This is a genomic window from Vibrio cidicii, assembly GCF_009665415.1.
Lineage (GTDB): Bacteria > Pseudomonadota > Gammaproteobacteria > Enterobacterales > Vibrionaceae > Vibrio > Vibrio cidicii.
On the sequence record NZ_CP035921.1, the window covers coordinates 227,847 to 285,517 of the forward strand.

The window sequence follows — 57,671 nt, forward strand, 5'->3', positions numbered from 1 at the left end:
GAGTCCTTTAGTTGCATTGGAAGTACCACTGTCTTTAGCTACAGATGTTGTTTTGCTTCCCTTTGACTTGGCCATGATGTTCACGCCTACAACAAGTTACGGGGAAGTGATTTCAATTGGCTGTCCTAGAGGATCTATGATTTAGAGCTGGTAGAAGTTTTTCTAGTAACCCAACACCAGTAGATACGCTGGTGTTGGAAGAACACATAACGCCCTGTTAAGTAGTGAGGCATGCACTACAAAAGCTTCCGCAACACTACGTAATCACTAAAACCAACGCAAACCAAAAATGCCACGCATGCCGAATCTGCTTGAACAGTTTGTTAGCTTAAATTTCAGCACCTTAGATTTACTAAGCCCGAGATTAACCTGATTTGGAAAGCCGGCAAACTACCTGAGTTTTAAAACCCGAATTGACTCAAACTTTGTGACCTTTCATGCGATTTTGAAACCAGTTAATTTTGACAAATCACTTTCGGAAAACTCAAAGCGAGAACAAAACTTCCAAAGCGACTTTGCACCAAATTGACTAACCTCGCGCAGTCCCAAAACTCAATTGAGGCAACTGCTCTAAACTCACGTTGACAAACAATGTGGATTTGCCGAGGAACCAGAGCGAATAGCCAAAGGAAGAAAGAAAAAACCACAAACAACTGATTTTTAATGTTTTAAGCTAACGCCCTGTTAAGTAGTGAGGCATGCACTACAAAAGCTTCTGCAACACTACGTAATCACTAAAACCGCTGTAAACCAAAAATGCCACGCATGCTGAATCTGCTTGAACAGTTTGTTAGCTTAAATTTCAGCACCTTAGATTTACCAAGCCTGAGATTACACCGATTTGGAAAACCAACAAACCACCTGAACTTTAAAACCCGAAATGAATCAAACTTTGTGACCGTTCATTTACTCTGAAAATCAGTAAATTTTGAAAGCTCGTTTTCGCAAAACTCAAAGCGAAAGAGACACTTCCAAAGCGACTTTGCGGCAAAATGGCTCACCTCGCGCAATCCCAAAACTCAATTGAGGCAACGGCTCAAAACTCGTGTTGGCAAACAATGCTGATTTGCCGAGAAACCAGAACGAATGGCCAAAGGAAGAAGGAAAAAACCACAACCAATTGATTTTACTTGTTTTAAGCTAACGCCGCGTTAAGGGGCGCAGGCACGCAATACAAAAGCTACCGCATAGTGCCGTAACCACTAAACCCAACGCAAAATGAAAATGCCACGCGTGCCAAGTCCCTCTTTAACGCTTTGTTATGTACGTGCCAACACCAAGCTAGCAATTACAACCAGGAAAACAATAGATATGGCTATGAACTTATAGTTATTTCGTTTGGGCATGTACCCATGCTTTGCATCAAACTCAGCAAGTGTTACTTCACCCAAGATAATTTGAAGAGCCTCCTGTGATGACATTGATTCTTGTTGGGAATCTAAGCATCTAATCACACCGGAATCACCATAAAAATTTAGATTCCCTTCCCCTTCGACGTCAACATTAATGCTAGGTTCACAAACATCATCACCGTCTGGCACTGATAGTCTTGATAGCTTATCTAGGATATCTCTGAGATTGCTATGCGTAACTTCTCCCCTATCTAATAGCTCGAAATCACCAGTTGCTGTTTCGTAGTCTTCAGAAACACCCTGCGTCTTAATTTTTATTGTTTCCACACTGTAACTCCATAAAGTACATAACGCCGCGTTAAGGGGCGCAGGCACGCAATACAAAAGCTACCGCATAGTGCCGTAACCACTAAACCCAACGCAAACTGAAAATGCCACGCGTGCCAAGTCCCTCTTTAACGCTTTGTTATGCTTAAGCTTCAATGGCTTACGTTTTACCCAAACCAAGATTAACTCAGCTTTGATTCACAAACAAAAACCAAAACATAGAAAACAGAAATGACTCATAATTTTGAAAATCAGACTTTGAACTTTGGCTGTCAAAACTCAAAAACCTAAGATCAAATTGCTGATTGAGCCAACCGCCCTAACCTCGCGCTTGCCCGAAAATTGACTGAGGCAATTCTCCGAGTTTCCAGCGCCAAAGAATAGGTGTCCAGAAAACAGCGCCCAATAAAGCCAACTTGCCGACAAACTCGAAACTAACCAGCCGAGGGAGCAAAGAAAAACCATAACCCACTGTTTTAAAATGATTAAGCATAACGTCCTGTTAAGTAGTGAGGCATGCACTACGAAAGCTTCCGCAACACTACGTAATCACTAAAACCAACGCAAATCAAAAATGCCACGCATGCCGAATCTACTTGAACAGTTTGTTAGCCTTATGAGGTCAAGTTTTCTGTCGATACCACAGCAATCTTTACACCAAAGCTAGATATACTAGGTAAGGTCGCATTGTGATGCGCTCGAATTTGTTCACCTGACAAATGCGATTTGTTTTGAGTTGTATGAGCATCTGATATTAGCTCCACTGAATAGCCCAATCCAGCCGCTCGACGCACGGTTGTATCGACGCAGAACTCTGTTGCGTAACCGCAAACGTAAAGATGCTCAATGCTGAGCTCTTGCAGTAGAGACTCCAAACTGGTGCGTAAAAATGAATCTGGTGTTGTTTTACGAACAAAATGGTCATCACTTTCAAAGTGTAATGATGACTGCAGTTTCCAACCTTCACTGCCATGTTCGATTGGTGTACCCGTTTGTTCATGCTGAATAAAGATGACAGGGATATCTTTTTGGCGTGCCCAATCTGTGATTGTATTGATACGAGTTAATATCTCATTTCTTTCAAAGGGTTGAGGTGCTGGGTCGAACAAAATACTTTGCACATCAATAACAAGAACTGCTGATTTCATAAAGTTTCCTTTTAATAAGGCTAACGCCCTGTTAAGGGGTGAGCAGCGCAATACCGAAGTTGCCGCATTCCACCTTAAACACTAAAACCAACGCATAGTAAAAATGCCACGCGTTGCGAATCCCTCTTGAACAGTTTGTTAGTTTACAGTTTTCCACATTGTTTTTGACTGCTCTTCAAAGCCTAGTTTCGCATAAAAGTTTTGTGCACACTTATTGAAAGCCATGACCTCTAGCCTAATTTGCTCTGCACCTTGCGATTTAGCCCAGTCATTGCATTGATCCATTAGTTGGGTTCCTATACCTGAAACTCTGACACTTTCATCAACTACAATTGTGCCAACACGACAAATTGGTGTTTTAACTAAAAACGGGATAGCTTCATTTTGAGTTACTTTCGCTGTCACAAAGCCAACAACATCACCAGTAAATTCAGCAACAAGAAAGAGCCTTGATTGATCATTTAGAGCTTGAAGAAGGAACTCTTTTTCTTCAGATGACGGTTCAACAAATGCTTCTGGTGCATTTTCAAAGTGCATGATTCCAATCTGATAATTTAGACGCAAGAGTGAGTCTAAATCTGACGCTTCAGCCGATCTAATTTTCATTTTCGTCCTCTGAATTTGATATGTAAACTAACGCCCTGCTAAGGGGTGAGCAATGCACTACAAAAGCTACCGCACACCGCTTTAATCACAAAACCCACCGCATGCTGAAAATGCCACGCATTGCGAATCCCTCTTAAGCAGTTTGTTAGCTTAAATTTCAGCACCTTAGATTTACCAAAACTGAGATCAAACCGATTTGGAAAACCAACAAACCACTTGAGTTTTGAAACCCGAGTTGGCTCAAGCTTTGTGGCCTTTCATTTGCTTTAAAAATCAACAAATTTTGATACATCACTTTCGCAAAACTCAAAGCGAAAGCAAAACTTCCAAAGCGACTTTGCACCAAACTGACCGACCTCGCGCATTCTCAAAATTCGATTGAGGCAACTGCTCAAAACTTGCGTTGTCAAACAATGCTGATTTGCCGAGAAACCTGAACGAACTGTCAAAGGAAGAAAGGAAAGATCACAACCAATTGACTCTTAATGTTTTAAGCTAACGCCGCGTTAAGGGGTGAATGCCGCATAAACCAACTTTCCGCAGACCACCTTCACCACAAAAACTCACTGCAAACCAAAAATGCCACGCGGCATGAATCCCGCTTAAACGCCTTGTTATGTTTAAGACTCAAAGGGTTAAGTTTTGCGATACCAAGAGCTTAACTCGACTTATCTTTGAAAACCAAAGTTAGAAGCTAAAAAGCTGAATTAACTCATAATTTTGATTGTACTGATATTAAAGTTTTAGCGTGAGAAACCGAAAACTGGTGCTCAAACGTTGAAACTAACATCGCTTCATTCGACTCACAAACGCACTGAACTTTAATGAGGCAACTCTCTGAATTTTTAGCGCCCACGAATTGGAGTCCAGAATACAGCGACCACTAAACGTAACTTGCCGACAAGACCAAAATTAGAAAGCTGAGAAAGCAAAGAAAAGATGCAACCAACTGATTTTACGTGACTAAACATAACGCCGCGTTAAGGGGTGAGTGCCGCCTAAACCAGCTTTACGCAGACCACTTTCACCACAAAACTCACTGCATACCAAAAATGCCACGCGGCACGAATCCCGCTTGAACGCTTTGTTATGTTTAATTTTTAACCATCAGTCTTGCTTTTATCGCTTCAATGAGCTCCTCTGGTTTTCTCATCACTTGCCTTTCCATGCCTAGGGTTTCTGACTTTGAGCAGCTTTCCATGACTCCTTTATGATAAATACGATACTTATTAGAATCCAAAATATCCTGTATATATACCGGAGGAGCCCAAGCTTCTTCAGCACTGAGAAAACTAATATGACCTACAATTTTCCATTGCTGACTTTTTATAGAGCTATCAAAGAAACCTGAAAACATAAGTATCTTATTTTTACACGCCACTTCATGTGAGTTATCTGTACTAGACAAAAAGTCATATATTGCAATCGTAGCGTCATTGTAAACGCGGCCAAATACAAATTGATGCTCTTGAATTGGAATTGCGATAATGTCGCCAACATTAACTTTCATGCATTGCCTCTTAAACATAACGCCCGGTTAAGGGGCAGCCAACGCCATTACCAAGCTTCCGCATAACACCGTAACCACAAAAACCAACGCATAATAAAAATGCCACGCGTTGACCGTCCCTCTTGAACCGTTTGTTATGCTTAAGCTTCAATGACTTACGTTTTACCAAAACCAAGATTAACTCAGCTTTGATTCACAAACAAAAGCCAAGACCTGAAAAACTGAAACGACTCATAGATTTGAAAAACAGACTTTGAATTTCGGCAATTCAAGCCCAAAAACTTGTGGTTAAAATACTGATTGAGCCAGCCGAACCAACCGCGCGCTTACCCGAAAATTGATTGAGGCAATTCTCTGAATTTCCAGCGCCAAAGAATAATTGTCCGGAAAACAACGCCCACTGAGCCAACTTGCCGAGAAACACAAAACTAACCAGCCAAGGGAACAAAGAAAGACCATAAACCACTGATTGTTGGTGATTAAGCATAACGCCCAATTAAGGTGTGAGCCACGCTACCACTACACTCAATTTGGACAGCGTAAACACTTAACTAAACCCAAACCAAAAATGCCGAGCGTGGGGAATCACTCTTAAATTGATTGTTAGCCGTGCATGCAAAGTTCTGCGATTTTCTGAGCTTTGCTTATTTCAATACCTTTCATAAAATCTTCATGTAATTCATGGTCAGTTTCATGAAGTACGATAAAGGGACGAGCACCATCTAGTCGTGGATGTACATCAGTGGCCAAAGCATACGTAGTCTCATAGTAAGGTAAATAATTGCACAACCACCCAAAGTAGGTTCGGTTGATATCTGGTTGTTCATACGTTTCTACGTAATGGTTATAGCTAGACTCACTGAGAGACACCCAAACACCCCACATAAAAGGGTCTTCTACTCCAATAATCGGTATTTCCAAGATTACTCTGATAAAGTAATGGTAACCATCTTCATCTTTGTAGTAGCACAAGTCTGAGCCTAGCTTACCTTCATTTTGTACTTCTTCTGGCTGCTCGAGGTAAGGATCAGGCGCTCTGAATCCAAAACTGGGCGAGCCCTCATGAATCTCCTCACAGGAAGAACACTTAAACGCGAATATACTACTCAATTATTACTCCTTGACGGCTAACGCTGCGTTAAGGGGTGAGTGCCGCCTAAACCAAGTTTCCGCACACCACTTTCACCACAAAAATCACCGCAAACCAAAAATGCCACGCGGCATGAATCCCGCTTAAACGCCTTGTTATGTTTAAGACTCGAACGGTTAAGTTTTACGATACCAAGAGCTTAACTCGACTTATCTTTGAAAACCAAAGTTAGAAGCTAAAAAGCTGAATTAACTCATAAATTTGATTGTACTGACATTGAGATTTTAGCGTGAGAAACCGAAAGCTGGTGCTCAAACGTTGAAACTAACATCGCTTCATTCGACTCTCAAACGCACTGAACTTTAATGAGGCAACTCTCTGAATTTTTAGCGCCCACGAATTGGAGCCCAGAAAACAGCGACCACTAAACGTAACTTGCCGAGAAGACCAAAATTAGAAAGCTGAGAAAGCAAAGAAAAGATGCAACCAACTGATTTTACGTGACTAAACATAACGCCCTGTTAAGTAGTGAGGCATGCACTACGAAAGCTTCCGCAACACTACGTAATCACTAAAACCAACGCAAACCAAAAATGCCACGCATGCCGAATCTGCTTGAACAGTTTGTTAGCTTAAATTTCAGCACCTTAGATTTACTAAGCCCGAGATTAACCTGATTTGGGAAGCCGGCAAACTGCCTAAATTTTAAAACCCGAATTGACTCAAACTTTGTGGCCATTCATTTGTTTTGAAGATCAGTAAATTTTGAAAACTCGTTTTCGCAAAACTCAAAGCGAAAACGACACTTCCAAAGCGACTTTACGGCAAAATGGCTCACCTCGCGCAATCCCACAACTCAATTGAGGCAACTCCTCAAAACTCGCGTTGGCAAACAATGCTGATTTGCCGAGAAGCCTGAACGAATGGCCAGAGGAAGAAAAAACAGGCTGCAAACAATTGATTTTCATTGTTTTAAGCTAACGCCCGCCTAAGGGGCTGACAACGCATGACCACTAAACTCAAACACCACAACCGAAACCACCGCGGCTCAATGGGACTGGAAACGCCGCGCGTTGACAGTCCCTCTTGAGGCGTTTGTTATGCTTAAGCTTCAACACTTTACATTTGAACCAAACCAAGAATAACTCATTGAAATAATTAACCAAACCTCGAATTCTCTTGAGTTAGAACTAACTAAAACTTTACCTATAAACTGACCAATACAGGGTTTCATCCTGCAAATCAGCCAAAGTGGAAACCCTCTCCGACAAACCTACTCACCACGCATGAGCACAATAACTCAATGAGGCAATCACGCTGAAACTTGAAGCGATAGACACATTGCTGTTTCATTAGGCAGCGAAAAACAATGCTCAATTGCCAACTAACTTTTAGCCTGCAAGTAAAGGCACCAAACTGCTCAAAGCAACTTGAAAGAGCAAAACTCAACTCGCGCAGACTAAAGAACCCAATGAGGCAATCACTCAGAATTTACAACGCCAGATACATTGCCGTTTCATTAGGCAGCGAAAAACAATATTGAATTGCCGACAAAACCTGAACAACATGCCAAAGGGAACGAAAACCACAAACACTTGATTTTAATGGATTAAGCATAACGCCCGCCTAAGGGGCTGGCAACGCATTACCACTAAATTCAAACACAACAACTGCAACCACCGCGGCTCAATGGGACTGGAAACGCCACGCGTTGACAGTCCCTCTTGAGGCGTTTGTTATGAGGCGGATTCACCGTCTGCTCTTGACGTAATTCCCAACTCTTTCTGTAACCTTTTACTAAGCCCGAGCACAACAAGACGGTAGGACTCAGACAAGTAATACTTCAACTCTTCGTCTAATACACCTGACGTCTCCGTTTGTTGGATCCACTTCATACCTCGGTTAGCGAAGTAAGGGGCGGGAATATAACCATCGTGCTCACTCAGATACTCAAAGTTCAAATCCGATGTTTTGAAAGTAAAAACGGGTTGCTGATCCTTGCCGATACTGCCAATAGAAAACACTTTTCCCGCCACTTTCCAAACATGGGAGCCACCCCATTGCACCACGTATGTAGTAGCAGGAAAGGAACGACAAAATTGGTTGAACTCATCGTGATTCATCTTTGTTTTTCTATAGCCTCATAACGCCCGCCTAAGGGGCTGACAACGCATAACACTAAACTCAAACACAACAACCGTAACCACCGCGGCTCATAGGGACTGGAAACGCCGCGCGTTGACAGTCCCTCTTGAGGCGTTTGTTATGTGTATGAACTCTAAGCTAAAGTTAGCCTCGTCCAAACATGCTACGCGATATTTTATGACCAACCGCAAAGCAAACAACAGCAACACCTATGAAAACTAGGATTGATAGTAAATATCCAACCGTCGCTGATACGCCAAAGCCCCAAACAAACGAAAATACTAAGCCTTGATATGCTTCATATGGCCATTGAATTACTGGAAAGTGTGAGCCGTCCATCACAGTAAAGATTAAAGCTGCCAATCCTAATAGTGATGCCATAATCCCAAACATGGTTGATCTATTCATGCTGAAAACTAAGTTGGAAACAAGTTTGCCCATTCTATGTGCTTGTTTCGATTGGGACTAGCTAAAAAACACATAACGCCCTGTTAAGGGGTGAGCAACGCAATACCGAAGCCGCCGCATACCACCTTAATAACTAAAACCAACGCATAGTAAAAATGCCACGCGTTGCGAATCCCTCTTGAACAGTTTGTTATGTGCGTGGTTGAAACCTACTCTACACTTGGCTCCGGTAAAACTGGTGGGGTACTGTCCATATAAGTTAAAAAGTTTTCCCATAACTCGTGCGTTCTTTGTTTAGTTAGCTTAGTTTTGCATGATATCGCCATAATTCCACGAATAGTTCCATCACGCCATTGCGTATAAACCGAATCACAGTGAGAGGACATATATGCTTGCCAATCCTGTTGCGCAAGCTTAATTGCCGCGATCAGTTCTGGGTCATGAGAGTTATGCTCAAAGCTAGTCCTTAGATATTTGTCTAATTTAACTTGTGCTGACTCTAGTTCAATAGCGCCACATTGGTTTATCTCGATTGTGGTCATCGCATTATTACAGTCAATGGACTCTTCTGCAGCAAGAGCACCAAACGAAAGACTAGCTAATATGATGATTAGATACTTATTCATCGTTTTCTCCGAAAGCACATAACGCCCTGTTAAGTAGTGAGGCATGCACTACAAAAGCTTCTGCAACACTACGTAATCACTAAAACCGCTGTAAACCAAAAATGCCACGCATGCTGAATCTGCTTGAACAGTTTGTTAGCTTAAATTTCAGCACCTTAGATTTACCAAGCCTGAGATTACACCGATTTGGAAAACCAACAAACCACCTGAACTTTAAAACCCGAAATGAATCAAACTTTGTGACCGTTCATTTACTCTGAAAATCAGTAAATTTTGAAAGCTCGTTTTCGCAAAACTCAAAGCGAAAGAGACACTTCCAAAGCGACTTTGCGGCAAAATGGCTCACCTCGCGCAATCCCAAAACTCAATTGAGGCAACGGCTCAAAACTCGTGTTGGCAAACAATGCTGATTTGCCGAGAAACCAGAACGAATGGCCAAAGGAAGAAGGGAAAAACCACAACCAATTGATTTTACTTGTTTTAAGCTAACGCTCGCCTAAGGGGCTGACAACGCATAACACAAAACTCAATCACGACAACCGAAACCACCGCGGCTCAATGGGACTGGAAACGCCTCGCGTTGACAGTCCCTCTTGAGGCGTTTGTTAGCTTCGTAGCCTATTGTTTCCAAATAACTTTTAAACACCTTTGCTTGAAAGTGATTTTACGCAAAAGCATCAAGCAAACACACGTCCAACACCAAAAGCTGTGAAGTTGGCTGCCAAAACTCAAAACACTCAAGGTTAAGTTGGCCACGGTTAAGAGTCCGCGACAAAGAAAGCCAGATCACAGTGATGATGCTGTATTTTGTAAAACTAAGCTGACCGCGCTGAGCGTCCAACAACACTGAAGCATCAAAGCTTGATAGGTTTCAGCGACTTGAAAACTGCTGAACATTCAACACTTTCTACCAAATCAGCATCAGGCAAAGCTAAAAAGCCAAATAGTGCGACTTGAACGCTTAAAGCTGAATTTTCACAACAAATGAGCTTAGATTTTGATGATTCTAGCCTTTAAGAAGCTAACGCCCTGCTAAGGGGTGAGCAATGCACTGCAAAAGCTACCGCACGTCAACTTAATCACAAAACTCACCACATACCCAAAATGCCACGCATTGCGAATCCCGCTTAAGCAGTTTGTTAGCTTAAATTTTAGCACCTTAGATTGACCAAACCCGAGACTAACCCAGTATAGAAAAACGACAAACCACCTGAGTTTTAAAACCCGAAATGACTCAAACTTTGTGGCCGTTCACTTGCTTTGAAACCAGTAGATTTTTGAGAATTCATCTTTGGAGAACTCAAAGCGAAAGCAAAACTTCCAAAGCGACTTTGCGCCAAACTGGCTAACCTCGCGCAAGCCCAAAACTCAATTGAGGCAACAGCTCAAAAATCGCGTTGGCAAACAATGCTGATTTGCCGATAAACCAAAACGAATGGCCAAGGGAAGAAATAAAAACCTCAACCAATTGATTTTTATTGTTTTAAGCTAACGCCCTGCTAAGGGGTGAGCAATGCACTACGAAAGCAACCGCACACCAACTTAATCACAAAACTCACCGCATGCTGAAAATGCCACGCATTGCGAATCCCTCTTAAGCAGTTTGTTAGCTTAAATTTCAGCACCATAGATTTACCAAACCCGAGACTAACCTGATTTGGAAAACTGGCAAACCACTTGAACTTTGAAACCCGAATTGGCTCAAAATTTGTGACCTTTCATGCGATTTGAAAATCCGAAAATTTTGATAAATCACTTTCGGAAAACCCAAAGCGAATGCAAAACTTCCAAAGCGACTTTGCGCCAATCTGGTTAACCTCGAGCAACCCAAAAACCCAATGGAGGCAACAACTCAAAATTCACGTTGGCAAACAATGCTGATTTGCCGAAATAACCTGAACGAACTGCCAAGGGAAGAAAAAACAGGCTGCAAACAATTGATTTTTATTGTTTTAAGCTAACGCCCTGTTAAGTAGTGAGGCATGCACTACAAAAGCTTCCGCAACACTACGTCATCACTAAAATCAACGCAAACCAAAATTGCCACGCATGCCGAATCTACTTAAACAGTTTGTTATGTTTCGTAGCCCAAGATTTCGATGCCGCTTTCAGTTCTTATTATTGGAAATTCTCCAACCTTGCAGAGTTCAATCAGAAACCTCTCTAAGTTCAGATCACGGTGAGCAGTAGGAGCATGTTCATATGGTTGATATGAATAACTTCTTGGGATGAATATACGTTCAATGTACTTGTACTCAACAGGTCCACCACAGCCTCGAGCCGGATCATCAATTGCCGAATCCCACACTTGTTTCTTACTAGGAGCGTGACCAGAGAATACTTTTTCACTATCTGTAAAGTGGTACTCGATACCAGAAAAATCTGCTCCATGCTCTGCCATTGTAAGGAAGAACTTATTCCACTTATGGTTGGACATTAAACGCACTGAGTATTTCTGTCTCAGAGCTTTATCATTGTGAGCTTTCATTTAAACCTTCTAGAAACATAACGCCCGCTTAAGGGGCAGCCAACGCTACTACTAACTTTCCGCATAACACCGTAACCACAAAAACCAACGCATAGTAAAAATGCCACGCGTTGGCTGTCCCTCTTGAAGCGTTTGTTAGGCAATGCCTGAGATTGACAATGAGACTGCAACACTCTTAATAACATCAAAAGTTAACGCTCGACCTTCTGACGTAATCTTATCAATAACTTGAGTAAACACACTTTGGGGCCTAATAGCATCCAAAAACTCATGTCCCGACAATGTCAAACTTCTTATGAGAAAGTCTGCAGCACCATTATCATCTCCTCGAGAAATGAGTACATCTAATATCCCAGCTTGTTCTAATAACTTCACATGATAAGAGACTTGATAAGCAAGTCCTTCATCGAAGTGACATAGGCAAACCTCCTCATCAGGCGTAAGCTCCTCAACTTTCAATAATATATCTCGAATCAATGCCCAATCACGTTTCATTAATTTCTCCTTATGCCTAACGCCCGCCTAAGGGGCTGGCAACGCATAACGCTAAACTCAAACACAACAACTGTAACCACCGCGGCTCAATGGGACTGGAAACGCCACGCGTTGACAGTCCCTCTTGAGGCGTTTGTTATGAGGCGGATTCACCGTTTGCTCTTGGCGTAATTCCCAACTCTTTCTGTAACCTTTTACTAAGTCCGAGCACAACAAGACGGTAGGACTCAGACAAGTAATACTTCAACTCTTCGTCTAATACACCTGACGTCTCCGTTTGTTGGATCCACTTCATACCTCGGTTGGCGAAGTAAGGGGCGGGAATATAACCATCGTGCTCACTCAGATAATCAAAGTTCAAATCCGATGTTTTGAAAGTAAAAACTGGTTGCTGATCCTTGCCGATACTGCCAATAGAAAACACTTTTCCAGCCACTTTCCAAACATGAGAGCCACCCCATTGCACTACGTATGTAGTAGCAGGAAAGGAACGACAAAATTGGTTGAACTCATCGTGATTCATCTTTGTTTTCCTATAGCCTCATAACGCCCGGTTAAGGGGCAGCCAACGCCATTACCAAGCTTCCGCATAACACCGTAACCACAAAAACCAACGCATAATAAAAATGCCACGCGTTGGCTGTCCCTCTTTAACCGTTTGTTATGTTTAAGCTTCAATGACTTACGTTTTTCCAACACCAAGATTAACTCGGCTTTGATTTACATACAAAAGCCAAAACCCAGAAAACTGAAACGACTCATAGATTTGAAAAACAGAATTAGAATTTCGGCAATTCAAGCACAAAAACCTGTAATCAAAATACTGATTGAGCCAACCGCCCTAACCTCGCGCTTGCCTGAAAATTGATTGAGGCAATTCTCTGAATTTCCAGCGCCAAAGAATAATTGTCCGGAAAACAGCGCCCGCTGAAGCCAACTTGCCGACAAGCACAAAACCAACAAGCCGAGGGAACAAAGAAAAATCATAATCCACTGATTTTTGGTGATTAAACATAACGCCCGCCTAAGGGGCTGACAACGCATTACCACTAAACTCAAACACAACAACCGTAACCACCGCGGCTCAATGGGACTGGAAACGCCGCGCGTTGACAGTCCCTCTTGAGGCGTTTGTTAGCTTCGTAGCCTATTGTTTCCCAATAACTTTTAAACACCTTTGCTTGAAAGTGATTTTACGCAAAAGCATCACACAAACACACGTCCAACACCAAAAGCTGTGAAGTTGGCTGCCAAAACTCAAAACGCTCAAGGCTAAGTTGGCCACGGTTAAGAGTCCGCGACAAAGAAAGCACACTTTCAGCGATGATGCAGCCTTTGTGAAATCAAACTTTCCGTGTGGAGCATCCAACAACATTGAAGCATCGAAGCTTGATGGTTTTCAGCGACTTTGAAACTACTGAACTTTCAACGCTTTCTACCAAGTCAGCATCCGACAAATTCGAAAGCCAAGTTGTGAAATTTGAACGCTAAAAGCTGAGTTTTCAGAACGATTGAACTTGGATTTTGATGATTTCTGTCTTTAAGAAGCTAACGCCCGCTTAAGTGGTGAGCAACTCTACCAAGACACTCATTATTGCACCGTAAACACTTAAGCCGATTCAAACTAAAACCGCCGAGCGTTGCGAATCCGTCTTAAAGCGTTTGTTATATGCATTTTTCAAAGTAATTTACTGGCATATTTTGATAGAAACCTTCACCACATGCTTCGAACCCGAGCTTTAATAGTATGTGCTGAGACAGCACATTTTCAGGTTCAGTTAAAGCGAGAACTTTCGAATAACCAACTTGACGAGCAAAAGATAAAACTGCAGAACTAGCTTCAAACGCGTACCCTTTACCTCTGGCTGAAACCTTGAGCCTGTACCCGAGTTCCACTACAGTTTCGCCGTTATAGTCATATGACTCTAGACCACAGTAACCAATTAGCTCACCAGTTGAACGCTCTATAACACAAAACTTTCCGATGCCTTTATTGTGTAGTGGTCAAGTAAAACTGGCCACGGGTTTATAGTTAAGCCAGTATCTTCGCTCTGACTCGTTTGGACTCAAGCCACCGTTGTAATGGTGTGGCCTGACGTTGCTGTAATACCCCAGGATATAGTGGGTGATTGCCAGCTTGGCCTCGGCAAAGTTCCGATAGCCTGTTTCCGGTATCCATTCCGTTTTCAAACTCCTGAAAAATCGCTCCATTGGGCTGTTGTCCCAGCAATTCCCGCGGCGACTCAGGCTTTGGGTTATCTGGTAACGCCACAGCAATTGCCGGAAGGAGCGACTGGTATAGTGACTGCCCTGGTCACTGTGGAACATCACGCCTTTAGGCCTGCCTCGTTGCTCAAATGCCATGTTCAACGCCTGCTTGGTCAACTCGCTGTCCGGTGAGTGCGACATCGCCCAGCCCACGGGTTTACGGGCAAATAAATCCATTACCACGGCCAAATAGGCCCAGCGAGTACCTGTCCAGACATAGGTCACATCGCCGCACCACACTTGGTTAGGTGCCACCACGTCAAACTGGCGGTTCAACCGATTCGGGATGTCGACATGCTCCTGATTGGCTTTCTTATAAGCATGCTTCGGCAATTGGCAACTGACCAATTCCAGCGTCTTCATTAACCGTCCTGCACGGTAGCGGCTTAATGCAAAACCCCGGGCAGTAGCGATATCGGCGATGGTTCTTGCCCCGGCGGAGCCATTGCTCTCACGGTGGATTTGCCGGATTGTGCTGTGTAAACGCACCGCCTTTGGGCATATCCGCTTATCCCGGCTTAACCAATACCTGTAGCTGCTGCGCTGGACATCAAACACCTTGCACAGCCAGACGACCGGGTACTTTTCCCGGTGGCTCTTGTTGAGTTTCTCGATTAGCGAGAAGTGTTCATTGTAGTGGTCAAGTAAAACTGGCCACGGGTTTATAGTTAAGCCAGTATCTTCGCTCTGACTCGTTTGGACTCAAGCCACCGTTGTAATGGTGTGGCCTGACGTTGCTGTAATACCCCAGGATATAGTGGGTGATTGCCAGCTTGGCCTCGGCAAAGTTCCGATAGCCTGTTTCCGGTATCCATTCCGTTTTCAAACTCCTGAAAAATCGCTCCATTGGGCTGTTGTCCCAGCAATTCCCGCGGCGACTCAGGCTTTGGGTTATCTGGTAACGCCACAGCAATTGCCGGAAGGAGCGACTGGTATAGTGACTGCCCTGGTCACTGTGGAACATCACGCCTTTAGGCCTGCCTCGTTGCTCAAATGCCATGTTCAACGCCTGCTTGGTCAACTCGCTGTCCGGTGAGTGCGACATCGCCCAGCCCACGGGTTTACGGGCAAATAAATCCATTACCACGGCCAAATAGGCCCAGCGAGTACCTGTCCAGACATAGGTCACATCGCCGCACCACACTTGGTTAGGTGCCACCACGTCAAACTGGCGGTTCAACCGATTCGGGATGTCGACATGCTCCTGATTGGCTTTCTTATAAGCATGCTTCGGCAATTGGCAACTGACCAATTCCAGCGTCTTCATTAACCGTCCTGCACGGTAGCGGCTTAATGCAAAACCCCGGGCAGTAGCGATATCGGCGATGGTTCTTGCCCCGGCGGAGCCATTGCTCTCACGGTGGATTTGCCGGATTGTGCTGTGTAAACGCACCGCCTTTGGGCATATCCGCTTATCCCGGCTTAACCAATACCTGTAGCTGCTGCGCTGGACATCAAACACCTTGCACAGCCAGACGACCGGGTACTTTTCCCGGTGGCTCTTGTTGAGTTTCTCGATTAGCGAGAAGTGTTCATGGAGTCCGACATCAACAGAGCTGTAGCCTTTTTTAGGACTTCCTTTTCCAATTCCAGCCGTTCAATGCGCTTCTTTAATTCGCGGATTTCAACCTGCTCTGGGGTCATGGGCGAGGCCTTGGGAGACTTGCCTGAACGCTCTTCTCGCAGTTGACTGACCCATTTGCCAATCGTGGAATAGCCCACCCCCATTGCCTGGGCGGCCTCCTTCTGGGAGTAGCCTTGATCAACCACCAGTTGAGCCGTTTCCAGACGGAACTCAGGGCTAAAATTCGGTCCTTTTTTCTTTGCCATTTCGTCACCTACTGCTGCTACGGGTGTAATCATAACAGCTCTAATCAGGTGGCCAAATTCACTATGCCACTACAATTGTGAAATGCATTAACTAGCGCGTCAAAACGAGTTTCAGCTTGTTCACTGCTCATACCTCCAGTAGGAGAAAATGCCATAAAGTCAGCATCTTGTAGGAGCACAACTACTTCATCGCGATCTCGCTGAGTAAATTGTCTCAACTCCAAATGTTCTGTTTTGATCACCGTCTGCCTCCATGCATATAACGCCCTGCTAAGGGGTGAGCAATGCACTACAAAAGCTACCGCACACCGCCTTAATCACAAAACCCACCGCATGCTAAAAATGCCACGCATTGCAAATCCCGCTTAAGCAGTTTGTTAGGCAAAAGCTAAGCATGCCAATAAGCAATTATAAAACGGGTTCAATAACTAACTGCTTTTCTGAATTAGAGCTTGAGAATTCGATATCCGCATTATCTCCTGCCTCGATGCTAAATTCTGCGCCAGATTTAAGATGGAAAGTAACAACCGCATGATCCACCTTAACCGTTAAATCACCGGAATTCATGCTCACATTCTTGAATTTTTTACTCATAACATTTCCTTTTTCTATCGTTATCATGTATTGCCTAACGCCCTGTTAAGTAGTGAGGCATGCACTACAAAAGCTTCCGCAACACTACGTAATCACTAAAACCGCTGCAAACCAAAAGTGCCACGCATGCCGAATCTACTTGAATAGTTTGTTATGTGTAATTTCCCGCAACATCTGATACTTCTACTGTCATTGCCAAAAAGTTGATACTAGGGTCCGATTCAAAGTTTTGAATTTCGATTTGAGCATGTGACCATTGACGACAACTTATGTCCACGATAGCTGTACCGCCTAAGTAACCTGTAAACCCTGTAGTGGCATAGTGAATTTGGCCACCTGATTAGAGCTGTTATGATTACACCCGTAGCAGCAGTAGGTGACGAAATGGCAAAGAAAAAAGGACCGAATTTTAGCCCTGAGTTCCGTCTGGAAACGGCTCAACTGGTGGTTGATCAAGGCTACTCCCAGAAGGAGGCCGCCCAGGCAATGGGGGTGGGCTATTCCACGATTGGCAAATGGGTCAGTCAACTGCGAGAAGAGCGTTCAGGCAAGTCTCCCAAGGCCTCGCCCATGACCCCAGAGCAGGTTGAAATCCGCGAATTAAAGAAGCGCATTGAACGGCTGGAATTGGAAAAGGAAGTCCTAAAAAAGGCTACAGCTCTGTTGATGTCGGACTCCATGAACACTTCTCGCTAATCGAGAAACTCAACAAGAGCCACCGGGAAAAGTACCCGGTCGTCTGGCTGTGCAAGGTGTTTGATGTCCAGCGCAGCAGCTACAGGTATTGGTTAAGCCGGGATAAGCGGATATGCCCAAAGGCGGTGCGTTTACACAGCACAATCCGGCAAATCCACCGTGAGAGCAATGGCTCCGCCGGGGCAAGAACCATCGCCGATATCGCTACTGCCCGGGGTTTTGCATTAAGCCGCTACCGTGCAGGACGGTTAATGAAGACGCTGGAATTGGTCAGTTGCCAATTGCCGAAGCATGCTTATAAGAAAGCCAATCAGGAGCATGTCGACATCCCGAATCGGTTGAACCGCCAGTTTGACGTGGTGGCACCTAACCAAGTGTGGTGCGGCGATGTGACCTATGTCTGGACAGGTACTCGCTGGGCCTATTTGGCCGTGGTAATGGATTTATTTGCCCGTAAACCCGTGGGCTGGGCGATGTCGCACTCACCGGACAGCGAGTTGACCAAGCAGGCGTTGAACATGGCATTTGAGCAACGAGGCAGGCCTAAAGGCGTGATGTTCCACAGTGACCAGGGCAGTCACTATACCAGTCGCTCCTTCCGGCAATTGCTGTGGCGTTACCAGATAACCCAAAGCCTGAGTCGCCGCGGGAATTGCTGGGACAACAGCCCAATGGAGCGATTTTTCAGGAGTTTGAAAACGGAATGGATACCGGAAACAGGCTATCGGAACTTTGCCGAGGCCAAGCTGGCAATCACCCACTATATCCTGGGGTATTACAGCAACGTCAGGCCACACCATTACAACGGTGGCTTGAGTCCAAACGAGTCAGAGCGAAGATACTGGCTTAACTATAAACCCGTGGCCAGTTTTACTTGACCACTACACCCTTCCTCTATGGTTAAATTAGACACTTTATTAAACTTAAATTTTCTAAAAGTACCAGCCCTGTCATGAACAACCATTTCAATTGAACTGGTCGAAGAATCCCAAGGGTCGATGTTGTATTTAAACTCAACCAAATCAGTATTTGCGAAATCTGCAAAAAGCACTTTTTCTGACAATTTGACCTCCTTACACATAACGCTGCGTTAAGGGGTGAGCAATGCACTGCAAAAGCTACCGCACACCGCCTTAATCACGAAACCCACCGCATGATAAAAATGCCACGCATTGCGAATCCCGCTTAAGCAGTTTGTTAGCTTAAATTTCAGCACTTTAGATTTACCAAACCTGAGATTAACTTGATTTAGAAAACTGGCAAACCACTTGAGTTTTGAAACCCGAATTGGCTCAAACTTTGTGACCTTTCATGCGATTTGAAAAACCGAAAATTTTGAGCAATCACTTTCGGAAAACTCCTCAAAGCGAAAGCAAAATTTCCAAAGCGACCTTGCACCAAACTTACCAACCTCGCGCAGCCCCAAAACTCAATTGAGGCAACAGCTCAAAACTCGCGTTGGCAAACAATGCCGATTTGCCGAAAAACCTGAACAAATTGCCAAAGGAAGAAATGAAAAACCACAACCAATTGATTTTATTTGTTTTAAGCTAACGCCCTGCTAAGGGGTGAGCAATGCACTACGAAAGCTACCGCACACCGCCTTAATCACAAAACTCACCGCAAGCTGAAAATGCCACGCATTGCGAATCCCTCTTAAGCAGTTTGTTAGCTTAAATTTCAGCACCTTAGATTTGCCAAAACTGAGATTAACCCGATTTGGAAAACCAACAAACCACCTGAGATTTAAAACCCGAATTGACTCAAAGTTTGTGGCCTTTCGTGCGATTTGAAAACCCGAAAATTTTGATAAATCATTTTCGGGAAACTCAAAGCGAACGCCAAACTTCCAAAGCGACTTTGCGCCAAGCTGGCTAACCTCGCGCAACACCAAAGCTCAATTGAGGCAAATGCTCAAAACTTGCATTGGCAAACAATGTTGATTTGCCGAGAAACCTGAAGAAACTGCCAAGGGAAGAAAGGAAAAACCACAAACAACTGATTTTTAATGTTTTAAGCTAACGCCCTGTTAAGTAGTGAGGCATGCACTACAAAAGCTTCTGCAACACTACGTAATCACTAAAACCGCTGCAAACCAAAAATGCCACGCATGCCGAATCTGCTTGAACAGTTTGTTAGCTTAAATTTCAGCACCTTAGATTTACTAAGCCCGAGATTAACCTGATTTGGAAAACCGACAAACTATCTGAGTTTTAAAATCCGAATTGACTCAAACTTTGTGAACGTTCATTTGCTTTGAAACCAGTAAATTTTGAGAATTCATTTTCGGAGAACTCGCAGCGAACACAAAACTTCCAAAGCGACGTTGCGCCAAACTTACTGACCTCGCGCATTCCCAAAAATCAATTTAGGCAACTGCTCAAAACTCGCATTGATAAACAATGCTGATTTGCCGAAAAACCTGAACGAATGGCCAAAGGAAGAAAGAAAAGACCACAACCAATTGATTTTTATTGTTTTAAGCTAACGCCCTGTTAAGTAGTGAGGCATGCACTACGAAAGCTTCCGCAACACTACGTAATCACTAAAACCAACGCAAACCAAAAATGCCACGCATGCCGAATCTGCTTGAACAGTTTGTTAGCTTAAATTTCAGCATCTTAGATTAACCAAATCCGAGATTAACCTGATTTAGGAAGCCGGCAAACTGCCTAAGTTTTAAAACCCGAATTGACTCAAACTTTGTGGCCGTTCATCTGCTTTAAAAACCAGTAAATTCTGAAAACTCGTTTTCGCAAAACTCAAAGCGAAAGCGACACTTCCAAAGCGACTTTGCACCAAACTTGCTAACCTCGGTTAAGCCCAAAAACTCAATTGAGGCAGCAACTCAAAACTCGCGTTGGCAAACAATGCTGATTTGCCGAGAAACCGAAACGAGCTGCCAAGGGAAGAAAAAACAGGCTGCAAACAATTGATTTTTATTGTTTCAAGCTAACGCCGCATTAAGGGGCAGCAACGCGCTACCACTAAACTTAAATTTGCCACCGTAAACATAGATGCCAAGATTTAAAACAAACTCGCCACGCGTTGACTGTCCCTCTTGAATGCTTTGTTAGGTATCTTGATGACAAGGACTAGTTGCTATGAATAAGGCTCAATGGCCTTCCTTTGGAGTCAGTAAAATTGTTGCAGACTCCGATCCTAATGATGTCTACAAACCACCAAATACCACAACCACCTCCGGTCAAAAACATCAATATTCCTGTACCAATTTTTCCATACACGAATCTGTGAATACCTAACCAACCAAAGAGCAAACAGACAAAGAAGGCAACCACGCCATCTGAATTTCTATGTGTAGTATCTCGGGACGATTTGAACTCTTGCTTATAATTACAAAAGCCACATACATTAGCAGCCTCTGGAATTCTCTGCCCACAATTTCGACAAAAAACATTCATGTTTTATTCACAATCCTTAAAGTATGTGTTTCCTATACCTAACGCTGCGTTAAGGGGCGCAGGCACACAATACAAAAGTGGCCGCATACCACCTTAACCACTAAACCCAACGCAAATTGAAAATGCCACGCGTGCCAAGTCCCTCTTTAACGCTTTGTTATACCGTTACTCACAGTTGACCCAATACCTAGCCAAAGGATTTGGGAAAACCTTTCCTATAACGATTTTTTCAAACTCACCGCCGTTAGCTTCAATGACACAACGCGATGCAAAGTTATCTTCATCAGCAGTCAGCAGTGCTCGTTTGATGCCAAGAGCGGCAGCTTTCGAAAGCGCCAACTTCAGCATTAACTTGCCGTTGCCCTTTCCACGAAATGAGGGTGCTATATCGTAGCCAATATGCCCAGCTTCTAAAGAAAGGAAATCATTGCTGATATTATGACGAACCCGAATAGCTCCGAGGATAGACCTTGTGCTATCTATAAGCCAAAAATGACTACATGGTACATAACCGTCACGTAAGTTTATACCCGCAGCTTCGTCACTCAAGCGCTGAACATATTTGGAAAAATCAATTTTACCTTCGAGGTAGTACTCAGCATTTTCAACATCGTTTTGAGCAAAGTCCTCATAGAAACATTCAAAAGCAGACTTAAACTCCTGCGATGGTACAACTAACTCCATGTAATTTTCTCCGATAAGGTATAACGCCCTGCTAAGGGGTGAGCAATGCACGACAAGAGCTACTGCACACCACCTTCATCACGAAACTCACCGCATACTGAAAATGCCACGCATTGCGAATCCCTCTTAAGCAGTTTGTTAGGTTTTTGGGACTCAAAGTACTTAAGCAGTTTTTCTACACTGAATTTAAGTAATAGCCGGTCTATATCAGCGAATTCCCCTTGATGTATGACCATTTCATTTAACTGATAGCCAGAATCTAACTGGACAAGGTACTTTTGGAAATCGATTTGCTTCTTGGTGTCGCTGAAAATTTTCGCTAGCTCGGGTTCATTTATAGTAATTGAGTCTATCTGCCACTTAAAACCTGTTCGTTTGACCACAAATAGATCTGTTACATAGTCGAGGTCATTTGATAACTTTAAAAAACTACTTTCCTCAGTCTGTGACAGGTTTAAGCTAACCTTTATCCCTTGATTATTGGTAAAAGGGAACCAGTAATTTTCTTTTTTAAGATTGATGGAAAAGTTACTACCGTCAAGTAAATCAAATCTTTTCAGCAAGCTGACAGTGAAAACAAACATATCTTGATCACAGTGTGAATCGAAGTTTTGGTTGCTACCAGCAACAACCTTAATGCATTCACTTGAAAAGTCTTCATTCTTAAGCTTGATCAATAATTCACCTATAATCTCATCTGCACGACTGTTTTCACCAGCAACACTTACTATAAAGAAGAATGACACCACCACTGCTAAAGAAATAACTCCAAATACCTTGCTCATTTACAATCCTTTGAACTAAACCTAACGCCCTGTTAAGTAGTGAGGCATGCACTACAAAAGCTTCTGCAACACTACGTAATCACTAAAACCGCTGCAAACCAAAAATGCCACGCATGCCGAATCTGCTTGAACAGTTTGTTAGGCTTATTATTCACCGTTTATCTGCTTCGCAAAATTAGCGTGGAACCTGATTAGCTCGACACCATCTATTGCTTTTATAGATGCATTATTTCCCTCTGTAGTGCAGAAAGGTGGATACGCGAATAATAGCTGACCAACCTTTAAATCCAAATCGTTTGGAATGCTCAACCTTTCAATTGGATCCTCGTCAACCCAAGCCAAAAACTGTTCCCAAGTACAACCAAATTCATCAATATCACCAGATTCGGCATTCAATTTAACTACCAAATTATCTCGAATAAAAAACTGGTCACCAAAGCAATCCTGAGCAATAGGAAAATCACTTGCTTTAACTTCTCGATATAAGTTGTGGAAAGCCAACTCACCATCTAAGAAAGTATTAACATTTAACAATCGCTCTTGTGCATCATTAGAGCGGATTTGTAGACCGCCTGAATATAATATTTTCATAGTTTCTCGTTCTATAAGCCTAACGCCCAGTTAAGGGGTGAAGCACGCAATACCAATGTAACCGCATGGCACGTCAACACCGAAATAATCGCATGCTAAAAATGCCACGCGTGCTGAATCCCACTTAAACTGTTTGTTATGTGAATTCAACCACTTGCCGGCTTTAAGTAAAACACCTTAACACCTTCACCTTGATTTTCAGTGGTAATTTCACACCCTTTAATTAATTCGCCTATTTCCGTACGGTTTGACATGTTTCCAAACCCATCATCGATGTATAAGTTTACATCATATGGATTGATTACTAGTTTATATGAAACACCTACCTCTGGTATAAAGGAAAAAATAGGCTGAGAATATCGTATGGTCACTCTGTTTGCATCATAGTAAGAAACATAATCTAAAGGTAATGACAAATAAACCTTCGAATCTGATTTAACTCTTGTTTTCACCACTTCATCTTTAAAATACAGCGGGCCATCTGACTTAGAAACAAACCCTATTAACTTTGCACTATCATAACTACACAACTCATCAGTATGAAAATACACGGGTTTATTAACAGCAATCTTAACTTCTGTATCAATCGTCACATCTGAATATGATTCACCATTTAGTGGCAAGTACTCAGGCTTGGGTAACTCGCATCCCACCAAGCCTATCATTGGAAGAAATAAAGCTATCTTTTTAAACATCTAATACCCTTTTTGAAAATATCACATAACGCCGCGTTAAGGGGTGCAGGCACGCACTACAAAAGCTACCGCACAGCGACTTAATCACTGAACCCAACGCAAACCGAAAATGCCACGCGTGCCAAATCCCACTTAAACGCTTTGTTATGCTTAAGCTTCAATGGGTTACGTTTTCTGGAAACAAGATTAACTCGACTTTGATTCAGAAACAAAAGCCAAAACTTAGAAAACCGAAATGAATCATAGTTTTAATAATCAGACTTCGGATTTTGGCAAAACTGGCTTGGAGTTTAAAAACGAAAAATGGATTTCTGATTGAGCTAACCGCCCTAACCTCGCGCTTGCCCGAAAATTGAATGAGGCAACTCTCTGATTTTCTAGCGCCAAAGAATAAATGTCCGAAAAACAGCGCTCAAAAAAGCCAACTTGCCGACAAACACAAAACTGAAAAGCTGAGGGAACAGAGAAAAACCATAAACCACTGATTTTACTTGATTAAGCATAACGCCCTGTTAAGTAGTGAGGCATGCACTACGAAAGCTTCCGCAACACTACGTAATCACTAAAACCAACGCAAACCAAAAATGCCACGCATGCCGAATCTGCTTGAACAGTTTGTGTAGTGGCATAGTGAATTTGGCCACCTGATTAGAGCTGTTATGATTACACCCGTAGCAGCAGTAGGTGACGAAATGGCAAAGAAAAAAGGACCGAATTTTAGCCCTGAGTTCCGTCTGGAAACGGCTCAACTGGTGGTTGATCAAGGCTACTCCCAGAAGGAGGCCGCCCAGGCAATGGGGGTGGGCTATTCCACGATTGGCAAATGGGTCAGTCAACTGCGAGAAGAGCGTTCAGGCAAGTCTCCCAAGGCCTCGCCCATGACCCCAGAGCAGGTTGAAATCCGCGAATTAAAGAAGCGCATTGAACGGCTGGAATTGGAAAAGGAAGTCCTAAAAAAGGCTACAGCTCTGTTGATGTCGGACTCCATGAACACTTCTCGCTAATCGAGAAACTCAACAAGAGCCACCGGGAAAAGTACCCGGTCGTCTGGCTGTGCAAGGTGTTTGATGTCCAGCGCAGCAGCTACAGGTATTGGTTAAGCCGGGATAAGCGGATATGCCCAAAGGCGGTGCGTTTACACAGCACAATCCGGCAAATCCACCGTGAGAGCAATGGCTCCGCCGGGGCAAGAACCATCGCCGATATCGCTACTGCCCGGGGTTTTGCATTAAGCCGCTACCGTGCAGGACGGTTAATGAAGACGCTGGAATTGGTCAGTTGCCAATTGCCGAAGCATGCTTATAAGAAAGCCAATCAGGAGCATGTCGACATCCCGAATCGGTTGAACCGCCAGTTTGACGTGGTGGCACCTAACCAAGTGTGGTGCGGCGATGTGACCTATGTCTGGACAGGTACTCGCTGGGCCTATTTGGCCGTGGTAATGGATTTATTTGCCCGTAAACCCGTGGGCTGGGCGATGTCGCACTCACCGGACAGCGAGTTGACCAAGCAGGCGTTGAACATGGCATTTGAGCAACGAGGCAGGCCTAAAGGCGTGATGTTCCACAGTGACCAGGGCAGTCACTATACCAGTCGCTCCTTCCGGCAATTGCTGTGGCGTTACCAGATAACCCAAAGCCTGAGTCGCCGCGGGAATTGCTGGGACAACAGCCCAATGGAGCGATTTTTCAGGAGTTTGAAAACGGAATGGATACCGGAAACAGGCTATCGGAACTTTGCCGAGGCCAAGCTGGCAATCACCCACTATATCCTGGGGTATTACAGCAACGTCAGGCCACACCATTACAACGGTGGCTTGAGTCCAAACGAGTCAGAGCGAAGATACTGGCTTAACTATAAACCCGTGGCCAGTTTTACTTGACCACTACATTGTTAGCTTAAATTTCAGCATCTTAGATTAACCAAATCCGAGATTAACCTGATTTGGGAAGCCGGCAAACTGCCTAAGTTTTAAAACCCGAATTGACTCAAACTTTGTGGCCGTTCATTTGCTTTAAAAACCAGTAAATTCTGAAAACTCGTTTTCGCAAAACTCAAAGCGAAAGCGACACTTCCAAAGCGACTTTGCACCAAACTTGCTAACCTCGGTTAAGCCCAAAAACTCAATTGAGGCAGCAACTCAAAACTCGCGTTGGCAAACAATGTTGATTTGCCGAGAAACCGAAACGAGCTGCCAAGGGAAGAAAAAACAGGCTGCAAACAATTGATTTTCATTGTTTTAAAGCTAACGCCCTGCTAAGGGGTGAGCAATGCACTACAAAAGCTACCGCACACCAACTTAATCACGAAACTCACCGCATGCTAAAAATGCCACGCATTGCGAATCCCGCTTAAGCAGTTTGTTAGCTTAAATTTCACCACCTGAGATTTACCAAACTTGAGATTAAACCGATTTAGAAAACCTACAAACCACTTGAGTTTTGAAACCCGAATTGGCTCAAACTTTGTGACCTTTCATGCGATTTGAAAAACCGAAAATTTTGAGAAGTCACTTTCGGAAAACTCAAAGCGAAAGCAAAACCTCCAAAGCGACTTTGCGCCAAACTTACTAACCTCGCGCAATCCCAAAATTCAATTGAGGCAACAGCTCAAAACCGCATTGGCAAACAATGCCGATTTGCCGATAAACCGAAACGAATTGCCAATGGAAGAAAGAAAAGACCACAACCAATTGATTTTAATTGTTTTAAGCTAACGCCCGCTTAAGTGGTGAGCAACGCAATACGATGTTACAGCACACCACCTAAATCACTAAGTTTACCGCAAACCACAAATGCCACGCGTTGCGAATCCGTCTTAAAGCGTTTGTTATGCTTAAGCTTCAATAACTTACGTTTTAACAGAACCAAGATTAACTCGGCTTTGATTCACAAGCAAAAGCCAAAACGTAGAAAACCGAAATGACTCATAATTTTGAAACTCTGGCTTTGAACTTTCGCAGCTAAAACACAAAAACCTGAGATCAAATCTCTGATTGAACCAACCGCCCTAACCTCGCGCTTACGAGAAAACTGATTGAGGCAATTCTCTGAATTTTCACCGCCAAAGAATGAGTGTCCGGAAAACAGCGCCTACTGAAGCCAACTTGCCGACAAACTCGAAACTAACAAGCCGAGGGAACAAAGAAAAATGATAAGCCACTGATTTTTCGTGATTAAGCATAACGCCCTGCTAAGGGGTGAGCAATGCACAACAAGAGCTACCGAACAGCGACTTAATCACAAAACCCATCGCATGCTGAAAATGCCACGCATTGCGAATCCCGCTTAAGCAGTTTGTTAGCTTAAATTTCAGCACCTTAGATTTACTAAGCCAGAGATTAACCTGATTTGGAAAACCGGCAAACTACTTGAGTTTTGAAACCCGAATTGGCTCAGACTTTGTGACCTTTCATGCGATTTGAAAAACCGAAAATTTTGAGAAATCACTTTAGGAAAACTCAAAGCGAATGCAAAACTTCCAAAGCGACTTTGCGCCAAACTGGCTAACCTCGCGCAGCCCCAAAATTCAATTGAGGCAACAACCCAAAACTCGCATTGATAACCAATGCTGATTTGCCTAAAAACCTGAACAAACTGCCGAGGGAAGAAAAAACAGGCTGCAAACAATTGATTTTTATTGTTTTAAGCTAACGCCCTGCTAAGGGGTGAGCAATGCACTACTTAAGCTACCGCATACCAACTTAATCACAAAACCCACCGCATGCTAAAAATGCCACGCATTGCGAATCCCGCTTAAGCAGTTTGTTAGCTTAAATTTCAGCATCTTAGATTTGCTAAGCCCGAGATTAACCTGATTTGGGAAGCCGGCAAACTGCCTAAGTTTTAAAACCCGAATTGACTCAAACTTTGTGACCGTTCATTTGCTTTAAAAACCAGTAAATTTTGAAAACTCGTTTTCGCAAAACTCAAAGCGACTCTTCCAAAGCAACTTTGCACCAAACTTGCTAACCTCGGTTAAGCCCAAAAACTCAATTGAGGCAGCAACTCAAAACTAGCGTTGGCAAACAATGTTGATTTGCCGAGAAACCGAAACGAGCTGCCAAGGGAAGAAAAAACAGGATGCAAACAATTGATTTTCATTGTTTTAAGCTAACGCCGCGTTAAGGGGCGCAGGCACGCAATACAAAAATGACCGCATGACAACTTAACCACTAAACCCAACGCAAACTGAAAATGCCACGCGTGCCAAGTCCCTCTTTAACGCTTTGTTATGCTTAAGCTTCAATGACTTACGTTTTACCTAAACCAAGATTAACTCGACTTTGATTCACAAACAAAAACCAAAACACAGAAAACCGAAATGACTCATAATTTTGAAAATCAGACTTTGAACTTTGGCAGTCAAAACTCAAAAACCTAAGATCAAATTTCTGATTGAGCCAACCACCCTAACCTCGCGCTTGCCCGAAAATTGACTGAGGCAACTCTCAGAATTTCCAGCGCCAAAGAATAATTGTCCGGAAAACCGCGCCCACTGAAGCCAACTTGCCGACAAACTCGAAACCAACCAGCCGAGGGAGCAAAGAAAAGCCATAAACCACTGTTTTAGAATGATTAAGCATAACGCCCTGCTAAGGGGTGAGCAATGCACTACGAAAGCTACCGCACACCGACTTAATCACAAAACCCACCGCATGCTGAAAATGCCACGCATTGCGAATCCCTCTTAAGCAGTTTGTTAGCTTAAATTTCAGCACCTTAGATTGACCAAACCTAAGATTAACCTGATTTGGAAAACTGGCAAACTGCCTGAGATTTAAAACCCGAAATGACTCAAACTTTGAAGCATTTTATGCGCTTTGAAAACCCGAAAATTTTGATAGATCACTTTCGGAAAACTCAAAGCGAATGCAAAACTACCAAAGCGACTTTGCACCAAACTTGCTGACCTCGTACAATCCCAAGATTCAATTGAGGCAACTGCTCAAAACTTGCATTGGCAAACAATGCTGATTGGCCGAGAAACCAGAACAAATGGCTAAAGGAAGAAAGAAAAGACCACAACTAATTGATTTTAATTGTTTTAAGCTAACGCCGCGTTAAGGGGCGCAGGCACGCAATACAAAAGCTACCGCACAGTGCCGTAACCACTAAACCCAACGCAAACTGAAAATGCCACGCGTGCCAAGTCCCTCTTTAACGCTTTGTTATGCTTAAGCTTCAATGGCTTACGTTTTACCCAAGCCAAGGTTAACTCGACTTTGGTTCACAAACAAAAACCAAAACGTAGAAAACAGAAATGACTCATAATTTTGAAAATCAGACTTTGAACTTTGGCAGTCAAAACTCAAAAACCTAAGATCAAATTTCCGATTGAGCCAGCCGCCCTCACCTAGCGCTTGCCCGAAAATTAACTGAGGCAACTCTTAGAATTTTTAGCGCCAAAGAATAAGTGTCCAGAAAACAGCGCCCACTGAAGCTAACTTGCCGACAAACTCGAAACCAACCAGCCGAGGGAGCAAAGAAAAGCCATAAACCACTGTTTTGAAATGATTAAGCATAACGCCCTGTTAAGTAGTGAGGCATGCACTACAAAAGCTTCCGCAACACTACGTAATCACTAAAACCAACGCAAACCAAAAATGCCACGCATGCCGAATCTGCTTGAACAGTTTGTTAGCTTAAATTTCAGCATCTTAGATTAACCAAATCCGAGATTAGCCTGATTTGGGAAGCCGGCAAACTGCCTAAGTTTTAAAACCCGAATTGACTCAAACTTTGTGGCCGTTCATTTGCTTTAAAAACCAGTAAATTCTGAAAACTCGTTTTCGCAAGACTCAAAGCGAAAGCGACACTTCCAAAGCGACTTTGCACCAAACTTGCTAACCTCGGTTAAGCCCAAAAACTCAATTGAGGCAGCAACTCAAAACTCGCGTTGGCAAACAATGCTGATTTGCCGAGAAACCGAAACGAGCTGCCAAGGGAAGAAAAAACAGGCTGCAAACAATTGATTTTTATTGTTTTAAGCTAACGCCCAATTAAGGGGTGACCAACGCTACCATCCAACCTAAAGCATTACACCGTAACCACTAAAATTGAAGTAAAAGCAAAAATGCCAAGCGTTGGGAATCCCTCTTAAATTGTTTGTTATGAGTACATTTGGTACTGAACTAAAAGACTACTAAGTGTAAAAACGACACCAAAGTTAAAACCAAATTTTGCGTACCACATAGGGACGGTAGTTTGACCACTTTGTTCAGTTGGATTTTGTGCGACCAACCAGACCCCGTAAGCCCACCCAAGAACATTATGAGTAACATAAAAAACAGGAATTAGTCTCTGCCAATTTTGAAACTCCAAATTAAATAAAGCGACTATTGAGACAATTATCCATAGAAACTCTATAGTCGTCGTAACTATAGAAAACTGACCTACTTTGATAACACCAGAGTTTTTTATGACTAGATAACCATCATAAATGACAACCAGCCCAACAATAACACTAATACCTAAATACACTTCTAACATTGCTTGTACTCATAACGCCGCATTAAGGTGTGAGCAACGCTACCACGAAACTTAACAATGACACTGTAAACACGAGACCCAACGATGGAATGAAAAGTGCCAAGCGTTGGGAATCACTCTTAAATGCTTTGTTATAAGCCTAGCCTCTGTACAAAGTGACTATGTTTTGCTCTATAAAATCGATCACATCACCTCTTCTTAAACCATCAGCTTCAATGCGAGGGTCCGGGCCAATTTCAGTGACTTCACCTTCAAACGAGTCGTCTAATACATTAATTATTCGGACTTTAACTTCAATATCTCCAGCCTTAAGCTTAGCGTGCTCACCAACTTCTATGTCACTATCCATATCAACTGGAACTGTTCCAAAGTAAGTTAATGGCCCACCAACATCATCCCATTCCATTTGTATTTCCTTACAGTTATATATTTATTCATTTAAAAACCCATTCAGGTTACAACACCCAAAACTGTAATTCCGAGATCGTACTCACTTCCGACGGAATCAAGGCTAGGGACATACTTACTGGAAGTCACTTTAAAAAGTTAGCACTAAGCTATTGTAGAAATTGGCTTATAACGCCGCGTTAAGGGGTGCAGGCACGCACTACAAAAGCTACCGCACAGCGACTTAATCACTGAACCCAACGCAAACCGAAAATGCCACGCGTGCCAAATCCCTCTTAAACGCTTTGTTATGCTTAAGCTTCAATGGGTTATGTTTTAATAGAACTAAGATTAACTCGACTTTGATTCACAAACAAAAGGCAAAGATTAGAAAACCGAAATGAATCATAGTTTTAATAATCAGGCTCGGATTTTTAGCAAATCTAGTTTGAAGTTTGAAACCTAGAAATGGATTTCTGATTGAGTCAACCGACCTAACCTCACACTTGCCCAACAATTGATTGAGGCAACTCTCGGAATTTTTAGCGCCCAAGAATGGATGTCCAGAAAATAGCGCTCACAAAAGTAAACTTGCCGACAAACACCGAACTGAAAAGCCAAGGGAACAAGGAAAAACCATAAAGCACTGATTTTGCGTGATTAAGCATAACGCCGCGTTAAGGGGCGCAGGCACGCAATACAAAAGTGACCGCATGACAACTTAACCACTAAACCCAACGCAAATTGAAAATGCCACGTGTGCCAAGTCCCGCTTTAACGCTTTGTTATGCCTGTGCCAAAGTTTTCAATGAATTTGGGACAATAACTTTATGGATCGGCGCTACGACAAGCATGTAAGCTTTGCCAAACAAGTTGTGGACATGCACTACAGTTGTCGCATGAGCAGTGACTTTGTCACCTTTTACGTCCAGCAGAAACGACACTCTCACATCGAGATGCTTATCGCTGTCCTCCAGAATAATTTCATGCTCTTCGTTACTTACGAGCGTGAAGATACCTATCCGTTCGCCCACTTTGACGTCATTAACACCGGCCTCTAAAGTCGCATCCTGAAATCGACCTAAATGCTTCAGGCCGAACATCGATACAATACGGTTTCTCATTTCCATTAAGAAAGAAACCCAGCGCGGTGTTTGCTTGGCGATTTCAAGATAAACATCAAAAGCTGTCTGATTCGTGTATGGGATCTCACGAGAGAAACTGTCAGCAAAATAAGAGCCTTGCGTATAACTATAAAGCTTTGAATGCTTTGGGATAGTCATGTATTTCTCCTAAAAGGCATAACGCCCTGCTAAGGGGTGAGCAATGCACTGCAAAAGCTACCGCACAACGCTTTAATCACAAAACTCACCGCATGCTAAAAATGCCACGCATTGCGAATCCCGCTTAAGCAGTTTGTTAGCTTAAATTTCAGCACCTTAGATTGATCAAACCTGAGATTAACTTGATTTAGAAAACTGGCAAACTACCTGAGATTTAAAACCCGAATTGACTCAAACTTTGTAGCAATTCGTTTGCTTTGAAACCTGTAAATTTTGATAACACACTTTCGGAAAACTCAAAGCGAATGCAAAACTACCAAAGCGACTTTGCACCAAACTTGCTGACCTCGTACAATCCCAAGATTCAATTGAGGCAACTGCTCAAAACTTGCATTGGCAAACAATGCTGATTTGCCGAGAAACCAGAACAAATGGCCAAAGGAAGAAAGAAAAGACCTGTAGTGGCATAGTGAATTTGGCCACCTGATTAGAGCTGTTATGATTACACCCGTAGCAGCAGTAGGTGACGAAATGGCAAAGAAAAAAGGACCGAATTTTAGCCCTGAGTTCCGTCTGGAAACGGCTCAACTGGTGGTTGATCAAGGCTACTCCCAGAAGGAGGCCGCCCAGGCAATGGGGGTGGGCTATTCCACGATTGGCAAATGGGTCAGTCAACTGCGAGAAGAGCGTTCAGGCAAGTCTCCCAAGGCCTCGCCCATGACCCCAGAGCAGGTTGAAATCCGCGAATTAAAGAAGCGCATTGAACGGCTGGAATTGGAAAAGGAAGTCCTAAAAAAGGCTACAGCTCTGTTGATGTCGGACTCCATGAACACTTCTCGCTAATCGAGAAACTCAACAAGAGCCACCGGGAAAAGTACCCGGTCGTCTGGCTGTGCAAGGTGTTTGATGTCCAGCGCAGCAGCTACAGGTATTGGTTAAGCCGGGATAAGCGGATATGCCCAAAGGCGGTGCGTTTACACAGCACAATCCGGCAAATCCACCGTGAGAGCAATGGCTCCGCCGGGGCAAGAACCATCGCCGATATCGCTACTGCCCGGGGTTTTGCATTAAGCCGCTACCGTGCAGGACGGTTAATGAAGACGCTGGAATTGGTCAGTTGCCAATTGCCGAAGCATGCTTATAAGAAAGCCAATCAGGAGCATGTCGACATCCCGAATCGGTTGAACCGCCAGTTTGACGTGGTGGCACCTAACCAAGTGTGGTGCGGCGATGTGACCTATGTCTGGACAGGTACTCGCTGGGCCTATTTGGCCGTGGTAATGGATTTATTTGCCCGTAAACCCGTGGGCTGGGCGATGTCGCACTCACCGGACAGCGAGTTGACCAAGCAGGCGTTGAACATGGCATTTGAGCAACGAGGCAGGCCTAAAGGCGTGATGTTCCACAGTGACCAGGGCAGTCACTATACCAGTCGCTCCTTCCGGCAATTGCTGTGGCGTTACCAGATAACCCAAAGCCTGAGTCGCCGCGGGAATTGCTGGGACAACAGCCCAATGGAGCGATTTTTCAGGAGTTTGAAAACGGAATGGATACCGGAAACAGGCTATCGGAACTTTGCCGAGGCCAAGCTGGCAATCACCCACTATATCCTGGGGTATTACAGCAACGTCAGGCCACACCATTACAACGGTGGCTTGAGTCCAAACGAGTCAGAGCGAAGATACTGGCTTAACTATAAACCCGTGGCCAGTTTTACTTGACCACTACAACCACAACCAATTGATTTTTATTGTTTTAAGCTAACGCCCAATTAAGGTGTGAAGCACGCAATACCGATGCTGCTGCATATCGCCTTAATCACTAAACCTAACGCATAGTAGAAATGCCACGCGTGCTGAATCACTCTTAAATTGTTTGTTATATTCGTCTATTTTCAACTGCAATGGAGAGAAGGTATGCTTGAACGAAAGCCAGTAGCCCAATGACTAGTGGAACTATAAACGAGAGCGAAAAGACAAAAATGTAAATACCCGACATGAATAACTTATCCAGAAAGCTATCACTATGGCTCCACCCTGCCTGATGTCCATCAGCAAACAGGCCCAATGCCCCAAAATAATATGTAAAGTAAATCCCAAACGACTTGTGCCAAAAGTTTTGTTGTAAGTCTCTGACGGTATAAACAGATATAAGAATAGCCAAAGCTACACCAAAAACCAGATATAAATAATCCACAGGGTATTGCGATGCCGTCACAAAAAACTTACCCAACGAGATTAGCCATACTATGGAAAAGCCAGCCAAAAGTGTAAACAGCGTATTCTTAACTATCAATGTTTTCATACAATTTCCCTCCGGAAATGAGTATGCAACATGAACCCCAATGTTCGGAACGAAAAAGCAAGTTCAGCGAGACAGTTCAAACTTCAGCCGAAAGAATATAACGCTGCGTTAAGGGGCGCAGGCACGCACTACAAACGTTACCGCATCACACCCTAACCACTAAATAAACTGCAAGCCAAAAATGCCACGCGTGCCAAGTCCCACTTGAACGCTTTGTTATGCGCCTTGCATCCAAGCTCAACTAATACCATAATTAGGTATCTATTGGTACTGAGGACTAAGTTATGGCTAAGAACACTAGTATTACTTTGGGTGACCATTTTGACGGTTTTATTGCTAATCAAATCCAAAGCGGCCGCTATGGCTCTGCAAGTGAAGTTATTCGTTCTGCTTTACGTTTACTTGAAACCCAAGAAACTAAAATGAACACTTTACGCCAGTTGCTTGTTGAGGGCGAAGAAAGTGGAGTTGCGGATTATGACCTTGATTCGTTTATCAATGAGTTAGATAGCGAAGAGAGAAAATGAGACCATTTCAGTTAACTAACAAGGCGAAATCTGATTTAAGAGATATAGCCTTGTTTACCTCTCGACGTTGGGGTCGCGAACAGCGAAATATTTATCTAAAACAGTTTGATGACTCATTTTGGCTGTTAGCCGAAAATCCTGACATTGGTAAAGCCTGTGACGAAATTCGCGATGGCTACAGAAAGTTTCCACAAGGAAGCCACGTAATATTTTATCGTCAGATCGGCAGTCAAAATATTGAGATTATCCGTATCCTTCACAAAAGCATGGATGTGAATCCAATTTTGGGCGCATAACGCCCTGTTAAGGTGTGAGCAACGCAATACCAGAGCCTCCGCATACCACCTTAAAAACTAAAACCAACGCATAGTAAAAATGCCACGCGTTGCGAATCACTCTTAAACAGTTTGTTAAGTTTCATATTCGTTGGTATTAAATTCTTGCAATGCGGCTTTTAAATTTGCAAACAGTGGCTCATAGTTTTGTCTCAAGGTGTTGGAAAAATCTGGATTTTCACCACAAAACTGAAATAGAAATAGTGAACGCATTTCAGCAAAAGTGCAGAGATCAGAAATAGACCGAGCTATATGCGCGGCTTTAACCCACGCTTGTTCTTCTGTCGTACGTACACATCGCTCCCACACCATAGCAACACCGTCACCATCTTTATGGATAAGGTGACTACTCATCCCGTAGTTATAGCCTAGATGGATCAAAGGATTAAGCCTCGCATCATTAGACTTGCTAAACTCTTGTATGATGTGGCTAAACGACCACTTTTGTTCTAGCAGTTTTCGTTGCTGCTTATTTGTATCACCTCGAATACTGTCCACTTGTTCTGGTTCTAGTGTTAGATCTTGAATTGAAATCCAATTATGCATATCTTGTGGGTCGACTTCTGCTAGCAAAGAACTCGCACGATCACTTCGTTTAATAGCAGAATAACTGGGAAGAATCTCCCAATATTCATTAACTTTCGTTAGCACTTCCTCTTCAGAGCCATTCAGCATGTAAATGTACTTGGTAACACCTTCAATTATCGTACGGTTAATAATTTCAGCATCCCACTCTTGACCGTGCTGCAACAAAATAAGTGAACTCTCTGAGCTAAAGTGACAAGATAAGTACAACTGGGTAGTTACAAACCTAACCATGGGATGCATGTTTTGAAAATCTTTATCTAGAAAAGGTTTGCAATGATCAAAGTGCTCACCAATGAAATGGCTAGCCATTGCAACCCAAGATTTAAACCTATCGTCCATAGTTACCTCTTGAAACTTAACGCCGCGTTAAGGGGTGAGTGCCGCATAAACCAAGTTTCCGCACACCACTTTCACCACAAAAATCACCGCAAACCAAAAATGCCACGCGGCATGAATCCCGCTTAAACGCCTTGTTATGTAACAATTTTACACGTATTGATAGACATGGTCTGCGTACAAATGACCACCGATTTCATAAGCTTGAGGCACTATCCTATCGAGCACAAAACCCACTTTTGTAAGTACCTTTTCGGAACCAATGTTACCCTCAGTGACAACTGCACTGTATTTATCGATGCCAAACTCTGACATTGAATAATTTATGAGAGCTTGCAGTGACTCTGTACCATACCCGAGTCCATGATATTCGGGCAAAAACATAAACCCAACTTCAGCAACAGAATCGTTAACACAAAAACCTGTTATACCTACTGCTTTGTCCGTTTTGGACTCGACAACAACTAAACATAGCCAATGCTTCGACTTTACAAACCAAGGTGCTAATCGAGATTTAAATTTACTCTCAATTTCTGACTTTGGCAGTTCATCAAAACAAAGTGAAATAACACTAGGATTCGTATGGAGTTGCAGAAATAAAGGCCAGTCATTTTCCGATAATGGCTTCATCCGCAGCCTTTCAGATACTACTTCCATTTAGCTGAACCCTCCTTGTTACATAACGCTGCGTTAAGGGGTGAATGCCGCCTAAACCAACCTTCCGCAGACCACTTTCACCACCAAAAACCACCGCATACCAAAAATGCCACGCGGCATGAATCCCGCTTAAACGCCTTGTTATGTGCTAGTTACACATGACTTCAAAATTCCAGACCTTACGCTTTCTAGTAATTCACGACTGAGAGTCTCTGTATCGTCTGAGTTCCCAATTTGTATGTAAGATGAACTTAAAGAAAACTTGTCTTGATCAGTTGCGACTTCAATTTTGATGATTTTGTAATAAGTGGTAACTTTGTTACCTATTACTAACACTGAACTAAACCGATGATCATCCCTTAAAAAACCCTCTACACAACTACTGGTAATGTTTTTATACATAGTAATGTTCCGGGTATTAGTGTTTATTTCACTATTTACCTCCACTTTACAGCCAAACATCAAAACAGCAGTCAAGCAAAATACAAATTCTTTTTTCAAATATAATCCTCTGAAACTAACTATTTTCAATAAGCACATAACGCCCTGTTAAGTAGTGAGGCATGCACTACAAGAGCTTCCGCACACTACGTAATCACTAAAACCGCTGCAAACCAAAAATGCCACGCATGCCGAATCTGCTTGAACAGTTTGTTAGCTTAAATTTCAGCACCTTAGATTTACTAAGCCCGAGATTAACCTGATTTGGAAAGCCGGCAAACTACCAGAGTTTTAAAACCCGAAATAACTCAAACTTTGTGGCCATTCATTTGCTTTGAAACCAGTAAATTTTTGAGAATTCATCTTCGGAGAACTCAAAGCGAAAGCAAATTTGCCAAAGCGACTTTGCGCCAAACTGGCTAACCTCGCAAAATCCCAAAACTCAATTGAGGCAACAGCTCAAAACTCGCATTGACAAACAATGCTGATTTGCCGAAAAACCTGAACGAACTGCCAAGGGAAGAAAAAACAGGCTACAACCAATTGATTTTCATTGTTTTAAGCTAACGCCCTGCTAAGGGGTGAGCAATGCACTGCAAAAGCTAACGCACACCAACTTAATCACAAAACTCACCGCATGCTGAAAATGCCACGCATTGCGAATCCCGCTTAAGCAGTTTGTTAGCTTAAATTTCAGCACCTTAGATTCACTAAGCCCGAGATTAACCTGATTTGGAAAACCAACAAACCGCTTGAAGCTCAAAACCCGAAAAAACTCAAATTTTGTGGCCTTTCATGTGCTTTGAAAACCAACAAATTTTGATAGATCATTTTCTGAGAACTCAAAGCGAAAGCAAAATTTCCAAAGCGACTTTGCACCAAACGTACTAACCTCGCACAGCCCCAAAACTCAATTGAGGCAATAGCTCGAAACTCGTGTTGGCAAACAATGCTGATTTGCCGAGAAACCGAAACGAGCTGCCAAGGGAAGAAAAAACAGGCTGCAAACAATTGATTTTCATTGCTTTAAGCTAACGCCCGCCTAAGGGGCTGGGAACGCATTAACACAAAACTCAAACACCACAACCGAAATCACTGCGGCTCAATGGGACTGGAAACGCTACGCGTTGACAGTCCCTCTTGAGGCGTTTGTTATGTACGTGCGCTTTGTTCCAGCGAAACAAACAACGGCTTTACAAATTTTGCTTCTTCTTGATAACGATTTCTCGTGTCCCAAAGATCAACTGCATGTTGAATATTAAGCCAAAACTCTGGTGTATTACCTAGTGCCGCTGCTAACTTGATTGCTACCGGAGCTGTTAACACACCACCATTAATCAAATTACTCACCGTATTTCTGTGTACGCCCATCGCTTCAGCGAGCGCTTTTGATGTGATGCCCATTGGTTCAAGAAATTCAACTTTTAACATTTCCCCAACGCTAACTGGACGACGTTTTGTCTTACGCATAGTCGTTACCTCAATACTTATGTGGGTCTAAGTAAGTATTTAGTGCAACACCATCAACCCACTGAAAAATCAAACGATACTGTTTGTTCACTCGAATTGAACACCAACCTTTAAGATTTCCTTCAAGATGTTCAAAACGATTACCCGGTGGAATTCTTAAGTCAGATTCAGCTTGGGCTGCATCTAAGATTTCCAGCTTCCGAAATAGAGCATTCTCTATGCTACTTGGAATTAAACGATGTCGTTTATCATCCTCGTAAAACTGTTCTAACCACTTATCTTTAAATTCTAATGCCATTGCAACTTGCACTGTCTCATTGTGCATCCATAGACAAAGACTAACGCATAATAACACTGTGCACAAGTTTGATTTGTAGGAAGGATTTTAGAAAAGTACATAACGCCGCGTTAAGGGGTGAATGCCGCATAAACCAAGCTTCTGCAAACCACTTTCACCACCAAAATTCACTGCAAACCAAAAATGCCACGCGGCATGAATCCCTCTTAAACGCTTTGTTATGCTTAAGCTTCAATGACTTACGTTTGACCAGAACCAAGATTAACTCGACTTTGATTTACACACAAAAGCCAAAACGTAGAAAACCGAAATGAATCATGGTTTTAATAATCAGACTTGGGATTTTGGCAAATCTAGTTTGGAGTTTAAAAACCTAAAAATGGATTTCTGATTGAGCCAGCCGCCCTAACCTCGCACTTACCCGAAAATTGATTGAGGCAATTCTCTGAATTTCCAGCGCCAAAGAATAAGTGTCCGAAAAACAGCGCTCAAAAAAGCCGGCTTGCCGACAAACACAAAACAGAAAAGCCGAGGGTACAAAGGAAAACCATAAACCACTGATTTTACGTGATTAAGCATAACGCCCAATTAAGGGGTGAACAACGCCTCCACCCAACCTAAAGCATTGTGCCATAAACACTAAATTTGAAGTAGAAGCAAAAATGCCAAGCGTTGTGAATCCCTCTTAAATTGCTTGTTAGTTGCGTTCTGACCACTCCGACCGTAACACACCATATTTGACGGAGTCATAGTATTCACCATTGTAGTAACGAACCTTTCTAAGTCTCGCTTCTTGCTGAAAACCCAGTTTCAAGGCCAAAGACATCATTCGAGGATTACCCGACCAAGTGGTTAAACCAACCCTCTCGATCTCTTTAGTTTCGAACAAGTACGATACCCATAAAGGTAGAGCAAGCGCAGCAATTCCCTTACCCCAATACTGTGCATCGTAAATAACTACACCAGCTTCAAGCCAACGAGTTTCTTCACATTCCCAGTAGCAACTAACCGTTCCAACAGGAATATCGTCAACAGTAATTAATTGTAAGTCTGAGCCAGCGACTAAACGTTGAAATGATGAACTTTCAAACTGTTCTAATGTTGGGTGAGAATATGGAAAATAAGGACCATTGAACTTCATCCATTCATCATTTGAAATAACCAAAGAATGGAGAGATTCCAGTTCGTCTTCCTTGGCTGGTCTAATATCTACTTTCATATCTTCCTCGATACTTCCCGATTCTTTGTAGCAAACTAACGCCGCGTTAAGGGGTGAGTGCCGCATAAACCAACCTTCCGCAAGCCACTTTCACCACCAAAACCAACCGCATACCAAAAATGCCACGCGGCATGAATCCCGCTTAAACGCCTTGTTATGCTTAAGCTTCAATTGGTTACGTTTTTCTGGAAACAAGATTAACTCGACTTTGATTCAGAAACAAAAGCCAAAACGTAGAAAACCGAAATGACTCATAGTTTTGATGATCAGACTCGGGATTTTGGCAAATCTAGTTTGAAGTTTGAAACCTAGAAATGGATTTCTGATTGAGCCAACCGCCCTAACCTCGCACTTGCCCGAAAATTGACTGAGGCAACTCTCAGAATTTTTAGCGCCAAAGAATAAGTGTCCAGAAAACAGCGCTCACTGAAGCCAACTTGCCGACAAACACAAAACTGAAAAGCCGAGGGAGCAAAGAAAAACCATAAACCACTGATTTTACTTGATTAAGCATAACGCCCGGTTAAGGGGCAGCCAACGCCATTACCAAGCTTCCGCATAACACCGTAACCACTAAAACCAACGCATAATAAAAATGCCACGCGTTGGCTGTCCCTCTTGAACCGTTTGTTATGTAACTATCTAACGGCAATAGAGATTTCTACAGAATTAGCACTTTTGTAATACTCAAAGTCTGTTGTATACGCTCGTTCGTGAGGACAGTGTTCAGAAGCAAAATAATTCCAAACCTCATTCCACAAATCGATAACTACTTGTGGCATTTCACCAGTAGCTGAAAAAGTCACGTACTTACCAGAGGAAACATTCGTTTTTACTGATTCTGACAATAATTGTGCTGATAATGTGTCCGAACAAGCGATAACATCGAAAGCACCAGTAAAATCAGATTCATAGTTTGTGTATAAACCATACACTTTTGACTTGTCGGTTAACTTTGGAGCTGCATTTAAGTAAAACTTTTCCCAAAGATTTCCGATTTTTGCAGTCATAGGATTCATTTCATCTGCATTAGTCGTACGAACGACGAACCCCGTAACCTCAAAACCATTAATTTCACTGATGTTCATTTTTTCTCCTAGTTACATAACGCCCGCTTAAGGGGCAGCCAACGCTACTACCAACTTACCGCATAATACCGTAATCACCAAAACCAACGCATAATAAAAATGCCACGCGTTGGCTGTCCCTCTTGAAGCGTTTGTTAGCCCTCTTTGCCCAAGACTGTCGGTAAAATAAACCTTGTATCTTCGTCCCGAGCGAAAAGTTTCTGATTCATTTTTGATTCAGGTAACCGTCTATCTACTGGGACATATTCTTCTTTAAGTGATGATACAAACAACTCGTAGTCTCGATCATCTAAAGCATGACTCATGTTTCTGACCGACGTATGAATCTTATGCAGTTCAGCCTTTACCACTTCTGGAGACAATTTTCCTATATTACTTTCGAGTCTTTCAATTGCGAGTATTACACGACGAATTTTATCTGGTGCAGAATGAATACGCCGCAAGTCAATTATATCTTCTTCATGCATGCCTTTTCGGATTAACTGACTAGCGAAAAGATCTTTTATCAACTTGGCATCTTTTATTATGTAATCAATTCCGCTTCTAAAGCTTCCATAACCACAAATTGCTGCATAGATTGAACCTACGATTAGTAAATTCGCTTTTACACTACCTTCGGACAGTTCGACATAACATTTTACTTCTGAGCCATAGATGTCTCTAGCATTAGATTGTACTAAGTCAGCCAAATACTCTTTCGTCAAACGCTCGTCAATACATGAGTAGTCAAAGTCTATAGTTATAGATATTCCAGCTAATAAGGACACAATTTCTCCAATTTACTCTTGAGGGCTAACGCCGCATTAAGGTGTGAGCAACGCTACCACGAAACTTAACCAAACCACCGTAAACACAAAACCCAACGCTGGAATGAAAAATGCCAAGCGTTGGGAATCACTCTTAAATGCTTTGTTATATTTTTTGGGCTAATGAACTTTCTGTTTTAAAGAACTCAAAGAAATCAAATAGTTCTTCTGGCGGAATTTGTTCATTATGAGAAAGAGTACGTTTAACATACTTTTCAGCATACATTTCTGGTTTGTCTCCTCGAAATGCCTTAAATAAGAATATTTCTTTGTCGGAATAAGTAAATGGAACCATATGTGACTTAATGATATTTTTGAAATAAGGAGATATAGGCTCCTTGTCAACTAAATCAATGATTTTTTTCATATACTTGTCAAGATCACCATGATACTTGCTCGCCTCACGATCTATGCCAACTATACTAAAATGACCATGATTAATATATGATGATTTATAATGTTTTTCATGCAACTTTGCATCAGATTCATTATCAGCAACACCTAAAATTACATAACAATCACCAACCTTTGTATTAGTCATTGCTACAAGTGTTTTTATTATTCGAGAAAGGGTCTTAGCTTGAAAATCACCAGAACCATCAACAATTTTGTTCAAACCCATCTTGAAATCATAACAAACTTGCTCAGTTTGTGATTCATTAAGAATATTTTCTAGATTCTCGACCCAGTTACTAAGGTTTCTATCAACTCCAGACCGTGCAGAAAAGTGTTCTTTAATAACACCAAATATTGCATTAGATAGTTTCTCTCTCGTCTTACTATTCCACGCTTTATCATTGTCGATTGCTGTTAGATGGCTATCATAAATATTATTCAAAGAATTACATAGATTTTTATAGTTCCCAACTTTCAAGTTTGACTCGATAATTGCTTTATAAAAAGCAATAAATACAACTTGAAATACTAATTTTATTTTCGTCGCTTTTCCTGAATAAGCCAGTTTGCTAAAACTGCTATCGCAATAGTCTAATACTTTAGACAACTCATCAAACACTATGCAAAAATGTTTATATACCGTGTCGTAGCCTTGCTTATTTATTTTTCTTTGCAGGTCTTTGCTTTCATCGCTGTTAGAGTCATAAATAGCATCTAGATATCCCGAAGTCGTCACAGCACCATCTTTTGATGCTATGTACGCAAGAAGGTGAGCAACTAACTCTTCATCTCTCGACTTCCTAACATTTTCGTATGTAATAATTGAATGCTTAACCCAAAAAATATTTTCTAATTTTATACCATAAGAAAGTCCTTTATTACTCAGGCTAATATTTTTCATATTTGACAAGTCTAATATACTTGTCCTTGAACTATCTTTACGTATATATATCGCAGCATCCCTAATTATGTCAGGAATTATACCAAGTGAACCTGCTTGGCGAACATCTTGGAGTGATAGCGTTCTACCTCCGGTATTTATACGACGGAAGCTTTCATCTATTTTTTTAGGTTCATTGGTATCACAAACAGAGAAAGGCACTGGATAGTCAAGGACTAAACTGCAGCTATCTAAATCTAGCATTGGACTATTTTGTTTGAGTTTACCTGCATCTAGTTTTCGTTTTGTTTGAGCAACAGCTGATAAGTTGAAATACTTTCCATTTACTGGAAATTCTCCCTCAATAAATGAGGTTATTGCATTCAACCTTTGCATACCATCAAGGATCTCAGATGCATTTGTACCATCTGATTTTCTGTGTGAAGCAGTTATTATCATTGGTATAGGAAAGCTATTCATCAAAGAATCTATAAACTTTTCTTTTTCTTCAATACTCCAGACCAACTTACGTTGATAACGTCGATTTATTACAAAGTTACCAGCTAAGTATTGCGTATAGATATTTTGGACTGTGATGCCCTTAATACTTAAATTACCCTGCATTTTTATCACCACTTGCTTACACAATAATCATATCCGCTCATAATACAGCATTGCATACCATATGTGCAATGTTGATTAAGAATGTAACGCCGCGTTAAGGGGCGCAGGCACGCAATACAAAAGTCACCGCATGACGCCTTAACCACTAAACAAACTGCAAACCGAAAATGCCACGCGTGCCAAGTCCCTCTTTAACGCTTTGTTATGTGCAAAGTTCAGACAACTTCCTGATTTCTTTTACTTCATGACTACCCTGAGCAACCTTGCCCATAGGATTAAACCAAATAGCTTGGATGCCGACTGTGACTGCTGGCTCAATATCTTTGTCGTATGAGTCACCGACCATAACCACCGATTTAGGCTCTACGTTTAATGTGCTGATAATTCGATTGAAGAATTCCGGAGCACCTTTGCCAATACCAAGGTTAGATTTGCAAAAGTAGCCTGAGATAAAAGGAGATAAACCTACTCGGTCGAAAGCCAATTTTATATCACTTTCTGTTGAATCAGCGGCATTCGTAGCGACATAGATTTGATGTTGTGTCGACAGTGCTTCTAGGGTTTGCAGTGCACCGTTTACAGCTTGGATATTTTCCCAATCACACATTTTCCCTGTTTGATCTGGGAAATCGATCATTAGTGTATCGCCCCAATCGAATAAGTACACTTTGGTCATTTTGCCTCCTTGCACATAACGCCCGCCTAAGGGGCTGGCAACGCAAACCACCAAACTCAAACACAACAACTGCAACCACCGCGGCTCATTGGGACTGGAAACGCCACGCGTTGACAGTCCCTCTTGAGGCGTTTGTTATGAGGAAATTTGAAGCGACAAAGAATAGAAACATTCATCACTATCAATGAGCTGATAACCAAGCGATTTGTAAAATCTTACCGCGGCCTCATTTCGGATAAAGCTGGATAACGTCACCCGGTTTCTCCCCTCAGCATCCGCACGACTATGGACATAATTCATTATCTTTTGCCCAAATTTTTGGTTCTGAAACTCGGGAAAAACAACCAGTAGATGAACATGAATTGCATTGTCATAAGGTTTGAAACACAACATGCCAATTCGCTGACCTCCTTGTTCTACCCAGTGAAACCAACTAGGGTCATAGTCTCTTTTTAGACGGTTGCGTTGAAAGTCATCATCCCAACCAAAAACGGCATCAACATGTGAATAAATGCCCTGCTTTACAACAGAAAAAAGACTATCGAATTCTTCACTTTCTATTGGTCGTAATTTGATATCCATATTCCTCATAACGCCGCGTTAAGGGGCGCAGGCACGCAATACAAAAGCTACCGCATAGTGCCGTAACCACTAAACCCAACGCAAACTGAAAATGCCACGCGTGCCAAGTCCCTCTTTAACGCTTTGTTATGCTTAAGCTTCAATGGCTTACGTTTTACCCAAACCAAGATTAACTCAGCTTTGATTCACAAACAAAAACCAAAACATAGAAAACAGAAATGACTCATAATTTTGAAAATCAGACTTTGAACTTTGGCTGTCAAAACTCAAAAACCTAAGATCAAATTGCTGATTGAGCCAACCGCCCTAACCTCGCGTTTGCCCGAAAATTGACTGAGGCAATTCTCCGAGTTTCCAGCGCCAAAGAATAGGTGTCCGGAAAACAGCGCCCAATAAAGCCAACTTGCCGACAAACTCGAAACCAACCAGCCGAGGGAACAAAGAAAAACCATAAACCACTGTTTTAAAATGATTAAGCATAACGCCCTGTTAAGGTGTGAGCAACGCAATACCGATGCTGCCGCATACCACCTTAAACACCAAACGCAACGCATAGTAAAAATGCCACGCGTTGCGAATCACTCTTAAACAGTTTGTTATAAGCGTGGTTTGAGCATGTGCACGAACTGTTCGTCCTGCCCTGTAACCTCAAAGCCAAACCTTTTGTAAAGTTGCCCTACTCGGTTTCCTTGTAAGTAGCAAAGCTTTATCGGTAACGACTTTTGTTCAGCAAGCTCAATGACAGCTTTTAATACTTGGCTACCAATTCCTTTACCCTGATGTTCTGGTAATAGGAAAAAGCGACCAAAGTACAGATTCTCAGAATGGTACTGCACCAAGTAACTGCCCACGGCGACTCCATCGACTTCGATGATGGTTGGCTTTTCTTCGACCCACTCATTGTGATGAATTTCTCTTTGAACACTTTCGTCCCAACCAAATACAGCTTTGATTGGTTCAAATTCTGCTGATTTCTTAAGTTCGAATAGGAACTCATAGTCACTATTTTCAGCTTTACGGGTTTCGTACACCTAACTCTCCAAACCTACAATTACGGATAGCTTATAACGCTGCGTTAAGGGGTGAATGCCGCCTAAACCAGCTTTCCGCAGAACACTTTCACCACCAAAACTCACCGCAAACTAAAAATGCCACGCGGCATGAATCCCGCTTAAACGCCTTGTTATGCTTAAGCTTCAATGACTTACGTTTTACTAAAAACAAGATTAACTCGACTTTGATTCACAAACAAAAGCCAAAAACCAAAAAACTGAAATGACTCATGATTTTGAAAATCAGACTTTGAAATTTGGCAGCTAAAACGAAAAAACCTAAGATCAAATCTCTGATTGAGCCAACCGCCCTAACCTCGCGCTTGCCCGAAAATTGAATGATGCAACTCTCTGATTTTCTAGCGCCAAAGAATAAGTGTCCGCAAAACAGCGCTCAAAAAAGCCAACTTGCCGACGAGCACGAAACTCACAAGCCAAGGGAATAAAGAACAATCATAAACCACTGATTTTGGGTGATTAAGCATAACGCCCGCTTAAGGGGCAGCCAACGCTACTACCAACTTTCCGCATCACACCGTAATCACAAAAACCAACGCATAGTAAAAATGCCACGCGTTGGCTGTCCCTCTTGAAGCGTTTGTTAGTTGCCCTACCCCAACACCAGTGCTAACATTTGTACACACAACAAAGGAGCTCACCATGGATACTAGAATTCAATTTCGTGTAGACGAAGAAACAAAACGTTTAGCTCAACAAATGGCTGAAAGCCAAGGTCGAACTCTTAGCGATGCTTGCCGTGAACTCACTGAACAATTGGCTGAGCAGCAACGCAAGGCATTATCTCACGATGCATGGCTAACTGAACAAGTGAATCAAGCATTTGAGAAGTTCGACTCAGGAAAAGCAGTATTCATTGAACATGACATAGCCAAAGCACGAATGGCTGAACGTAAAGCTAAAATCCGAAATCGAGGCCACGCATGATTTTCTGGGAAGAAGCATCTCTCAATGATCGTGAGAAAATTTTCAAATTTCTTTACGACTTTAACCCAGCAGCCGCTGAAAAAACGGATGAGCTCATAGAAGCCAAAGTTGAAAATTTGCTTGAGCAACCACTAATGGGTGTTCAGCGTGATGGCATTAGAGGCAGATTGCTTATTATCCCTGAGATATCAATGATTGTTTCGTATTGGGTTGATGGTTCTAAAATTCGAATAATGCGTGTACTACATCAGAAACAAAAATTTCCAAACGACTGATTTGTTGCTGACTGGCAACTAACGCCCTGCTAAGGGGTGAGCAATGCACTGCTAAAGCTACCGCACACCACCTTAATCACGAAACCCACAGCATGCCGAAAATGCCACGCATTGCGAATCCCTCTTAAGCAGTTTGTTAGCTATTTTTTACAACAATCGTATTCGCAGCTAAATCACCTATTCTCTGACGCTTTCTAGAAAGAATAAAAATAGCATCAATTAATCCTATTAATGGATTGAGAATATTTCGAATAAAAGACTGCCATAGGGAACAGTATTCACCAGATTCTTTATCAATTACCGACATCCCTAGCATTAATTTTCCGACACTTTGACCTCGTGGTAATGCGTCTGAAAAAATCAAATAGATTGCTGAAACCAAAATTGATATAAAATCAGTTTGCTCCCTAGATGAGCCCATTTCATTTAACAGAAACATTAACAATAACAATAACAATAATAACCAAGAAATTATCAGATCTAAGAACTGACCGCAATAACGTCTTCCAGGACTTGCCAAGGGTTTATTTAACCTGCTCTGTTCTGGGCTAACATATTTGGTACACTCAATAATTTCAGAAGACTCACAAACATCTAAGTCAATATCGCTGAATTTGGGTTCTATTCTCACTTCGATGAAGCTCCATGTTTTTATTAAAATAGCTAACGCCGCGTTAAGGGGTGAATGCCGCATAAACCAAGCTTCCGCACGCCACTTTCACCACAAAAATCTCCGCATACCAAAAATGCCACGCGGCATGAATCCCGCTTAAACGCTTTGTTATGTAACAATTTTACGCGTATTGATAGACATGGTCTGCGTACAAATTACCACCGATTTCATAAGCTTGAGGCACTATCCTATCGAGTACAAAACCCACTTTTGTAAGTACCTTTTCGGAACCAATGTTACCCTCAGTGACAACTGCACTGTATTTATCGATGCCAAACTCTGACATTGAATAATTTATGAGAGCTTGCAGTGACTCTGTACCATACCCGAGTCCATGATATTCGGGCAAAAACATAAACCCAACTTCAGCAACAGAATCGTTAACACAAAAACCTGTTATACCTACTGCTTTATCCGTTTTGGACTCGACAACAACTAAACATAGCCAATGCTTCGACTTTACAAACCATGGTACTAATCGAGATTTAAACTTACTCTCAATTTCTGACTTTGGCAGTTCATCGAAACAAAGTGAAATAACACTAGGATTCGTATGGAGTTGCAGAAATAAAGGCCAGTCATTTTCCGATAATGGCTTCATCCGCAGCCTTTCAGATACTACTTCCATTTAGCTGAACTCTCCTTGTTACATAACGCCCTGCTAAGGGGTGAGCAATGCACTGCAAAAGCTACCGCACACCAACTTAATCACAAAACTCACCGCATGCTGAAAATGCCACGCATTGCGAATCCCGCTTAAGCAGCTTGTTAGGCAAAAGCTGAGCATGCCAATAAGCAATTATAAAACGGGTTCAATAACTAACTGCTTTTCTGAATTAGGGCTTGAGAATTCGATATCCGCATTATCTCCTGCCTCGATGCTAAATTCTGCGCCAGGTTTAAGATGGAAAGTAACAACCGCATGATCCACCTTAACCGTTAAATCGCCGGAATTCATGCTCACATTCTTGAATTTTTTACTCATAAAATTTCCTTTTTCTATCGTTATCATGTATTGCCTAACGCCCTGCTAAGGGGTGAGCAATGCACTGCAAAAGCTACCGCACGCCAACTCAATCACAAAACTCACCGCATGCTGAAAATGCCACGCATTGCGAATCCCGCTTAAGCAGTTTGTTAGCTTAAATTTCAGCACCTTAGATTTACTAAGCCCGAGATTAACCTGATTTGGGAAGCCGGCAAACTGCCTAAGTTTTAAAACCCGAAATGACTCAAACTTTGTGGCCGTTCACTTGCTTTGTAGTGGTCAAGTAAAACTGGCCACGGGTTTATAGTTAAGCCAGTATCTTCGCTCTGACTCGTTTGGACTCAAGCCACCGTTGTAATGGTGTGGCCTGACGTTGCTGTAATACCCCAGGATATAGTGGGTGATTGCCAGCTTGGCCTCGGCAAAGTTCCGATAGCCTGTTTCCGGTATCCATTCCGTTTTCAAACTCCTGAAAAATCGCTCCATTGGGCTGTTGTCCCAGCAATTCCCGCGGCGACTCAGGCTTTGGGTTATCTGGTAACGCCACAGCAATTGCCGGAAGGAGCGACTGGTATAGTGACTGCCCTGGTCACTGTGGAACATCACGCCTTTAGGCCTGCCTCGTTGCTCAAATGCCATGTTCAACGCCTGCTTGGTCAACTCGCTGTCCGGTGAGTGCGACATCGCCCAGCCCACGGGTTTACGGGCAAATAAATCCATTACCACGGCCAAATAGGCCCAGCGAGTACCTGTCCAGACATAGGTCACATCGCCGCACCACACTTGGTTAGGTGCCACCACGTCAAACTGGCGGTTCAACCGATTCGGGATGTCGACATGCTCCTGATTGGCTTTCTTATAAGCATGCTTCGGCAATTGGCAACTGACCAATTCCAGCGTCTTCATTAACCGTCCTGCACGGTAGCGGCTTAATGCAAAACCCCGGGCAGTAGCGATATCGGCGATGGTTCTTGCCCCGGCGGAGCCATTGCTCTCACGGTGGATTTGCCGGATTGTGCTGTGTAAACGCACCGCCTTTGGGCATATCCGCTTATCCCGGCTTAACCAATACCTGTAGCTGCTGCGCTGGACATCAAACACCTTGCACAGCCAGACGACCGGGTACTTTTCCCGGTGGCTCTTGTTGAGTTTCTCGATTAGCGAGAAGTGTTCATGGAGTCCGACATCAACAGAGCTGTAGCCTTTTTTAGGACTTCCTTTTCCAATTCCAGCCGTTCAATGCGCTTCTTTAATTCGCGGATTTCAACCTGCTCTGGGGTCATGGGCGAGGCCTTGGGAGACTTGCCTGAACGCTCTTCTCGCAGTTGACTGACCCATTTGCCAATCGTGGAATAGCCCACCCCCATTGCCTGGGCGGCCTCCTTCTGGGAGTAGCCTTGATCAACCACCAGTTGAGCCGTTTCCAGACGGAACTCAGGGCTAAAATTCGGTCCTTTTTTCTTTGCCATTTCGTCACCTACTGCTGCTACGGGTGTAATCATAACAGCTCTAATCAGGTGGCCAAATTCACTATGCCACTACACATACCCAAAATGCCACGCATTGCGAATCCCGCTTAAGCAATTTGTTAGCTTAAATTTTAGCACCTTAGATTGACCAAACCCGAGACTAACCCAGTATGGAAAAACGACAAACCACCTGAGTTTTAAAACCCGAAATGACTCAAACTTTGTGGCCGTTCACTTGCTTTGAAACCAGTAGATTTTTGAGAATTCATCTTTGGAGAACTCAAAGCGAAAGCAAAACTTCCAAAGCGACTTTGCGCCAAACTGGCTAACCTCGCGCAAGCCCAAAACTCAATTGAGGCAACAGCTCAAAAATCGCGTTGGCAAACAATGCTGATTTGCCGATAAACCAAAACGAATGGCCAAGGGAAGAAATAAAAACCTCAACCAATTGATTTTTATTGTTTTAAGCTAACGCCCGCCTAAGGGGCTGGCAACGCATAACATAAAACTCAAACACAACAGCCGAAACCACCGCGGCTCAATGGGACTGGAAACGCCGCGCGTTGACAGTCCCTCTTGAGGCGTTTGTTAGCTTCGTAGCCTATTGTTTCACAATGGCTTTTAACACATTTACTTGAAAGGCATTTTACGCAAAAGCATCACACAAACACACGTCCAACGCCAAAAGCTGTGAGGTTGGCTGCCAAAACTCAAAACGATCAAGGTTAAGTTGGCCACGGTTAAGACTCCGCGACAAAGAAAACCAGATCACAGCGATGATGCAGCCTTTTATGAAACCAAACTTTCTGTGTGGAACATCCTACAACATTGAAGCTTCGAGGTTTGATGATTTTCAGCGACTTTGAAACCACTGAACTTTCAACACGTTCGACCAAATCAGTATCAAGAAAATACGCAAAAGCCAACTTGTGCAATTTGAATGCTAAAAGTTGATTTTTCAGAACGATTGAGTTTGGATTTTGATGATTCCAGCCTTTAAGAAGCTAACGCCGCGTTAAGGGGTGCAGGCACGCACTACAAAAGCTACCGCACAGCACCTTAATCACTGAACCCAACGCAAACCGAAAATGCCACGCGTGCCAAATCCCACTTAAACGCTTTGTTATGCTTAAGCTTCAATAGGTTACGATTAACTAGAACCAAGATTAACTCGACTTCGATTCAGAAACAAAAGCCAAAACGTAGAAAACAGAAATGACTCATAATTTTGAAAATCAGACTTTGAACTTTGGCAGTCAAAACTCAAAAACCTAAGATCAAATTTCTGATTGAGCCAACCGCCATAACCTCGCGCTTGCCCGAAAATTGACTGAGGCAACTCTCAGAATTTTTAGCGCCAAAGAATAAGTGTCCAGAAAACAGCGCCCACTGAAGCCAACTTGCCGACAAACACAAAACTGAAAAGCCGAGGGAGCAAAGAAAAACCATAAACCACTGATTTTACTTGATTAAGCATAACGCCGCGTTAAGGGGTGAATGCCGCACAAACCAACTTCCCGCAAGCCATTTTCACCACCAAAATCACCGCAAACCAAAAATGCCACGCGGCATGAATCCCTCTTAAACGCCTTGTTATGTGATTGTTGCGTAAGAATTACAAGCTCTACACGCGTACAATGATATGCACCCCGTAAACTATAATAAAATGGACATTACATGAAAGCCCTCATTTATGAAACGCTTGTAAACCTTGCAAACCAAGACCCAGAACAACATGCAACCATAAGACAAAACCTTTATGAACAGTTGGACTTGCCTTTTGATAAACAACTGGCTTTGTATGCAGGTGCTCTCGGGCCAGCCAGCTCAGGAAAATTAGAAAACCACGAAGCTATCAGCAATGCTGTAGATAGCGTTGTTCAATTATTAGAAATTCCTGAACACTGATCCTTACCACGTCCATAACGGCTCTTATCCCCAAGAGCCGTTTTAGCGATAGTCACATAACGCCCTGCTAAGGGGTGAGCAATGCACTACGAAAGCTACCGCACACCGCCTTAATCACGAAAACCCAACGCATGCTGAAAATGCCACGCATTGCGAATCCCTCTTAAGCAGTTTGTTATGTATCACCTACGATACCAGACTTTCTCTGGCTTTTGGCCTAATTGCCAATCAATATAGTCTTGTGGTGGTCGATCTATATCGATGATATGTTCTAGGCCAAAAGGAATTTCCACACCAAAACCCAGATATACACTTTCTTCATTCGGTTCAACGCAACAAGGTTGGAAATCCAGTATGCCGATAAACTTATCGCCGACAATTTCAGATACGATTAAGTACCCTCGCTCAGATTCAATGTGAATTTCACCAGCTTCATCTTCACACTCGATTTCCAAAATTACTTTAGCAGCATCCCCAACTTTCAAGGCTTTCCTATCGTTTAAGGAAGGAATCCAAAAAGTATCAGGATGATCTCTATGGCATGCTTCTCCGTTTCGAAGCTGCCAGAAATCGTCTTTAAAGCTAGCTAATTCCATAAATCCTCATGTGATACATAACGCCGCGTTAAGGGGCGCAGGCACGCAATACAAAAGCTACCGCACAGTGCCGTAACCACTAAACCCAACGCAAACTGAAAATGCCACGCGTGCCAAGTCCCTCTTTAACGCTTTGTTATGCTTAAGCTTCAATGGCTTACGTTTTACCCAAGCCAAGGTTAACTCGACTTTGGTTCACAAACAAAAACCAAAACGTAGAAAACAGAAATGACTCATAATTTTGAAAATCAGACTTTGAACTTTGGCAGTCAAAACTCAAAAACCTAAGATCAAATTTCCGATTGAGCCAGCCGCCCTCACCTAGCGCTTGCCCGAAAATTAACTGAGGCAACTCTTAGAATTTTTAGCGCCAAAGAATAAGTGTCCAGAAAACAGCGCCCACTGAAGCTAACTTGCCGACAAACTCGAAACCAACCAGCCGAGGGAGCAAAGAAAAGCCATAAACCACTGTTTTGAAATGATTAAGCATAACGCCGCGTTAAGGGGCAGCCAACGCCACTACCAACTTAACGCATAACACCGGAACCACAAAAACCAACGCACATTAAAAATGCCACGCGTTGGCTGTCCCTCTTGAACGCTTTGTTATACGAAATTACGACTTGAACCCCAAAGCTGCATCGATAAGTTTTACCATTAGTTCCTTTGATACACCATTAGCATCTCGCTCTGGCATATATTCAACAAACTCAGCGCCAATGAACTTGTCGCTTGAGGCAATCGAGTGAACCAAATAGAGGGACTCTCTTGCAGTTAACCCGCCGACATTCGGCGTAGCACATGCGCGGAATAGAGAACCATCTAAAACATCGTAATCGAATGACAAATAAATGCCGTCATACTCATTCTCTAACTTTTCCATTAAAGTCCGAACTACAACATTAACCCCTTGCTGTTCAATACACATCATGTCGATATTGGTCATGTTGAGCTTTTTTATAAGCTGATGTTCACATTGCATTAAATCTCGGACACCTACATAAAAAACATCTTGAGGCTGTAAAGCTATCTCCTGAGGAATTGACCAACCGTTATGAACATATTGATTCATCAATAATGCCAGCGGCTTACCGTGCAAATTACTGTCGAGTGTATTATTGCAATCCGCATGAGCATCAACCCAAACAATCGCAATTTTGTTACCTTTGCCCTTTTGATAATGACCAAGGACTGCTTGAACGGTTCCAACCGCTATCGAATGGTCGCCACCAATTGTTATGGGGATCCGATTATTCGAATAACTTTCCAGCACCTTTCTTTTTAGGTAATGCGCATACATTCGTAATGCTTCATCTTTGCTACCACAGGAAATCAAAGAATAAACCTCATCGGAGATTTCAACATCACCTTGGTCAATGATATCAGCACCCCACCTATCATTTCTGACTTGGATCCAATCAGTGAGGCCTACCCATGACATTTCATCCATTCGTCGCAAACCATCAACTGTATTTTCTTGAGTTGTCACAAAACCCAGTTGATTAAAAGGTGCTCCAATTATGTCGAAATGTCTTTTCATGTGTACTCCTGTACTTATTTAATTTCGTATAACGCCCGCCTAAGGGGCTGGCAACGCATGCCACTAAACTCAAACACAACAACTGCAACCACCGCGGCTCAATGGGACTGGAAACGCCACGCGTTGACAGTCCCTCTTGAGGCGTTTGTTATGTGTGTTGCTTAAATTGGGCTATATGACGTTTATACTTTCTCTCACGCCACTGCCAAATCACTAAACTGAGAGCAATGGAACCAACCGCAGCCCAACAGCCACTCAATAATATTTCAGTGGTTTGCACCCAACTCCAAGCTGTTTCAGACACAAATATAGGTTCAATACTTCGTCCGATCATCACGCCTAATATAGCGGGAAGCGAAGTGAGTACAACAAACCTAAGAATTCCCTTTTTCCTCTCTAGTTTCCAATTCGAGAATTCAATATCTGGATCTTTCATTATCTCCTCCATAAGACATTCGCCATAAACACATAACGCCGCGTTAAGGGGTGCAGGCACACAATACAAAAGCTACCGCACAGCGCCTTAAACACTGGACCCAACGCATACTAAAAATGCCACGCGTGCCAAATCCCTCTTAAACGCTTTGTTATACCGTTACTTACAGCTAATCCAATACCTGGCTAAAGGATTTGGAAACACCTTACCCATTACGATTTTCTCAAACTGACCACCGTTGGCTTCAATGACTTTTCTTGAGGCGTTATTATCCTCGTCAGCAGTGACTAATGCTTGGTCAATGCCTAACTCTTTGGCCTTAGGTAGAACCAGTTTTAGCATTAATTTCCCTTTACCTTCGCCACGAGATGAAGGAGCAATATCATAACCAATATGCCCAGCCTCTAAAGAGAGGAACTCATTTTCAATATTATGGCGAACTCGAATAGCACCTAGAATAGTTTTGTCTGTGTTTACTAGCCAGAAATGACTACATGGTACATAGCCTTCAGGTAAGTTGACTCCCTTCGCTTCATCCAACAAGCGCTGAACATACCTTGGAAAATCAGATTTACCTTCATAGTAATATTCTGCATTTTCGGCATCATTTTTAGCAAAGTCATCATAGAAACTAGAAAATGCAGACTCAAACTCTAGTGATGGTACAACTAACTCCATGTTACTTTCTCCAGTAAGGTATAACGCCCTGCTAAGGGGTGAGCAATGCACTGCAAAAGCTACCGCACACCAACTTAGTCACAAAACTCACCGCATGCTAAAAATGCCACGCATTGCGAATCCCGCTTAAGCAGTTTGTTAGCTTAAATTTCAGCATCTTAGATTTACCAAACCCGAGACTAACCCAGCTTGGTAAAACGACAAACCACCTGAGTTTTAAAAACCGAAATGACTCAAACTTTGTGACCTTTCATGCGATTTGAAAAACCGAAAATTTTGAGCAATCACTTTCGGAAAACTCAAAGCGAAAGCAAAGCTTCCAAAGCGACTTTGCGCCAACCTGGCTAACCTCGAGCAACCCAAAAACTCAATTGAGGCAACAGTTCGAAACTCGCGTTGGCAAAAAATGCTGATTTGCCGAGAAACCGAAACGAGCTTGTAGTGGCATAGTGAATTTGGCCACCTGATTAGAGCTGTTATGATTACACCCGTAGCAGCAGTAGGTGACGAAATGGCAAAGAAAAAAGGACCGAATTTTAGCCCTGAGTTCCGTCTGGAAACGGCTCAACTGGTGGTTGATCAAGGCTACTCCCAGAAGGAGGCCGCCCAGGCAATGGGGGTGGGCTATTCCACGATTGGCAAATGGGTCAGTCAACTGCGAGAAGAGCGTTCAGGCAAGTCTCCCAAGGCCTCGCCCATGACCCCAGAGCAGGTTGAAATCCGCGAATTAAAGAAGCGCATTGAACGGCTGGAATTGGAAAAGGAAGTCCTAAAAAAGGCTACAGCTCTGTTGATGTCGGACTCCATGAACACTTCTCGCTAATCGAGAAACTCAACAAGAGCCACCGGGAAAAGTACCCGGTCGTCTGGCTGTGCAAGGTGTTTGATGTCCAGCGCAGCAGCTACAGGTATTGGTTAAGCCGGGATAAGCGGATATGCCCAAAGGCGGTGCGTTTACACAGCACAATCCGGCAAATCCACCGTGAGAGCAATGGCTCCGCCGGGGCAAGAACCATCGCCGATATCGCTACTGCCCGGGGTTTTGCATTAAGCCGCTACCGTGCAGGACGGTTAATGAAGACGCTGGAATTGGTCAGTTGCCAATTGCCGAAGCATGCTTATAAGAAAGCCAATCAGGAGCATGTCGACATCCCGAATCGGTTGAACCGCCAGTTTGACGTGGTGGCACCTAACCAAGTGTGGTGCGGCGATGTGACCTATGTCTGGACAGGTACTCGCTGGGCCTATTTGGCCGTGGTAATGGATTTATTTGCCCGTAAACCCGTGGGCTGGGCGATGTCGCACTCACCGGACAGCGAGTTGACCAAGCAGGCGTTGAACATGGCATTTGAGCAACGAGGCAGGCCTAAAGGCGTGATGTTCCACAGTGACCAGGGCAGTCACTATACCAGTCGCTCCTTCCGGCAATTGCTGTGGCGTTACCAGATAACCCAAAGCCTGAGTCGCCGCGGGAATTGCTGGGACAACAGCCCAATGGAGCGATTTTTCAGGAGTTTGAAAACGGAATGGATACCGGAAACAGGCTATCGGAACTTTGCCGAGGCCAAGCTGGCAATCACCCACTATATCCTGGGGTATTACAGCAACGTCAGGCCACACCATTACAACGGTGGCTTGAGTCCAAACGAGTCAGAGCGAAGATACTGGCTTAACTATAAACCCGTGGCCAGTTTTACTTGACCACTACAGCTGCCAAGGGAAGAAAAAACAGGCTGCAAACAATTGATTTTTATTGTTTTAAGCTAACGCCGCATTAAGGTGTGAGCAACGCTACTACGAAACTTAACCTTACCACCGTAAACACTGAACCCAACGACGGAATGAAAAATGCCAAGCGTTGGGAATCACTCTTAAATGCTTTGTTAGAATTTTATTCCACGGGCTTGTTTATAATTTGACCCATCAAAAACCGCCCCATCAAGAATAGCATCGTCGAAGTTTG

The 57,671-nt window shown here is 43.0% G+C and carries 59 protein-coding genes and 2 pseudogenes (2 of these 61 cut by a window edge); 10 read left to right on the forward strand and 51 right to left on the reverse strand.

The window, feature by feature from the left end; all coding sequences use genetic code 11:
- Nucleotides 1–145: the end of a YceK/YidQ family lipoprotein gene (locus EWA64_RS01895; RefSeq protein WP_082796279.1), read on the forward strand. It extends 185 nt beyond the left edge of the window; 145 of the gene's 330 nt are visible here — the last part of the coding sequence; its start codon lies off the left edge, out of view; its stop codon occupies nt 143–145.
- A gap of 1,114 nt (nt 146–1,259) precedes the next feature.
- On the opposite strand, the gene EWA64_RS01900 is transcribed toward EWA64_RS01895, so the two are convergent.
- From EWA64_RS01900 to EWA64_RS02020, 20 genes and pseudogenes are all read right to left on the reverse strand, one after another.
- Entirely contained in the window at nt 1,260–1,679 is a 420-nt protein-coding gene (locus EWA64_RS01900) for a hypothetical protein (protein WP_061893441.1), read from the reverse strand.
- A gap of 614 nt (nt 1,680–2,293) precedes the next feature.
- Nucleotides 2,294–2,827 (reverse strand): cysteine hydrolase family protein, encoded by a 534-nt coding sequence (locus EWA64_RS01905; protein WP_061893317.1) that lies wholly within the window; start codon nt 2,825–2,827, stop codon nt 2,294–2,296.
- Between the two features lie 138 nt (nt 2,828–2,965).
- Nucleotides 2,966–3,433, reverse strand: coding sequence for a GNAT family N-acetyltransferase (locus EWA64_RS01915; protein ID WP_061893316.1), 468 nt, complete (start codon nt 3,431–3,433; stop codon nt 2,966–2,968).
- A 1,093-nt stretch (nt 3,434–4,526) separates the two neighbouring features.
- Nucleotides 4,527–4,943, reverse strand: a complete 417-nt coding sequence (locus EWA64_RS01930; protein WP_061893315.1) for an Imm26 family immunity protein — start codon at nt 4,941–4,943, stop codon at nt 4,527–4,529.
- Nucleotides 4,944–5,546: 603 nt separating this feature from the next.
- Nucleotides 5,547–6,053 (reverse strand): DUF2199 domain-containing protein, encoded by a 507-nt coding sequence (locus EWA64_RS01935; RefSeq protein WP_029836222.1) that lies wholly within the window; start codon nt 6,051–6,053, stop codon nt 5,547–5,549.
- A gap of 1,222 nt (nt 6,054–7,275) precedes the next feature.
- Entirely contained in the window at nt 7,276–7,521 is a 246-nt protein-coding gene (locus tag EWA64_RS01945) for a DUF3709 domain-containing protein (protein ID WP_233358051.1), read from the reverse strand.
- Nucleotides 7,518–7,601: a DUF3709 domain-containing protein gene (locus EWA64_RS01950; protein ID WP_226980388.1), complete on the reverse strand. Its 84-nt coding sequence runs from the start codon at nt 7,599–7,601 to the stop codon at nt 7,518–7,520. Before EWA64_RS01950 ends, EWA64_RS01945 begins: the two co-directional genes overlap by 4 nt.
- A gap of 168 nt (nt 7,602–7,769) precedes the next feature.
- Nucleotides 7,770–8,156: an MmcQ/YjbR family DNA-binding protein gene (locus tag EWA64_RS01955; RefSeq protein WP_029628680.1), complete on the reverse strand. Its 387-nt coding sequence runs from the start codon at nt 8,154–8,156 to the stop codon at nt 7,770–7,772.
- 166 nt (nt 8,157–8,322) lie between these two features.
- On the reverse strand, nt 8,323–8,586 hold the full coding sequence (locus EWA64_RS01960) for a hypothetical protein (RefSeq protein ID WP_071180065.1): 264 nt from the start codon (nt 8,584–8,586) through the stop codon (nt 8,323–8,325).
- A 209-nt stretch (nt 8,587–8,795) separates the two neighbouring features.
- Nucleotides 8,796–9,212 (reverse strand): lysozyme inhibitor LprI family protein, encoded by a 417-nt coding sequence (locus tag EWA64_RS01965; protein WP_029840705.1) that lies wholly within the window; start codon nt 9,210–9,212, stop codon nt 8,796–8,798.
- A gap of 664 nt (nt 9,213–9,876) precedes the next feature.
- Nucleotides 9,877–10,059: a DUF645 family protein gene (locus tag EWA64_RS01970; RefSeq protein WP_033933234.1), complete on the reverse strand. Its 183-nt coding sequence runs from the start codon at nt 10,057–10,059 to the stop codon at nt 9,877–9,879.
- Nucleotides 10,060–11,286: 1,227 nt separating this feature from the next.
- Complete coding sequence (locus EWA64_RS01975; RefSeq protein ID WP_061893080.1) at nt 11,287–11,700, reverse strand: hypothetical protein; 414 nt, start codon at nt 11,698–11,700, stop codon at nt 11,287–11,289.
- 135 nt (nt 11,701–11,835) lie between these two features.
- Nucleotides 11,836–12,195: a DUF2513 domain-containing protein gene (locus EWA64_RS01980; RefSeq protein ID WP_065860359.1), complete on the reverse strand. Its 360-nt coding sequence runs from the start codon at nt 12,193–12,195 to the stop codon at nt 11,836–11,838.
- Nucleotides 12,196–12,331: 136 nt separating this feature from the next.
- Nucleotides 12,332–12,718, reverse strand: a complete 387-nt coding sequence (locus EWA64_RS01985; RefSeq protein ID WP_061893794.1) for an MmcQ/YjbR family DNA-binding protein — start codon at nt 12,716–12,718, stop codon at nt 12,332–12,334.
- A gap of 318 nt (nt 12,719–13,036) precedes the next feature.
- Nucleotides 13,037–13,210 carry a hypothetical protein gene (locus tag EWA64_RS01995; protein ID WP_369435807.1) on the reverse strand — a complete coding sequence of 58 codons (174 nt, stop codon included), beginning with the start codon at nt 13,208–13,210 and terminating at the stop codon, nt 13,037–13,039.
- Nucleotides 13,211–13,451: 241 nt separating this feature from the next.
- Nucleotides 13,452–13,508 (reverse strand): annotated as a pseudogene (locus EWA64_RS02000) (DUF645 family protein); the annotation flags it as partial.
- Nucleotides 13,509–13,860: 352 nt separating this feature from the next.
- The gene (locus EWA64_RS02005) at nt 13,861–14,181 is read right to left on the reverse strand and encodes a GNAT family N-acetyltransferase (protein WP_082796632.1); all 321 of its coding nucleotides are present in this window, start codon (nt 14,179–14,181) and stop codon (nt 13,861–13,863) included.
- 18 nt (nt 14,182–14,199) lie between these two features.
- Nucleotides 14,200–15,093, reverse strand: a pseudogene (locus EWA64_RS02010) (IS3 family transposase); the annotation flags it as partial.
- A 10-nt stretch (nt 15,094–15,103) separates the two neighbouring features.
- A protein-coding gene (locus EWA64_RS02015) for an IS3 family transposase (RefSeq protein ID WP_439655067.1) occupies nt 15,104–16,293 on the reverse strand; the annotation gives its coding sequence in 2 pieces (ribosomal slippage) (nt 15,104–16,026 and nt 16,026–16,293; 1,191 coding nt in all).
- Between the two features lie 408 nt (nt 16,294–16,701).
- Nucleotides 16,702–16,887 carry a hypothetical protein gene (locus tag EWA64_RS02020; protein ID WP_061896163.1) on the reverse strand — a complete coding sequence of 62 codons (186 nt, stop codon included), beginning with the start codon at nt 16,885–16,887 and terminating at the stop codon, nt 16,702–16,704.
- A 384-nt stretch (nt 16,888–17,271) separates the two neighbouring features.
- On the opposite strand from EWA64_RS02020, the gene EWA64_RS02025 reads away from it, so the two are divergent.
- Nucleotides 17,272–18,461 (forward strand): IS3 family transposase gene (locus tag EWA64_RS02025; RefSeq protein WP_439655067.1). Its coding sequence is split into 2 segments (ribosomal slippage): nt 17,272–17,539 and nt 17,539–18,461, totalling 1,191 coding nucleotides; the frame shifts between segments, so codons are not numbered across the junction.
- Here EWA64_RS02025 and EWA64_RS02030 read toward each other — a convergent pair.
- From EWA64_RS02030 to EWA64_RS02060, 6 genes are all read right to left on the reverse strand, one after another.
- On the reverse strand, nt 18,434–18,646 hold the full coding sequence (locus tag EWA64_RS02030; protein ID WP_369435808.1) for a hypothetical protein: 213 nt from the start codon (nt 18,644–18,646) through the stop codon (nt 18,434–18,436). The genes EWA64_RS02025 and EWA64_RS02030 overlap by 28 nt on opposite strands.
- A gap of 2,032 nt (nt 18,647–20,678) precedes the next feature.
- Nucleotides 20,679–21,005: a TM2 domain-containing protein gene (locus tag EWA64_RS02035; protein WP_082796624.1), complete on the reverse strand. Its 327-nt coding sequence runs from the start codon at nt 21,003–21,005 to the stop codon at nt 20,679–20,681.
- Between the two features lie 165 nt (nt 21,006–21,170).
- Nucleotides 21,171–21,689: a GNAT family N-acetyltransferase gene (locus EWA64_RS02040; RefSeq protein ID WP_061893652.1), complete on the reverse strand. Its 519-nt coding sequence runs from the start codon at nt 21,687–21,689 to the stop codon at nt 21,171–21,173.
- A gap of 59 nt (nt 21,690–21,748) precedes the next feature.
- Nucleotides 21,749–22,474 (reverse strand): hypothetical protein, encoded by a 726-nt coding sequence (locus EWA64_RS02045; protein ID WP_061893144.1) that lies wholly within the window; start codon nt 22,472–22,474, stop codon nt 21,749–21,751.
- A 147-nt stretch (nt 22,475–22,621) separates the two neighbouring features.
- Entirely contained in the window at nt 22,622–23,065 is a 444-nt protein-coding gene (locus EWA64_RS02050; RefSeq protein ID WP_061893032.1) for a hypothetical protein, read from the reverse strand.
- A gap of 146 nt (nt 23,066–23,211) precedes the next feature.
- Nucleotides 23,212–23,760, reverse strand: coding sequence for a hypothetical protein (locus tag EWA64_RS02060; protein WP_061893436.1), 549 nt, complete (start codon nt 23,758–23,760; stop codon nt 23,212–23,214).
- 692 nt (nt 23,761–24,452) lie between these two features.
- Here EWA64_RS02060 and EWA64_RS02065 point away from each other — a divergent pair.
- Nucleotides 24,453–25,642, forward strand: a protein-coding gene (locus tag EWA64_RS02065; protein WP_439655067.1) for an IS3 family transposase whose coding sequence is annotated in 2 segments (ribosomal slippage) — nt 24,453–24,720 and nt 24,720–25,642 — 1,191 coding nt in all. Because the reading frame shifts where the segments join, the coding sequence is not laid out codon by codon here.
- Nucleotides 25,643–29,870: 4,228 nt separating this feature from the next.
- Here EWA64_RS02065 and EWA64_RS02070 read toward each other — a convergent pair.
- From EWA64_RS02070 to EWA64_RS02080, 3 genes are all read right to left on the reverse strand, one after another.
- Nucleotides 29,871–30,251 (reverse strand): hypothetical protein, encoded by a 381-nt coding sequence (locus EWA64_RS02070; protein WP_038969941.1) that lies wholly within the window; start codon nt 30,249–30,251, stop codon nt 29,871–29,873.
- A gap of 139 nt (nt 30,252–30,390) precedes the next feature.
- Nucleotides 30,391–30,657 carry a hypothetical protein gene (locus tag EWA64_RS02075; RefSeq protein ID WP_061893145.1) on the reverse strand — a complete coding sequence of 89 codons (267 nt, stop codon included), beginning with the start codon at nt 30,655–30,657 and terminating at the stop codon, nt 30,391–30,393.
- A gap of 766 nt (nt 30,658–31,423) precedes the next feature.
- Entirely contained in the window at nt 31,424–31,921 is a 498-nt protein-coding gene (locus EWA64_RS02080) for a DUF2867 domain-containing protein (RefSeq protein ID WP_061894908.1), read from the reverse strand.
- Nucleotides 31,922–32,452: 531 nt separating this feature from the next.
- Here EWA64_RS02080 and EWA64_RS02085 point away from each other — a divergent pair.
- Nucleotides 32,453–33,642, forward strand: a protein-coding gene (locus tag EWA64_RS02085) for an IS3 family transposase (protein ID WP_439655067.1) whose coding sequence is annotated in 2 segments (ribosomal slippage) — nt 32,453–32,720 and nt 32,720–33,642 — 1,191 coding nt in all. Because the reading frame shifts where the segments join, the coding sequence is not laid out codon by codon here.
- 157 nt (nt 33,643–33,799) lie between these two features.
- Here EWA64_RS02085 and EWA64_RS02090 read toward each other — a convergent pair.
- Nucleotides 33,800–34,225, reverse strand: coding sequence for a hypothetical protein (locus EWA64_RS02090; protein WP_061893176.1), 426 nt, complete (start codon nt 34,223–34,225; stop codon nt 33,800–33,802).
- 284 nt (nt 34,226–34,509) lie between these two features.
- On the opposite strand from EWA64_RS02090, the gene EWA64_RS02095 reads away from it, so the two are divergent.
- Both EWA64_RS02095 and EWA64_RS02100 read left to right on the forward strand, forming a co-directional pair.
- Complete coding sequence (locus EWA64_RS02095; protein ID WP_011080384.1) at nt 34,510–34,752, forward strand: type II toxin-antitoxin system ParD family antitoxin; 243 nt, start codon at nt 34,510–34,512, stop codon at nt 34,750–34,752.
- Nucleotides 34,749–35,048 carry a type II toxin-antitoxin system RelE/ParE family toxin gene (locus EWA64_RS02100; protein ID WP_017420621.1) on the forward strand — a complete coding sequence of 100 codons (300 nt, stop codon included), beginning with the start codon at nt 34,749–34,751 and terminating at the stop codon, nt 35,046–35,048. The genes EWA64_RS02095 and EWA64_RS02100 overlap by 4 nt, the downstream gene beginning before the upstream one ends.
- A 114-nt stretch (nt 35,049–35,162) precedes the next feature.
- On the opposite strand, the gene EWA64_RS02105 is transcribed toward EWA64_RS02100, so the two are convergent.
- From EWA64_RS02105 to EWA64_RS02180, 11 genes are all read right to left on the reverse strand, one after another.
- A complete protein-coding gene (locus EWA64_RS02105; protein ID WP_061893177.1) occupies nt 35,163–36,014 on the reverse strand; it encodes a DUF5677 domain-containing protein in 852 nt (283 codons plus the stop codon).
- Nucleotides 36,015–36,161: 147 nt separating this feature from the next.
- Nucleotides 36,162–36,668 carry a GNAT family N-acetyltransferase gene (locus EWA64_RS02115; RefSeq protein ID WP_005525500.1) on the reverse strand — a complete coding sequence of 169 codons (507 nt, stop codon included), beginning with the start codon at nt 36,666–36,668 and terminating at the stop codon, nt 36,162–36,164.
- A 1,593-nt stretch (nt 36,669–38,261) separates the two neighbouring features.
- Nucleotides 38,262–38,579 (reverse strand): HigA family addiction module antitoxin, encoded by a 318-nt coding sequence (locus EWA64_RS02125; RefSeq protein ID WP_001232701.1) that lies wholly within the window; start codon nt 38,577–38,579, stop codon nt 38,262–38,264.
- A 10-nt stretch (nt 38,580–38,589) separates the two neighbouring features.
- Nucleotides 38,590–38,877, reverse strand: coding sequence for a type II toxin-antitoxin system RelE/ParE family toxin (locus tag EWA64_RS02130; RefSeq protein ID WP_001162670.1), 288 nt, complete (start codon nt 38,875–38,877; stop codon nt 38,590–38,592).
- Nucleotides 38,878–39,574: 697 nt separating this feature from the next.
- Nucleotides 39,575–40,096, reverse strand: coding sequence for a GNAT family N-acetyltransferase (locus EWA64_RS02140; protein ID WP_061893183.1), 522 nt, complete (start codon nt 40,094–40,096; stop codon nt 39,575–39,577).
- Between the two features lie 638 nt (nt 40,097–40,734).
- Nucleotides 40,735–41,184 (reverse strand): GyrI-like domain-containing protein, encoded by a 450-nt coding sequence (locus EWA64_RS02150; RefSeq protein WP_061893179.1) that lies wholly within the window; start codon nt 41,182–41,184, stop codon nt 40,735–40,737.
- Between the two features lie 134 nt (nt 41,185–41,318).
- The gene (locus tag EWA64_RS02155; RefSeq protein WP_061893180.1) at nt 41,319–41,951 is read right to left on the reverse strand and encodes a hypothetical protein; all 633 of its coding nucleotides are present in this window, start codon (nt 41,949–41,951) and stop codon (nt 41,319–41,321) included.
- 145 nt (nt 41,952–42,096) lie between these two features.
- Complete coding sequence (locus EWA64_RS02160; RefSeq protein ID WP_061893181.1) at nt 42,097–43,890, reverse strand: DUF262 domain-containing protein; 1,794 nt, start codon at nt 43,888–43,890, stop codon at nt 42,097–42,099.
- Nucleotides 43,891–44,092: 202 nt separating this feature from the next.
- The gene (locus tag EWA64_RS02165; RefSeq protein WP_061893182.1) at nt 44,093–44,566 is read right to left on the reverse strand and encodes an HAD family hydrolase; all 474 of its coding nucleotides are present in this window, start codon (nt 44,564–44,566) and stop codon (nt 44,093–44,095) included.
- 135 nt (nt 44,567–44,701) lie between these two features.
- Nucleotides 44,702–45,157 (reverse strand): GNAT family N-acetyltransferase, encoded by a 456-nt coding sequence (locus EWA64_RS02170; RefSeq protein ID WP_001245329.1) that lies wholly within the window; start codon nt 45,155–45,157, stop codon nt 44,702–44,704.
- Nucleotides 45,158–45,744: 587 nt separating this feature from the next.
- Nucleotides 45,745–46,179 carry a GNAT family N-acetyltransferase gene (locus EWA64_RS02180; protein ID WP_009696110.1) on the reverse strand — a complete coding sequence of 145 codons (435 nt, stop codon included), beginning with the start codon at nt 46,177–46,179 and terminating at the stop codon, nt 45,745–45,747.
- Between the two features lie 681 nt (nt 46,180–46,860).
- Here EWA64_RS02180 and EWA64_RS02190 point away from each other — a divergent pair.
- Nucleotides 46,861–47,145 (forward strand): type II toxin-antitoxin system RelB/DinJ family antitoxin, encoded by a 285-nt coding sequence (locus EWA64_RS02190; RefSeq protein WP_000381183.1) that lies wholly within the window; start codon nt 46,861–46,863, stop codon nt 47,143–47,145.
- A complete protein-coding gene (locus EWA64_RS02195; protein WP_061895451.1) occupies nt 47,142–47,420 on the forward strand; it encodes a type II toxin-antitoxin system RelE/ParE family toxin in 279 nt (92 codons plus the stop codon). Before EWA64_RS02190 ends, EWA64_RS02195 begins: the two co-directional genes overlap by 4 nt.
- Before the next feature lie 136 nt (nt 47,421–47,556).
- On the opposite strand, the gene EWA64_RS02200 is transcribed toward EWA64_RS02195, so the two are convergent.
- The 5 genes from EWA64_RS02200 to EWA64_RS02225 all read right to left on the reverse strand — a co-directional run bounded on the left by EWA64_RS02200 (nt 47,557) and on the right by EWA64_RS02225 (nt 51,343).
- On the reverse strand, nt 47,557–48,051 hold the full coding sequence (locus EWA64_RS02200) for an RDD family protein (protein WP_369435809.1): 495 nt from the start codon (nt 48,049–48,051) through the stop codon (nt 47,557–47,559).
- 163 nt (nt 48,052–48,214) lie between these two features.
- Nucleotides 48,215–48,721 (reverse strand): GNAT family N-acetyltransferase, encoded by a 507-nt coding sequence (locus EWA64_RS02210; protein WP_369435810.1) that lies wholly within the window; start codon nt 48,719–48,721, stop codon nt 48,215–48,217.
- A gap of 171 nt (nt 48,722–48,892) precedes the next feature.
- Entirely contained in the window at nt 48,893–49,078 is a 186-nt protein-coding gene (locus EWA64_RS02215) for a hypothetical protein (protein WP_369435811.1), read from the reverse strand.
- Between the two features lie 282 nt (nt 49,079–49,360).
- A protein-coding gene (locus EWA64_RS02220; RefSeq protein WP_439655067.1) for an IS3 family transposase occupies nt 49,361–50,550 on the reverse strand; the annotation gives its coding sequence in 2 pieces (ribosomal slippage) (nt 49,361–50,283 and nt 50,283–50,550; 1,191 coding nt in all).
- A 646-nt stretch (nt 50,551–51,196) separates the two neighbouring features.
- Nucleotides 51,197–51,343 carry a DUF645 family protein gene (locus EWA64_RS02225; RefSeq protein ID WP_342341462.1) on the reverse strand — a complete coding sequence of 49 codons (147 nt, stop codon included), beginning with the start codon at nt 51,341–51,343 and terminating at the stop codon, nt 51,197–51,199.
- Nucleotides 51,344–52,227: 884 nt separating this feature from the next.
- Here EWA64_RS02225 and EWA64_RS02235 point away from each other — a divergent pair.
- Nucleotides 52,228–52,458, forward strand: a complete 231-nt coding sequence (locus tag EWA64_RS02235) for a PAS factor family protein (RefSeq protein ID WP_011150352.1) — start codon at nt 52,228–52,230, stop codon at nt 52,456–52,458.
- Between the two features lie 182 nt (nt 52,459–52,640).
- On the opposite strand, the gene EWA64_RS02240 is transcribed toward EWA64_RS02235, so the two are convergent.
- The 4 genes from EWA64_RS02240 to EWA64_RS02255 all read right to left on the reverse strand — a co-directional run bounded on the left by EWA64_RS02240 (nt 52,641) and on the right by EWA64_RS02255 (nt 55,708).
- Nucleotides 52,641–53,054 carry a hypothetical protein gene (locus EWA64_RS02240; RefSeq protein WP_038939646.1) on the reverse strand — a complete coding sequence of 138 codons (414 nt, stop codon included), beginning with the start codon at nt 53,052–53,054 and terminating at the stop codon, nt 52,641–52,643.
- A 616-nt stretch (nt 53,055–53,670) separates the two neighbouring features.
- Entirely contained in the window at nt 53,671–54,594 is a 924-nt protein-coding gene (locus tag EWA64_RS02245; protein ID WP_061893437.1) for an arginase family protein, read from the reverse strand.
- A gap of 148 nt (nt 54,595–54,742) precedes the next feature.
- Nucleotides 54,743–55,030, reverse strand: coding sequence for a hypothetical protein (locus tag EWA64_RS02250; RefSeq protein ID WP_055032887.1), 288 nt, complete (start codon nt 55,028–55,030; stop codon nt 54,743–54,745).
- Nucleotides 55,031–55,189: 159 nt separating this feature from the next.
- Nucleotides 55,190–55,708, reverse strand: a complete 519-nt coding sequence (locus EWA64_RS02255) for a GNAT family N-acetyltransferase (protein ID WP_061893438.1) — start codon at nt 55,706–55,708, stop codon at nt 55,190–55,192.
- Between the two features lie 511 nt (nt 55,709–56,219).
- On the opposite strand from EWA64_RS02255, the gene EWA64_RS02260 reads away from it, so the two are divergent.
- Nucleotides 56,220–57,409 (forward strand): IS3 family transposase gene (locus tag EWA64_RS02260; protein WP_439655067.1). Its coding sequence is split into 2 segments (ribosomal slippage): nt 56,220–56,487 and nt 56,487–57,409, totalling 1,191 coding nucleotides; the frame shifts between segments, so codons are not numbered across the junction.
- 182 nt (nt 57,410–57,591) lie between these two features.
- Here EWA64_RS02260 and EWA64_RS02265 read toward each other — a convergent pair.
- A protein-coding gene (locus tag EWA64_RS02265; protein ID WP_061893146.1) for a pentapeptide repeat-containing protein crosses the window boundary here: on the reverse strand, nt 57,592–57,671 show its 3' end. 532 nt of this gene lie beyond the right edge of the window; only the last 80 of its 612 coding nucleotides appear in the window; its start codon lies off the right edge, out of view — the gene reads right to left on this strand; it ends in the stop codon at nt 57,592–57,594.

Coding starts and splice junctions, on each gene's coding strand:
- EWA64_RS01965 (WP_029840705.1), bottom strand. CDS start 9,212: ATGAATAAGTATCTAATCATCATATTAGCTAGTCTTTCGTTTGGTGCT.
- EWA64_RS02020 (WP_061896163.1), bottom strand. CDS start 16,887: ATGAGTAAAAAATTCAAGAATGTGAGCATGAATTCCGGTGATTTAACG.
- EWA64_RS02235 (WP_011150352.1), top strand. CDS start 52,228: ATGAAAGCCCTCATTTATGAAACGCTTGTAAACCTTGCAAACCAAGAC.
- EWA64_RS02060 (WP_061893436.1), bottom strand. CDS start 23,760: ATGTTTAAAAAGATAGCTTTATTTCTTCCAATGATAGGCTTGGTGGGA.
- EWA64_RS01980 (WP_065860359.1), bottom strand. CDS start 12,195: ATGAAACGTGATTGGGCATTGATTCGAGATATATTATTGAAAGTTGAG.
- EWA64_RS02040 (WP_061893652.1), bottom strand. CDS start 21,689: ATGGAGTTAGTTGTACCATCGCAGGAGTTTAAGTCTGCTTTTGAATGT.
- EWA64_RS02130 (WP_001162670.1), bottom strand. CDS start 38,877: ATGGCATTAGAATTTAAAGATAAGTGGTTAGAACAGTTTTACGAGGAT.
- EWA64_RS02045 (WP_061893144.1), bottom strand. CDS start 22,474: ATGAGCAAGGTATTTGGAGTTATTTCTTTAGCAGTGGTGGTGTCATTC.
- EWA64_RS02090 (WP_061893176.1), bottom strand. CDS start 34,225: ATGAAAACATTGATAGTTAAGAATACGCTGTTTACACTTTTGGCTGGC.
- EWA64_RS02195 (WP_061895451.1), top strand. CDS start 47,142: ATGATTTTCTGGGAAGAAGCATCTCTCAATGATCGTGAGAAAATTTTC.
- EWA64_RS02240 (WP_038939646.1), bottom strand. CDS start 53,054: ATGGAATTAGCTAGCTTTAAAGACGATTTCTGGCAGCTTCGAAACGGA.
- EWA64_RS02095 (WP_011080384.1), top strand. CDS start 34,510: ATGGCTAAGAACACTAGTATTACTTTGGGTGACCATTTTGACGGTTTT.
- EWA64_RS02115 (WP_005525500.1), bottom strand. CDS start 36,668: ATGGAAGTAGTATCTGAAAGGCTGCGGATGAAGCCATTATCGGAAAAT.
- EWA64_RS01975 (WP_061893080.1), bottom strand. CDS start 11,700: ATGAAAGCTCACAATGATAAAGCTCTGAGACAGAAATACTCAGTGCGT.
- EWA64_RS02170 (WP_001245329.1), bottom strand. CDS start 45,157: ATGAGGAATATGGATATCAAATTACGACCAATAGAAAGTGAAGAATTC.
- EWA64_RS01960 (WP_071180065.1), bottom strand. CDS start 8,586: ATGAATAGATCAACCATGTTTGGGATTATGGCATCACTATTAGGATTG.
- EWA64_RS02080 (WP_061894908.1), bottom strand. CDS start 31,921: ATGACTATCCCAAAGCATTCAAAGCTTTATAGTTATACGCAAGGCTCT.
- EWA64_RS02255 (WP_061893438.1), bottom strand. CDS start 55,708: ATGGAGTTAGTTGTACCATCACTAGAGTTTGAGTCTGCATTTTCTAGT.
- EWA64_RS02125 (WP_001232701.1), bottom strand. CDS start 38,579: ATGCGTAAGACAAAACGTCGTCCAGTTAGCGTTGGGGAAATGTTAAAA.
- EWA64_RS02150 (WP_061893179.1), bottom strand. CDS start 41,184: ATGAACATCAGTGAAATTAATGGTTTTGAGGTTACGGGGTTCGTCGTT.
- EWA64_RS01995 (WP_369435807.1), bottom strand. CDS start 13,210: ATGTTTAATCACCAAAAATCAGTGGATTATGATTTTTCTTTGTTCCCT.
- EWA64_RS02105 (WP_061893177.1), bottom strand. CDS start 36,014: ATGGACGATAGGTTTAAATCTTGGGTTGCAATGGCTAGCCATTTCATT.
- EWA64_RS02100 (WP_017420621.1), top strand. CDS start 34,749: ATGAGACCATTTCAGTTAACTAACAAGGCGAAATCTGATTTAAGAGAT.
- EWA64_RS01955 (WP_029628680.1), bottom strand. CDS start 8,156: ATGAATCACGATGAGTTCAACCAATTTTGTCGTTCCTTTCCTGCTACT.
- EWA64_RS02140 (WP_061893183.1), bottom strand. CDS start 40,096: ATGAAAGTAGATATTAGACCAGCCAAGGAAGACGAACTGGAATCTCTC.
- EWA64_RS02250 (WP_055032887.1), bottom strand. CDS start 55,030: ATGAAAGATCCAGATATTGAATTCTCGAATTGGAAACTAGAGAGGAAA.
- EWA64_RS02215 (WP_369435811.1), bottom strand. CDS start 49,078: ATGAGTAAAAAATTCAAGAATGTGAGCATGAATTCCGGCGATTTAACG.
- EWA64_RS02245 (WP_061893437.1), bottom strand. CDS start 54,594: ATGAAAAGACATTTCGACATAATTGGAGCACCTTTTAATCAACTGGGT.
- EWA64_RS02035 (WP_082796624.1), bottom strand. CDS start 21,005: ATGAATGTTTTTTGTCGAAATTGTGGGCAGAGAATTCCAGAGGCTGCT.
- EWA64_RS01950 (WP_226980388.1), bottom strand. CDS start 7,601: ATGTTGTTCAGGTTTTGTCGGCAATTCAATATTGTTTTTCGCTGCCTA.
- EWA64_RS02165 (WP_061893182.1), bottom strand. CDS start 44,566: ATGACCAAAGTGTACTTATTCGATTGGGGCGATACACTAATGATCGAT.
- EWA64_RS02050 (WP_061893032.1), bottom strand. CDS start 23,065: ATGAAAATATTATATTCAGGCGGTCTACAAATCCGCTCTAATGATGCA.
- EWA64_RS02160 (WP_061893181.1), bottom strand. CDS start 43,890: ATGCAGGGTAATTTAAGTATTAAGGGCATCACAGTCCAAAATATCTAT.
- EWA64_RS02070 (WP_038969941.1), bottom strand. CDS start 30,251: ATGTTAGAAGTGTATTTAGGTATTAGTGTTATTGTTGGGCTGGTTGTC.
- EWA64_RS01985 (WP_061893794.1), bottom strand. CDS start 12,718: ATGAATCACGATGAGTTCAACCAATTTTGTCGTTCCTTTCCTGCTACT.
- EWA64_RS02210 (WP_369435810.1), bottom strand. CDS start 48,721: ATGGAAGTAGTATCTGAAAGGCTGCGGATGAAGCCATTATCGGAAAAT.
- EWA64_RS02190 (WP_000381183.1), top strand. CDS start 46,861: ATGGATACTAGAATTCAATTTCGTGTAGACGAAGAAACAAAACGTTTA.
- EWA64_RS01915 (WP_061893316.1), bottom strand. CDS start 3,433: ATGAAAATTAGATCGGCTGAAGCGTCAGATTTAGACTCACTCTTGCGT.
- EWA64_RS02075 (WP_061893145.1), bottom strand. CDS start 30,657: ATGGAATGGGATGATGTTGGTGGGCCATTAACTTACTTTGGAACAGTT.
- EWA64_RS01905 (WP_061893317.1), bottom strand. CDS start 2,827: ATGAAATCAGCAGTTCTTGTTATTGATGTGCAAAGTATTTTGTTCGAC.
- EWA64_RS01930 (WP_061893315.1), bottom strand. CDS start 4,943: ATGAAAGTTAATGTTGGCGACATTATCGCAATTCCAATTCAAGAGCAT.